General features: G+C 64.5%; 58 protein-coding genes (2 of these 58 only partly in view). 8 read left to right on the top strand and 50 right to left on the bottom strand.

Translation table 11 applies throughout. The annotated features are described in order from the left end of the window. Positions 1-1,540, top strand: the 3' portion of a protein-coding gene (locus L2Y96_RS05880) for an NADPH-dependent 2,4-dienoyl-CoA reductase (protein WP_247333797.1). The gene continues 479 nt to the left of window position 1, outside the view; 1,540 of the gene's 2,019 nt are visible here — the last part of the coding sequence; the start codon falls outside the window, past its left edge; it ends in the stop codon at positions 1,538-1,540. 1,039 nt (positions 1,541-2,579) lie between these two features. Here L2Y96_RS05880 and prpC read toward each other — a convergent pair. The 4 genes from prpC to L2Y96_RS05860 form a co-directional block, all read right to left on the bottom strand. After that, positions 2,580-3,734, bottom strand: coding sequence for a bifunctional 2-methylcitrate synthase/citrate synthase (prpC, locus tag L2Y96_RS05875; protein ID WP_247333795.1), 1,155 nt, complete (start codon positions 3,732-3,734; stop codon positions 2,580-2,582). Positions 3,735-3,746: 12 nt separating this feature from the next. Then, entirely contained in the window at positions 3,747-4,634 is an 888-nt protein-coding gene (prpB, locus tag L2Y96_RS05870) for a methylisocitrate lyase (protein ID WP_247333794.1), read from the bottom strand. 109 nt (positions 4,635-4,743) lie between these two features. Continuing rightward, positions 4,744-6,648: a propionate--CoA ligase gene (gene prpE / locus L2Y96_RS05865; protein WP_247333792.1), complete on the bottom strand. Its 1,905-nt coding sequence runs from the start codon at positions 6,646-6,648 to the stop codon at positions 4,744-4,746. Between the two features lie 94 nt (positions 6,649-6,742). Beyond that, complete coding sequence (locus tag L2Y96_RS05860; RefSeq protein WP_247333791.1) at positions 6,743-8,353, bottom strand: alpha/beta hydrolase; 1,611 nt, start codon at positions 8,351-8,353, stop codon at positions 6,743-6,745. A 38-nt stretch (positions 8,354-8,391) separates the two neighbouring features. Here L2Y96_RS05860 and L2Y96_RS05855 point away from each other — a divergent pair, with 38 nt between their 5' ends. The 3 genes from L2Y96_RS05855 to L2Y96_RS05845 are packed head-to-tail and all read left to right on the top strand — an operon-like array spanning position 8,392 to position 11,086. Continuing rightward, positions 8,392-9,282, top strand: coding sequence for a phosphatase PAP2 family protein (locus L2Y96_RS05855; protein ID WP_247333790.1), 891 nt, complete (start codon positions 8,392-8,394; stop codon positions 9,280-9,282). Between the two features lie 41 nt (positions 9,283-9,323). Beyond that, positions 9,324-10,271 carry a diacylglycerol/lipid kinase family protein gene (locus L2Y96_RS05850; protein ID WP_247333789.1) on the top strand — a complete coding sequence of 316 codons (948 nt, stop codon included), beginning with the start codon at positions 9,324-9,326 and terminating at the stop codon, positions 10,269-10,271. Then, a complete protein-coding gene (locus tag L2Y96_RS05845; protein ID WP_247333787.1) occupies positions 10,268-11,086 on the top strand; it encodes a metallophosphoesterase family protein in 819 nt (272 codons plus the stop codon). Before L2Y96_RS05850 ends, L2Y96_RS05845 begins: the two co-directional genes overlap by 4 nt. A 100-nt stretch (positions 11,087-11,186) precedes the next feature. Here the strand turns inward: L2Y96_RS05845 and L2Y96_RS05840 are convergent, their stop codons facing one another. Continuing rightward, the gene (locus tag L2Y96_RS05840) at positions 11,187-11,993 is read right to left on the bottom strand and encodes an SDR family oxidoreductase (protein WP_247333785.1); all 807 of its coding nucleotides are present in this window, start codon (positions 11,991-11,993) and stop codon (positions 11,187-11,189) included. A 57-nt stretch (positions 11,994-12,050) separates the two neighbouring features. Next, complete coding sequence (locus L2Y96_RS05835; protein WP_247333784.1) at positions 12,051-13,613, bottom strand: POT-type proton-dependent oligopeptide transporter; 1,563 nt, start codon at positions 13,611-13,613, stop codon at positions 12,051-12,053. Between the two features lie 97 nt (positions 13,614-13,710). Here L2Y96_RS05835 and L2Y96_RS05830 point away from each other — a divergent pair, with 97 nt between their 5' ends. Continuing rightward, on the top strand, positions 13,711-14,742 hold the full coding sequence (locus L2Y96_RS05830) for an oxidoreductase (protein WP_247333782.1): 1,032 nt from the start codon (positions 13,711-13,713) through the stop codon (positions 14,740-14,742). Between the two features lie 43 nt (positions 14,743-14,785). Here the strand turns inward: L2Y96_RS05830 and L2Y96_RS05825 are convergent, their stop codons facing one another. From L2Y96_RS05825 to bamJ, 4 genes are read right to left on the bottom strand one after another with little or no spacing between them, the layout of a single operon-like run. Further along, positions 14,786-15,646, bottom strand: coding sequence for a sulfurtransferase (locus L2Y96_RS05825; RefSeq protein WP_247333780.1), 861 nt, complete (start codon positions 15,644-15,646; stop codon positions 14,786-14,788). Continuing rightward, positions 15,640-16,248 carry an NUDIX hydrolase gene (locus L2Y96_RS05820; protein ID WP_425492548.1) on the bottom strand — a complete coding sequence of 203 codons (609 nt, stop codon included), beginning with the start codon at positions 16,246-16,248 and terminating at the stop codon, positions 15,640-15,642. The genes L2Y96_RS05825 and L2Y96_RS05820 overlap by 7 nt, the downstream gene beginning before the upstream one ends. Further along, positions 16,248-16,439, bottom strand: coding sequence for a DUF1289 domain-containing protein (locus L2Y96_RS23040; RefSeq protein ID WP_425492547.1), 192 nt, complete (start codon positions 16,437-16,439; stop codon positions 16,248-16,250). The genes L2Y96_RS05820 and L2Y96_RS23040 overlap by 1 nt, the downstream gene beginning before the upstream one ends. Before the next feature lie 27 nt (positions 16,440-16,466). Continuing rightward, positions 16,467-17,180 carry a BamJ family beta-barrel-assembly machinery protein gene (gene bamJ / locus L2Y96_RS05815; protein ID WP_247333778.1) on the bottom strand — a complete coding sequence of 238 codons (714 nt, stop codon included), beginning with the start codon at positions 17,178-17,180 and terminating at the stop codon, positions 16,467-16,469. A gap of 143 nt (positions 17,181-17,323) precedes the next feature. On the opposite strand from bamJ, the gene L2Y96_RS05810 reads away from it, so the two are divergent. Then, complete coding sequence (locus tag L2Y96_RS05810) at positions 17,324-18,106, top strand: enoyl-CoA hydratase/isomerase family protein (protein WP_247333776.1); 783 nt, start codon at positions 17,324-17,326, stop codon at positions 18,104-18,106. A gap of 5 nt (positions 18,107-18,111) precedes the next feature. On the opposite strand, the gene L2Y96_RS05805 is transcribed toward L2Y96_RS05810, so the two are convergent. The 5 genes from L2Y96_RS05805 to L2Y96_RS05785 all read right to left on the bottom strand — a co-directional run bounded on the left by L2Y96_RS05805 (position 18,112) and on the right by L2Y96_RS05785 (position 24,751). Continuing rightward, a complete protein-coding gene (locus L2Y96_RS05805; RefSeq protein ID WP_247333774.1) occupies positions 18,112-18,996 on the bottom strand; it encodes a DUF1684 domain-containing protein in 885 nt (294 codons plus the stop codon). An 81-nt stretch (positions 18,997-19,077) separates the two neighbouring features. Beyond that, positions 19,078-20,940: a DNA mismatch repair endonuclease MutL gene (gene mutL / locus L2Y96_RS05800; protein ID WP_247333772.1), complete on the bottom strand. Its 1,863-nt coding sequence runs from the start codon at positions 20,938-20,940 to the stop codon at positions 19,078-19,080. A gap of 46 nt (positions 20,941-20,986) precedes the next feature. Continuing rightward, positions 20,987-22,603 (bottom strand): N-acetylmuramoyl-L-alanine amidase, encoded by a 1,617-nt coding sequence (locus L2Y96_RS05795; protein WP_247333770.1) that lies wholly within the window; start codon positions 22,601-22,603, stop codon positions 20,987-20,989. Between the two features lie 226 nt (positions 22,604-22,829). Beyond that, the gene (gene tsaE, locus L2Y96_RS05790; protein WP_247333768.1) at positions 22,830-23,276 is read right to left on the bottom strand and encodes a tRNA (adenosine(37)-N6)-threonylcarbamoyltransferase complex ATPase subunit type 1 TsaE; all 447 of its coding nucleotides are present in this window, start codon (positions 23,274-23,276) and stop codon (positions 22,830-22,832) included. Continuing rightward, positions 23,276-24,751 (bottom strand): NAD(P)H-hydrate dehydratase, encoded by a 1,476-nt coding sequence (locus L2Y96_RS05785; protein ID WP_247333760.1) that lies wholly within the window; start codon positions 24,749-24,751, stop codon positions 23,276-23,278. Before L2Y96_RS05785 ends, tsaE begins: the two co-directional genes overlap by 1 nt. A 36-nt stretch (positions 24,752-24,787) precedes the next feature. On the opposite strand from L2Y96_RS05785, the gene queG reads away from it, so the two are divergent. Both queG and scpC read left to right on the top strand, forming a co-directional pair. After that, positions 24,788-25,855 (top strand): tRNA epoxyqueuosine(34) reductase QueG, encoded by a 1,068-nt coding sequence (gene queG / locus L2Y96_RS05780; protein ID WP_247333750.1) that lies wholly within the window; start codon positions 24,788-24,790, stop codon positions 25,853-25,855. Positions 25,856-25,965: 110 nt separating this feature from the next. Further along, the gene (gene scpC, locus L2Y96_RS05775; RefSeq protein WP_247333740.1) at positions 25,966-27,480 is read left to right on the top strand and encodes a succinyl-CoA:acetate CoA-transferase ScpC; all 1,515 of its coding nucleotides are present in this window, start codon (positions 25,966-25,968) and stop codon (positions 27,478-27,480) included. A gap of 324 nt (positions 27,481-27,804) precedes the next feature. On the opposite strand, the gene L2Y96_RS05770 is transcribed toward scpC, so the two are convergent. From L2Y96_RS05770 to rpoB, 35 genes are all read right to left on the bottom strand, one after another. Further along, a complete protein-coding gene (locus L2Y96_RS05770; protein ID WP_247333738.1) occupies positions 27,805-29,178 on the bottom strand; it encodes a class II 3-deoxy-7-phosphoheptulonate synthase in 1,374 nt (457 codons plus the stop codon). 11 nt (positions 29,179-29,189) lie between these two features. Then, complete coding sequence (locus tag L2Y96_RS05765) at positions 29,190-29,726, bottom strand: disulfide bond formation protein B (RefSeq protein ID WP_247333736.1); 537 nt, start codon at positions 29,724-29,726, stop codon at positions 29,190-29,192. Between the two features lie 186 nt (positions 29,727-29,912). Beyond that, a complete protein-coding gene (rplQ, locus tag L2Y96_RS05760) occupies positions 29,913-30,296 on the bottom strand; it encodes a 50S ribosomal protein L17 (RefSeq protein ID WP_247333735.1) in 384 nt (127 codons plus the stop codon). A gap of 210 nt (positions 30,297-30,506) precedes the next feature. After that, positions 30,507-31,505, bottom strand: coding sequence for a DNA-directed RNA polymerase subunit alpha (locus tag L2Y96_RS05755; protein ID WP_247333734.1), 999 nt, complete (start codon positions 31,503-31,505; stop codon positions 30,507-30,509). 16 nt (positions 31,506-31,521) lie between these two features. Then, positions 31,522-32,148 (bottom strand): 30S ribosomal protein S4, encoded by a 627-nt coding sequence (gene rpsD / locus L2Y96_RS05750; RefSeq protein WP_029213873.1) that lies wholly within the window; start codon positions 32,146-32,148, stop codon positions 31,522-31,524. 11 nt (positions 32,149-32,159) lie between these two features. Beyond that, positions 32,160-32,546 carry a 30S ribosomal protein S11 gene (gene rpsK / locus L2Y96_RS05745; RefSeq protein ID WP_007513384.1) on the bottom strand — a complete coding sequence of 129 codons (387 nt, stop codon included), beginning with the start codon at positions 32,544-32,546 and terminating at the stop codon, positions 32,160-32,162. Positions 32,547-32,558: 12 nt separating this feature from the next. Then, positions 32,559-32,915 carry a 30S ribosomal protein S13 gene (rpsM, locus tag L2Y96_RS05740; RefSeq protein WP_144916975.1) on the bottom strand — a complete coding sequence of 119 codons (357 nt, stop codon included), beginning with the start codon at positions 32,913-32,915 and terminating at the stop codon, positions 32,559-32,561. 127 nt (positions 32,916-33,042) lie between these two features. Further along, positions 33,043-34,362 (bottom strand): preprotein translocase subunit SecY, encoded by a 1,320-nt coding sequence (gene secY / locus L2Y96_RS05735; RefSeq protein WP_247333733.1) that lies wholly within the window; start codon positions 34,360-34,362, stop codon positions 33,043-33,045. Positions 34,363-34,366: 4 nt separating this feature from the next. Then, a complete protein-coding gene (rplO, locus tag L2Y96_RS05730; protein ID WP_247336927.1) occupies positions 34,367-34,804 on the bottom strand; it encodes a 50S ribosomal protein L15 in 438 nt (145 codons plus the stop codon). After that, positions 34,804-35,001: a 50S ribosomal protein L30 gene (gene rpmD / locus L2Y96_RS05725; protein ID WP_045831139.1), complete on the bottom strand. Its 198-nt coding sequence runs from the start codon at positions 34,999-35,001 to the stop codon at positions 34,804-34,806. The genes rplO and rpmD overlap by 1 nt, the downstream gene beginning before the upstream one ends. Further along, positions 34,994-35,503 (bottom strand): 30S ribosomal protein S5, encoded by a 510-nt coding sequence (gene rpsE, locus L2Y96_RS05720; RefSeq protein WP_247333732.1) that lies wholly within the window; start codon positions 35,501-35,503, stop codon positions 34,994-34,996. The genes rpmD and rpsE overlap by 8 nt, the downstream gene beginning before the upstream one ends. 124 nt (positions 35,504-35,627) lie before the next feature. Then, positions 35,628-35,978 (bottom strand): 50S ribosomal protein L18, encoded by a 351-nt coding sequence (gene rplR, locus L2Y96_RS05715; RefSeq protein WP_247333731.1) that lies wholly within the window; start codon positions 35,976-35,978, stop codon positions 35,628-35,630. Between the two features lie 30 nt (positions 35,979-36,008). Then, complete coding sequence (gene rplF, locus L2Y96_RS05710) at positions 36,009-36,536, bottom strand: 50S ribosomal protein L6 (protein ID WP_247333730.1); 528 nt, start codon at positions 36,534-36,536, stop codon at positions 36,009-36,011. 11 nt (positions 36,537-36,547) lie between these two features. Then, positions 36,548-36,943: a 30S ribosomal protein S8 gene (rpsH, locus tag L2Y96_RS05705; protein ID WP_247333729.1), complete on the bottom strand. Its 396-nt coding sequence runs from the start codon at positions 36,941-36,943 to the stop codon at positions 36,548-36,550. Between the two features lie 175 nt (positions 36,944-37,118). Then, a complete protein-coding gene (gene rpsN / locus L2Y96_RS05700) occupies positions 37,119-37,424 on the bottom strand; it encodes a 30S ribosomal protein S14 (protein ID WP_045831135.1) in 306 nt (101 codons plus the stop codon). 14 nt (positions 37,425-37,438) lie between these two features. Next, positions 37,439-37,978 (bottom strand): 50S ribosomal protein L5, encoded by a 540-nt coding sequence (gene rplE, locus L2Y96_RS05695; RefSeq protein ID WP_247333727.1) that lies wholly within the window; start codon positions 37,976-37,978, stop codon positions 37,439-37,441. 12 nt (positions 37,979-37,990) lie between these two features. Then, complete coding sequence (gene rplX, locus L2Y96_RS05690) at positions 37,991-38,302, bottom strand: 50S ribosomal protein L24 (RefSeq protein ID WP_247333725.1); 312 nt, start codon at positions 38,300-38,302, stop codon at positions 37,991-37,993. 13 nt (positions 38,303-38,315) lie between these two features. Next, a complete protein-coding gene (gene rplN / locus L2Y96_RS05685) occupies positions 38,316-38,684 on the bottom strand; it encodes a 50S ribosomal protein L14 (RefSeq protein WP_029213886.1) in 369 nt (122 codons plus the stop codon). Between the two features lie 11 nt (positions 38,685-38,695). Further along, a complete protein-coding gene (gene rpsQ / locus L2Y96_RS05680) occupies positions 38,696-38,956 on the bottom strand; it encodes a 30S ribosomal protein S17 (RefSeq protein ID WP_247333723.1) in 261 nt (86 codons plus the stop codon). A 12-nt stretch (positions 38,957-38,968) separates the two neighbouring features. Continuing rightward, entirely contained in the window at positions 38,969-39,154 is a 186-nt protein-coding gene (gene rpmC, locus L2Y96_RS05675; RefSeq protein WP_247333721.1) for a 50S ribosomal protein L29, read from the bottom strand. Continuing rightward, positions 39,154-39,567: a 50S ribosomal protein L16 gene (gene rplP / locus L2Y96_RS05670; RefSeq protein ID WP_247333719.1), complete on the bottom strand. Its 414-nt coding sequence runs from the start codon at positions 39,565-39,567 to the stop codon at positions 39,154-39,156. The genes rpmC and rplP overlap by 1 nt, the downstream gene beginning before the upstream one ends. A gap of 11 nt (positions 39,568-39,578) precedes the next feature. After that, entirely contained in the window at positions 39,579-40,316 is a 738-nt protein-coding gene (rpsC, locus tag L2Y96_RS05665) for a 30S ribosomal protein S3 (protein ID WP_247333717.1), read from the bottom strand. 15 nt (positions 40,317-40,331) lie between these two features. Next, on the bottom strand, positions 40,332-40,667 hold the full coding sequence (gene rplV, locus L2Y96_RS05660) for a 50S ribosomal protein L22 (RefSeq protein WP_045831128.1): 336 nt from the start codon (positions 40,665-40,667) through the stop codon (positions 40,332-40,334). Next, a complete protein-coding gene (gene rpsS, locus L2Y96_RS05655) occupies positions 40,667-40,939 on the bottom strand; it encodes a 30S ribosomal protein S19 (RefSeq protein ID WP_029213892.1) in 273 nt (90 codons plus the stop codon). The genes rplV and rpsS overlap by 1 nt, the downstream gene beginning before the upstream one ends. Positions 40,940-40,952: 13 nt before the next feature. Beyond that, positions 40,953-41,774: a 50S ribosomal protein L2 gene (gene rplB / locus L2Y96_RS05650; protein ID WP_247333715.1), complete on the bottom strand. Its 822-nt coding sequence runs from the start codon at positions 41,772-41,774 to the stop codon at positions 40,953-40,955. Positions 41,775-41,792: 18 nt separating this feature from the next. Beyond that, positions 41,793-42,086 (bottom strand): 50S ribosomal protein L23, encoded by a 294-nt coding sequence (gene rplW / locus L2Y96_RS05645; RefSeq protein WP_247333706.1) that lies wholly within the window; start codon positions 42,084-42,086, stop codon positions 41,793-41,795. Beyond that, positions 42,083-42,685: a 50S ribosomal protein L4 gene (gene rplD, locus L2Y96_RS05640; protein ID WP_247333705.1), complete on the bottom strand. Its 603-nt coding sequence runs from the start codon at positions 42,683-42,685 to the stop codon at positions 42,083-42,085. Before rplD ends, rplW begins: the two co-directional genes overlap by 4 nt. Before the next feature lie 11 nt (positions 42,686-42,696). Further along, positions 42,697-43,338, bottom strand: a complete 642-nt coding sequence (rplC, locus tag L2Y96_RS05635; RefSeq protein WP_247333703.1) for a 50S ribosomal protein L3 — start codon at positions 43,336-43,338, stop codon at positions 42,697-42,699. A 20-nt stretch (positions 43,339-43,358) separates the two neighbouring features. Then, positions 43,359-43,670, bottom strand: coding sequence for a 30S ribosomal protein S10 (rpsJ, locus tag L2Y96_RS05630; protein WP_014402136.1), 312 nt, complete (start codon positions 43,668-43,670; stop codon positions 43,359-43,361). A gap of 451 nt (positions 43,671-44,121) precedes the next feature. After that, complete coding sequence (gene tuf, locus L2Y96_RS05625; RefSeq protein WP_247333702.1) at positions 44,122-45,312, bottom strand: elongation factor Tu; 1,191 nt, start codon at positions 45,310-45,312, stop codon at positions 44,122-44,124. Between the two features lie 49 nt (positions 45,313-45,361). Continuing rightward, a complete protein-coding gene (gene fusA / locus L2Y96_RS05620; protein ID WP_247333700.1) occupies positions 45,362-47,491 on the bottom strand; it encodes an elongation factor G in 2,130 nt (709 codons plus the stop codon). A 32-nt stretch (positions 47,492-47,523) separates the two neighbouring features. After that, positions 47,524-47,991, bottom strand: coding sequence for a 30S ribosomal protein S7 (gene rpsG / locus L2Y96_RS05615; protein ID WP_045829437.1), 468 nt, complete (start codon positions 47,989-47,991; stop codon positions 47,524-47,526). A 16-nt stretch (positions 47,992-48,007) separates the two neighbouring features. Further along, positions 48,008-48,382 (bottom strand): 30S ribosomal protein S12, encoded by a 375-nt coding sequence (gene rpsL, locus L2Y96_RS05610; protein ID WP_036115505.1) that lies wholly within the window; start codon positions 48,380-48,382, stop codon positions 48,008-48,010. A gap of 172 nt (positions 48,383-48,554) precedes the next feature. Beyond that, complete coding sequence (gene rpoC / locus L2Y96_RS05605; RefSeq protein ID WP_247333698.1) at positions 48,555-52,769, bottom strand: DNA-directed RNA polymerase subunit beta'; 4,215 nt, start codon at positions 52,767-52,769, stop codon at positions 48,555-48,557. A 25-nt stretch (positions 52,770-52,794) separates the two neighbouring features. Continuing rightward, on the bottom strand, positions 52,795-56,090 hold the 3' portion of the coding sequence (rpoB, locus tag L2Y96_RS05600) for a DNA-directed RNA polymerase subunit beta (RefSeq protein WP_247333688.1). It continues 877 nt past the right edge of the window; the window shows 3,296 of its 4,173 coding nt (coding positions 878-4,173); its start codon lies off the right edge, out of view; its stop codon occupies positions 52,795-52,797.

Raw genomic sequence — 56,090 nt, 5'->3', positions numbered from 1 at the left:
GGTGATGGGTTCCGAGGGCTACCTGATCAACCAGTTCCTTACCACGCGCACCAACGCGCGCACCGACAAGTGGGGCGGCAACGCGGAAAACCGCATGCGCTTCCCCGTCGAGATCGTGCGGCGCATGCGCGAAGCCGTGGGCAAGGACTTCATCATCATCTACCGCCTGTCGATGCTCGACCTGGTCGACAACGCCCAGCCCTGGGATGACATCGTCACCCTCGGGCAGAAAATCGAAGCCGCTGGCGCCACGCTCATCAACACGGGCATCGGCTGGCACGAAGCCCGCGTCCCCACCATCGTGACCAGCGTCCCGCGTGGCGCGTTCGCCTGGGTCACGAAGCGGATGAAGGGCAACGTCGGTATCCCGCTCGTCACCACCAACCGCATCAACATGCCGGACGTCGCCGAGCGGATCCTCGCCGAAGGTGATGCCGACATGGTCTCGATGGCCCGCCCCTTGCTCGCCGATCCCCAGTGGGTGAACAAGGCAAAGGCCAACCAGGCGGCGACGATCAACACGTGCATCGCCTGCAACCAGGCCTGCCTCGACCACGTGTTCGGCAACAAGCTCGCTTCGTGCCTGGTCAATCCGCGGGCGTGCCACGAGACCGAACTAAAGATCCTGCCCACCACGGCGAAGAAGCGCGTCGCCGTCGTCGGCGCTGGCCCCGCCGGCCTCGCTGCCGCCACTACGCTCGCCGAGCGCGGCCACGCGGTAACCCTGTTCGATCGCGCCACCGAAATCGGCGGCCAGTTCAACATGGCCAAGCGGATCCCGGGCAAGGAAGAATTCCACGAGACGCTGCGTTACTTCGGGCACCGCCTCGATGCCACGGGTGTGGAACAGCGGCTCGGCACCGAGGCCTCGGTGGAATCGCTCGCCGCGGGCGGCTTCGACACCGTGCTGCTCGCGACAGGCGTGACACCGCGCGGCCTCGCCATCGAAGGCGCCTCGCATTCAAAGGTGTTGTCGTATCTCGACGTGCTGCAGGGGAACAAGCCGGTGGGCGCGAAGGTGGCAATCATCGGCGCTGGCGGCATCGGCTTCGATGTCGCCGAGTTCCTCACCGAAGCCGCGCCCTCCCCGACCACGGATGTCGCGCGCTGGTCGAAGGAATGGGGCGTGGATATGACGATGGCAACGCCGGGCGGCCTGATGAAGGCCACGCCGGAGGCACCGGAACGCCAGGTGTGGCTGCTGCAACGATCGGAGGGTCGCCCGGGTGGCCGCCTGAACAAGACATCGGGCTGGGTGCATCGCGCGACTTTGAAGAACAAGAAGGTGCAGATGTTCGGCGGTGTGTCGTACGAGCGCATTGACGACGAGGGCCTGCACGTCACGATGGATGGCAAGGCACACGTGCTGCCCGTCGATAACGTGATCGTCTGCGCGGGCCAGGAACCCAACCGCTTGCTGCACGAGGGCCTGGTGGCACGCGGTGTCGACGTACGCCTGATCGGCGGCGCTGATGTGGCGGCAGAGCTCGACGCAAAGCGCGCTATCGACAAGGCTACGCGGCTCGCTGCGGCGCTCTGACGAGCGGGCTCGCCTTCGGCTTCGCGGGGCTCGGCTTTCGCCATCGCTTTAGCGCTCGGACGTGGTCGCAGGAGAGCCCTCGGCGCCCACCCTCGCTGCTCAGACAGGTCCTCGTCGTTCGAAAGGGATGCCCCTCCGGGGCCATGTATTTGATTGGCCTACGGCCGCGAACCGGTCGCCGGGCGGGGGTTTGAAACTCGCCATCCTGGCTCGGTTTCAAACGAGCGGCCATCCATGGCCGCTCCCGCCTTCGGCGGCTGTTCCCGCCCGTCGCCCTCGCCTGCGAAACTCGCCTCGAGGGTGGGCGCCGAGGGCTCTCTGAGACACCGAGGGCGTGTGATGGGAGAGCCGGCACCACGGACGTGGCGGCTGGCCTTGTCGCTCGAGGTACAAACCCACCGACGTGCCCGCGACGTTCCCGTAGGAGCCCACCCTGTGGGCGACGCCGTTCGCGGCAGACCGCGGATCTTGCGGCGTCTGGCCCTTGATCGATCGTGCCGTGCGACAGGGCCTGAGCGTTGAGGCGAAAGATGTCGCCCACAGGGTGGGCTCCTACGGCCGGGTGTTTCGGTCGTTTGTCAGGTGCGGGACGCCGCCCGATCAGCCGTGTTGTCGGCGGTGGCTTTCCCATCATGAATCCTCAGTGTGTCCGAGAGGCCTTGGCGCCCACCCTCGAGGCGAGTTGTCGGAGACGAGGCGGGCGGACGGGAACAGCCGCCACAGGCGGGAGCGGCCATGGATGGCCGCTCGTTTGAAACCGAGCCATGGATGGCGAGTTTCAAACCCCCGTCCGCACGCCGGTTCGCGCCCGTAGGGCAATAAGTACATGGCCCCGGAGGGGCCTCCCTGTCGAACGTTGGAGACTTGTCTGAGCAGCGAGGGTGGGCGCCAAGGGCTCTTTCCAGAGACGTCTGAGCGCTACCGCGATGGCCAACGGCCGAGCCCGCCCAACGCGAAGCCGAAGGCGAGCCTTATCGAAACGCAGGCATAAAAAAAGCCCGGCTAGTGCCGGGCTTTTTTCAGACGCCAACAACCCCGATCAGCGCTTCTCGATCGGCACGTAGGTCTGGTCTTCCGGGCCCGTGTAGTTCGCGCTCGGGCGGATGATCTTGCCATCCTGACGCTGCTCGATCACATGCGCACTCCAGCCCGACGTACGCGCAATCACAAACAGCGGCGTAAACATCGCCGTCGGCACGCCCATCATGTGATACGCCGACGCCGAATACCAATCGAGATTCGGGAACATCTTCTTCTGTTCCCACATCAGCTTCTCGATCTTCTCCGACACCTCAAACAGACGCGGGTTACCGCCATCCGTGCAAAGCTTGCGCGCGATCTCCTTGATGATCTCGTTGCGCGGATCCGACACCGTGTACACCGGGTGGCCGAAACCGATGATGATCTCCTTGCGCTCGACGCGGGCGCGGATATCCGCCTCCGCCTCAGCCGCATCGCGGTAGCGCGCGATGATTTCCATCGCCACTTCGTTCGCGCCGCCATGCTTCGGGCCACGCAGCGCGCCGATGGCGCCGGTGATGCACGAATACATATCCGAGCCGGTACCCGCGATGACGCGCGCGGTGAACGTGCTGGCGTTGAACTCGTGCTCCGCGTAGAGCACCAGCGAGCGATCCAGCGAATGCGCGTGCAGTTCGCTCGGCTTCTTGCCGTGCAGCACGTGCAGGAAATGGCCGGCGATCGAATCGTCGTCCGTCTCGGTTTCGACGCGCTTGCCGTTGTGGCTGAAGTGGTACCAGTACAGCAGCATCGAGCCAAAGCTGGCCATCAGGCGGTCGGCAATATCACGTGCGCCGGTGACGTTGTGGTCATCCTTCTCCGGCAGCACGGTGCCAAGCACGGAAGCACCGGTGCGCATCACGTCCATCGGATGCGTGGCGGCGGGCAACAGTTCCAGCGCGCTCTTCACCGGGGCCGGCAGGCCGCGCAGACGCTTGAGCTTGGCGCGGTAGGCGTTCAGTTCCATCCAGTTCGGCAGCACGCCGTGGACGAGCAGGTAGGCGACCTCCTCGAACGAGCCCTTCGCGGCCAGGTCGTGGATGTCGTAGCCGCGATAGTGCAGATCGTTGCCGCTGCGGCCAACCGTGCAAAGCGCGGTATTGCCTGCCGTGACGCCCGACAGGGCAACGGACTTCTTCGGCTTCGGACCCGTGGTGGTTGCGGTGTCGCTCATGCGTGACTCTCCTTAACCCTTCTGCGAGAACAATGCGTCGAGACGACGCTCGTATTCGTGGTAGCCGATGCGGTCGTACAGCTCTTCGCGCGTCTGCATCGTATCGATGACGTTGCGCTGGTGACCGTCGCGGCGGATGGCGGTGTAGACGTTCTCGGCGGCCTTGTTCATGGCGCGGAACGCGGAAAGCGGATACAGGACGATGCCCACGCCGACGCTGCCGAGTTCTTCCGTGCTGAACAGCGGGGTCTGGCCGAACTCGGTGATGTTGGCGAGCACCGGCACGTTCAGCGCATCGGTGAAGCGCTTGTAGGTGGGCAGGTCGTAGGCGGCCTCGGCGAAGATCGCATCGGCGCCGGCCTCGGCGCAGGCGATGGCGCGCTCGATGGCGGCGTCGACGCCGTCGACGGCGATAGCGTCGGTGCGGGCGATCAGGAAGAAGTCCGGATCGGTCTTCGCATCGGCGGCGGCCTTGACGCGATCGACCATTTCGCTGGCGGTGACGATTTCCTTGCCCGGACGATGGCCGCAGCGCTTGGCGCCGACCTGGTCTTCGATGTGGCAGGCAGCGGCACCGAACTTGATCAGGCTCTTCACCGTACGCGCGATGTTGAACGCGCTGGGGCCGAAGCCGGTGTCGATATCGACCATGAGCGGCAGGTCGCAGACATCGGTGATGCGGCGGACGTCAGTGAGCACGTCGTCCAGGGTGTTGATGCCCAGGTCGGGCAGGCCCAGGGAGCCCGCGGCCACGCCGCCGCCCGACAGGTAGATGGCGCGGAAACCAGCGCGCTTGGCCAGCAGGGCGTGGTTGGCGTTGATGGCGCCGATGACCTGCAGGGGCGTTTCGGCCGCGAGGGCGGCCCGGAAGCGGCTACCGGCCGAGGGGGGCAAGGGCATGGAAAGTCTCCGCGTAAAGACCGGCATTTTAGCGCGGCCCTTTGATAAAGGATTGTTGCGGTGCGGTGGCCGGCCGGGCCGGCGGCCCGGATCGCGCGCTTGCGCGCGATCAGCCTAGCCGGTGGCCGCAGTCCGGCCCGCGTACGATCGCCTTGCGGATCTCTTCCAGCGCATTCGGGTCATCCAGGGTCGAGAGATCGCCCGGGTCCGTGCCCTGGAGCAGCGCCTGGAGCGAACGACGAAGCAGCTTCCCCGATCGGGTCTTGGGCAGCGCGCCCACCACGTAGATGCACCCTGGACGCGCCAGCGCACCCAGCAACTCGACCACGCGGCGTTCCATCGCCTTCGCCACGTCGTCGTGGTTATCGGTGACGCCCTGCTTCAACGTCGCGAACACCGCAGGCAGCTGCCCCTTCAGGTCATCCGCCACGCCAACCACCGCGACTTCGGCGACGGCACCCAGCGTGGCGACGGATTCCTCGATCTCGCGCGTGCCCAGGCGATGCCCGGCCACGTTGATGACATCGTCGGTGCGGCCAAGGATGAAGGTATAGCCGTCGGCATCGCGCACGGCCCAATCCAGCGAGCTATACAGCAGTTCCTTGAAGTGGCCGAAGTAGCTACGCGTATAACGCTCGTCATCGCGCCAGATGGTGGTTAGGCAACCCGGCGGCAGCGGTGGCTCGATGACGAGCACGCCCTTCTCGCCTGCGGGTTTGTCTTCACCGGTAGCGTCATCGATCACCCGCATGCGGTAACCGAACGTGGGGAATCCTGGCGAACCCGGCTTTACCGGTTTGAGATCGAGACCAGGCATCAACGACAACGCGGGCCAGCCTGTTTCGGTCTGCCAGTAGTTGTCGATGACCGTCTTGCCGGTGCCGCCCGAAAGCCAATCGTAGGTGGGCTGGTCGAGCGGTTCACCGGCCAGGAAGATCCACTTGAGCGCCGACAGGTCGTAGCGCTTCAGCCACGCATCGTCCTGCTTTTTCAGGATGCGGATGCCCGTGGGCGAGGAAAACATCGTGCGGACGCCGTACTGCTCACACAGCTTCCACCAGATGCCGGGATCCGGGTTCGTCGGCATACCTTCGTAGAGGATCGCGGTGCAGCCGCCCAGGAGCGGCCCGTACACGTTATACGAATGCCCTACCGCCCAGCCGACATCCGACGTGCAGAGGATGGCCTGGCCCGGTTGCAGGTCGAAGATGGTGGTCATCGAAAGCGCCAGCGCGACGGCATAACCGCCGACGTCGCGCTGCACGCCCTTGGGCTTGCCCGTGGTGCCCGAGGTGTAGAGCAGGTAACTCGGCTCGTTCGATTCGAGCCATGTGACCGGCACGACGGTGTCACGATGTACCGCGCGGCGCGTGGCGTAGTCGACATCGCGCCCCTCGACAAACGCCATGCCCTTATCGAGCCCACGGTTCACGACCAACACGTGCGGCGGCGGTGCGGCCGCTTCGCGCAAGGCGGCATCGACGAGCGGTTTGTAGGGAATGACCTTGCCGCCGCGCATACCCGCATCGGCACAGATCAGTAGCTTCGGCTCGGCATCGTCGATACGCAGGGCGAGGTTGTGTGCGGCGAAACCGCCGAAGACCACCGAATGGATCGCGCCCACGCGTGCGCAGGCGAGCATCGCGAAGACCGCCTCGGCGATGTTCGGCAGGTAGATGACGACGCGATCGCCCTTCGCCACGCCGAGCTCGACCAGGACCGCCGCGAAGGCGTTCACCTCGCGGTGGAGTTCGGCGTAGCTGATCTCGCGGGTGGTGTTCGTCTCGGTCGAGACGGCGATGATCGCCAGCTGGTCGCCGCGTGCGGCCAGGTGGCGATCGACGGCGTTGTGGCAGAGGTTGGTCATGCCGCCGACGAACCAGCGGCGGAACGGCGGGTTGGACTGGTCGAGGATCTTTTGGGGCGGCGTCTGCCAGTCGATCAACCGCGCCTGTTCGCCCCAGAAGGCTTCCGGGTCATCGACCGATTGCCGCCAGCTTTCCTCATAGCCCATCGTCGCGCCTCCGGTGGAGGCTTTCGAGGTTAACCGAGGTGGGGGCTGGGTGCTTTGCTACGTTGGTCGAAAGGGCGCTGCTTCGCCGCAACCCTTAATGCTTGCCCTGCCCCGGCCGCGCCACCTCGTACATTTCCCACGAAATCTTCTTCAGCAGCGCCTGGCGGTCGTCGCCTTCGGTATAGAGGTCGAAGTGAGTCTTGCCCGGCAGGAAGCGGATGTCGCTCTTCGCATGCAGGCCGTCCAGCGTGTCCTTCAGCAGCTTGGCGGAACCGTCGAGGTAGAACGTATCCGCGGTGCCGACGATGAGGTGGATCTTGCCGTCGAGATCCGGCTTCAGCGCGGGCCACTGCGTACGCAGGCGCTGGGCGATATCGAAGTGATCGCGCCAGTAAGCGACGACATTGGCGTCGACGGCACCCGTATCGCGATTGAACATCGGCATCGGCCGGCCGTCCTTGCCGCGCGGCGAGAACACCCATTCGAAGGAGGCGAGCTGGCCACCGTAAACGCCGAGCACGCGCTCAAGACGGGCAAAGGTTTCGAACGTGGCGATCACCTCACCCTTGTCGCGCACGAGCGGGATGGCGCTGCCGTCGGCGTGCTTGTACGCGTTGGCGTTCGGCGCGTAGAGATCGATGCCGGTGAAGTCGTGGAAATCGCTCGGGTCCGGCGACGTCGACCAGGTACCGCCGAAGATCTGCGGATAGCGCGTCTGCAGCCACAGCGTGGCCCAGCCACCTGACGAGTGGCCGTTGAGGAAACGGCCGCTGGTCTTGCCATCCATCCGGTAATGCGTTTCCAGCCACGGAATGTATTCGCTGGTGAGCGCCTGCCCCCACGGGCCGTTGTTCACCGAGTCGGCGAATTCATGGGTACCCGTAGGGCCGGATTCGTCGAGCAGCACCCAGATCATCGGGGGCATCTGGTTCTTCGACATGGCGTCCCACACGCTCGCGATCGTGCCTGCGTAGCGATCGAAGCTGCCGCCGAAGCCGTGCGTCACGTACACCACCGGGTACTTCGCCGTGCCCTGCTCGTAACCCGGCGGCGTCACCACCCACGCACGGATCGACAGCGGATGCCCGGCGAAGGCGGTAAGCGCCTTGCTTTCCAGCACTTCGGCGTGCGCGTGCTTGCGCGCTTCCGGCAACACATCGCGCACGGCCTGCGGCGCCGACGGCGGCAGCTGCCACGGATCGCGCTCGGGCACCCTCTTGCTCAGCTTGAGCACCGGGATGCTACCGCCCGCGGTGATTTTCACCGGGGTGACGTCACTGATGAGATCGCCACCATGACGGCCGCTGTAGTTGTAGTCGTGACCGACGTCGAGCACCGCCTGGAACAGGTAATCGCCCGGCGGCAGGCTGGAGAAGCCCGCGGGGAACGCTTCACCATCCGCGTCGAGGTCGACGGACTGGCCGGGCGCGATCCAGGTCACCTCGCGGCCGGCGACGGACACCGCCTTCGGCTGGAACGGGTTGGTGTCGACGGCTTCGACCTTGCCATCCTTTGCCGCGGCCTTTGCCTTGTCGGCGGAAGCGGCGAAGACGAGCAGGCGGCCCGACGTACCGGCATCGGTGGCGGCGCCGTCCAGCGTGACGCGGACGATGCGGTGGGCGAGCGGCGCGCTATCGGCGTGCGCTGCGGCACCGCAGGCGAGAAGCGCGAGCACGAGGGCCGTGCGGGCAGGCTTGAGCGTCATCGTGTGTTCCCCTTTCGTTTCGGCCGCGGCGCGGCAACGTGCCTGATCCTGCCATGCACCCCATGGGTGAGGAAATGCCGGATGGCATGGCCGGGAAAGGTTGGCGTGGCACCATGGTCCCTGCTTCCCCTGCCGAGGACACCCCAACGATGGATGCGGAATGGATCAGCCGGCACGCCCTGAGCCTCTGGGGCGTCTTGCTCGCCGCCGCCCTGATCGGTGCCGATGCCGTATGGCGCCGCGCCGTGCGCCGCCGTGAGGGCCAGGACGCCGCGGCCCTGGGCTTCCTGCGCCCGACCACGGCCGTCGCCGTGGTGGTCGCGGCGCTGGTGATCGCGTCGGTGATCGCGGTGGAAGTGCGCGAACAGGCGGGCCTGACCGTCTTCGACGCCCAGCTAGCGACCGACTTACGCGAAAACATGCCGCGCCCCGTGCTGCACGCCATCGCCTGGCTGACCCAGCTGGGCAACCCCATCGCCCTGGCGATCATCGCGGCGTTGATGACCATCGCCCTCGCCGTGCGCCGCCACCTGCGCCTGGCGGCGATCTGGCTGCTCGCCCTTGCCGGAACGGCGCTGATCAACAACGCGCTGAAGGCGTGGTTCCAGCGCGAACGCCCGCTGCATGACCACGGCTTCATCATCGAGCGCAGCTACAGCTTCCCCAGCGGGCACGCCTCCGGCTCCATGGTGTTCTACGGCATGCTCGCCTACCTGCTGCTCGTGCTCTGCCCTCCCCGCCTGCACCGCACGATCGTCGTGGCGGCCGTCGCGGTGATCACGCTCGTCGGGATCAGCCGCATCCTCCTCCAGGTGCACTACTTCAGCGACGTGATGGCGGGGTACTGCACGGGGCTCGCCTGGCTGACCCTTTGCGTGGGCAGCGCTGAGTATTTTCGTATGCGCGAAGGCCGTGCCGCGACCCGGTAATTTCATGCGAACAACACGCGGGCGATGGTCTCGTTAGCCGCATGCCCAATGACCTGCCCCTTGCCATCGTGATGAATGCCGGTTCGGGCCGCGGCGATGCCGAGGCCGCACGGCAGGTCATCCGTGAAACGCTGGAAGCGGCCGGCCGGCCGCACCGGTTCTTCCTCATCGATGAAGAGCACCCCATCAAGGAGGTCGTGGCCGAAGCCACCGCCCACGCCAAACGCGAAGGCGGCATCCTGGTGGCCTCCGGTGGCGACGGCACCATCAACTGCGTGGCCGGTTCCGCCTGGCGCGAGCAGCTTCCGATGGGTGTCCTGCCGCAAGGCACGTTCAACTTCTTCGGCCGCACCCACAACATCCCGGCGGATCCGCGTGAGGCCACCGAAGGCTTGCTACGCGGCACACTGCGCAACGTGCAGGTGGGCATGGTGAACGACCGCCTGTTCCTGGTGAACGGTAGCCTGGGCCTTTACCCGCAGGTGCTGGAGGATCGCGAAGCGTGGAAGCAGCGCTTCGGCCGCCACCGCCTGGTGGCCTTGTGGTCGGGTCTGGCAACCATGCTGCGTGGCTACCGCTCCCTGCGTATCGATGTCAGCGATGGCACCCAGACCAGGCAGCTGCGCACGCCCACGCTGTTCGTGGGCAACAACGCGCTGCAACTGGAAAAAATCGGCCTGCCCGAGGCGACGGATGTGTTCCGCAACGATGGCACGCTGGCCGGCCTGGTGCTGAAGCCGATCGGCAAGCTCACCATGCTCGGCTTGATCCTGCGTGGCGCCCTTGGCCGGCTCGGCGATGCGGAGCATGTCGTGAGCTTCCCCTTCCGCGAAATCACCATTACGCCGAAGCGCCGTCGCGAACGCTTCAAGGTGGCGGTGGATGGCGAGATCACCTGGCTGGATCCGCCGGTGGTCTTTCGCGCCGCGCCACGCCCACTCGTGCTGGTGACCGACGGAATGCGCCAGCCCGGGGAGGACCCGGGTTGAGCCTGCTGATCCAGATTTCCGATACGCACTTCGGTACCGAAAGGCCTGAGGTGGTCGATGCGCTGCGCCGGCTGATCACCACCCTGGGGCCGCAGCTCGTGATCCTTTCGGGTGATGTCACCCAGCGTGCGCGGCCCGCGCAGTTCGATGCGGCGCGGCGCTTCGTGGATAGCTATCCGTCACCGACCCTCGTGGTGCCCGGCAACCACGATGTACCCCTGTTCAACGTACTCGCACGCGCGTTGAATCCCTTTGGCGAATTCCGCCGCGTGTTCGGCAGCACGCTAGAGCCCATCCACTCAAGCGACGACGTGCTGGTGCTCGGGGTGAATACCGTCCGCGCACGCAGACACAAGAACGGCGAAGTCTCCGACGCCCAGGTCGCTCGTGTCGCGGCCCGCCTGCGTGAGGCGAACGACGCACAGCTTCGGATCGTCGTGACCCACCAGCCGGTTCATGTCATCCGCGAGAAAGACATCGCGAACCGGCTGATCAACCATGACGCCGCGATCCGTGCGTGGGCAGCCGCAGGGGCAGACCTCGTGCTTGGCGGGCATATCCACCTGCCGTACGTGCGGCCACTGAATACGCCGGAACGAAAGCTCGCCAGCGAGTTGTGGGCCGTGCAGGCCGGTACCGCCACCTCGACACGTATCCGCGAAGGCATCAGCAACGCCGTGCACGTCATCCGCCATGACGCTGCATCGGACCGCGCGGTATGCCTGGTCGAGCAATGGGATTTCGACGAAGGCCGCACCGAATTCAAACCCGGCCCGATCACCACCATCCCCCTCGACCGCTATAGCTCTCTGTAGGAGCGCGCTTGCGCGCGATCGGGGGTGAGGGAGAGCCGCAAGCCATGGGGGACTGGGGCGAAAGATGTCGCGCGCAAGCGCGCTCCTACAGGGGCTCTCGTCATACGTACTGCATTTTCCGTGCGATGCCGCCGTCTACCGTGAGGTTTTCACCCGTGATGAACCCGGCTTGCGAGGAGAGCAGGAACACCGCCAGCGCCCCGATATCCGGCGGCACGCCAGCGCGGCCGACCGGGTGCTGCGCATGATCGGCGGCAGAAAGCTTCGGCTTCTTCCGTGCCGAGGGCTTCTTCCAGTCGTCCACCACAATCCATCCCGGGTTGATCGCGTTTACCCGCACCGGTCCCGCGCTGATCGCCAACGCGTGGGTAAACGCGAGCATGCCGCCCTTGCTGGCGGCATAGGCTTCGCTGTTGGGTTCGGACTGATGTGCCCGCGACGATGCGATGTTCACGATCGCGCCGTTCGACAGCTTCAGCGCAGGTAGCGCGTGCTTACAGCACAGGAAGACGCCGCCGAGGTTGGTCTCCAGGCGATGCTTCCACTCGGCCCAGTCCATCCGCTCGATCGGATCGTTGTGCGCGTTGGCGATGCCGGCATTGTTCACCAGCCCGTCGATGCGGCCGTAGCGGCGCAAGGCGCCTTCGACGAAGCGCTTGACGCTCGCTTCCTTCGATACATCCAGCACGAGGAAGGCCGCGCGTTCACCCACGTTCCATTCATCGAGACAGGCTTTGCCGGCTTCCGCATCGAGATCGCCAATGACGACGTTGCCGCCCGCTTCCAGCACGGCCTGTGCGATGCCTTTGCCGACACCCTGGGCGCCGCCGGTGACGAGGACGACCTTGCCGGGCCATTCGCTCGCGGCGCCGGCAGGCGCGGGCGAGGCGTGTTTCGGTTCAACCATGGGAGCACTCCTGCGGCGCAGACGGTCACGCACTGTATACCGCCCGCGTCATGCAGGTTACGTGGAGCGGTAGTAGTCCACCGTGCGGTAGCCCCGCGCGTAAAGGCCGAACGCCAGCGCGGCCACGCCCGCGAACGCGGCGAAGAAAAACATCTGGAAAGCGGTGGTGCCCAGCCCGGTCTGGGCGATGCCGGCGAGCACCGTGTCGTTACGCACGCCGGCGTTCGCCAACAGCACCCAGAGGTTGCCCACGGTGACGCTGAGCGTCCAGAAACTCATCAGCGTGCTCTTCATCGCCGGCGGGGCCTGGCTGTAGGCGAACTCGAGCCCCGTGGCCGACACCAGCACTTCGCCCATGGTCAGGAACACGTATGGCAGGATCTGCCAGGCGATATGCACCGGGTTCCCGCCATCGAGCGCCAACTGCAGGGCGCCCACCACGAGCCAGGCAACCGCCGAGAAGGCGATGCCTGCGGTCATCCGGCGTAGCGCGGTGGGTTCGAAACCCAGGCGGCGCAGAAGCGGATACAACACCAGGTTATTGAACGGGATCAGCAACAGCACGAGCGCCGGGTTCACGGCCTGCATCTGCGCGGGATGCAGCCAGCCGGGCGCCTGCATGGCGGTGGCCTGCAGCACCCAGGTCGACGCCTTCTGATCGAACAGCGACCAGAACGGCGTGACCAGCGCGAACACCACCAGCACGCGCAGGACCACGCCGACGCCATCGATCGCCTCGTCCGGATGCACGCCACGGACGCGCTCGAGCTGCAGACGCGTGCCCACGACCATGCCGGCCAGCAGCAGGACCAGCGCCACGCAGAGCGTGGCCACGATGCCCAGCGAGGGCATGAGCGCCAGCGACGCTACGGCCAGCGCCACCGCAGCCCAGGCGACCGCGAGGCCCGGACGGCCGCCCCGCCCTGGCGCGCGGGCAAGCAAGGCGCTCTTCACGACAGCGGCGAAACCATGGGGGTCATGCCGCGTGGGCGGCAGCATCACGTAATGCTTGCGGCCCATCCAGAACACGATGGTCGCGACGAACATCAACGCACCGGGCAAGCCAAAAGCCACTTTCGCGCCGTACTCGCGCAGGAAAAACGGCATGAGCAGCGAGGCAAGGAACGAACCGACGTTGATGATCCAGTAGAAGGCATCGAACACCACCTTCGCCAGCGCGCGGTTACTTTCATCGAACTGGTCGCCCACGAAGGCGGCCACGCAGGGTTTGATGCCACCCGCGCCGAGCGCGATGAGCGCCAGCCCCGCGTAGAACCCCGTGACGCTGTGTTCGAAAACGGCGAGACAAGCGTGGCCCAGGCAGTACACCAGGCTCAGCCAGAGCACGGTGCGGTACTTGCCGAGGAACCGGTCCGCCAGCCAGCCACCGAGGAGCGGAAAAAAATACACGCCGATGACAAAGGCGTGGAACACATCCTTGGCCTCGGCCGCCCGCGCTTCGCCGGGCAGGTAGGCCAGCAGCGACATGACCAGGAAGGGCGTGAGGATGTTGCGCATGCCGTAGAAGCTGAAGCGCTCGCAGCCTTCGTTGCCGATGATGAAGGGGATCTGGCGGGGGAGCCGGGCGCGGGGGGCGGTTTCGATTTCGAGGGCACTCATGGACTTACCGGGTGGCATGCGACAAAGGGCAGGATCCTAAACGAAACGCTGAGGTCGCCCGCGCTACCCTTGGGGCCTGTCCACGCCCGGAGCGACCATGCACCCCATCCCTACCGGACTCATTGGCTACGGCACGGCAGGCGCTTTCTTCCATGCGCCGCTCATCGCCGCCGCCGAAGGCCTGCGTCTCGCGGCCATCGGCAGCCGCCGGATCGAGGAGATTTCGCGCGACTTCCCGGAGGCCCGGGCATACGAAAATCCTCAAGATTTGATCAGCGACCCGTCCCTCCAGCTGATCGTGATCGCCTCGCCCAACGACACCCACGCCCCGCTCGCCCGCGCGGCGCTGGAGGCCGGCAAGCATGTGGTGGTCGATAAGCCGTTCACCCTGAACACCGCGGAGGCCCAGGCCCTGATCGCGCTGGCCGCCGAGAAGCGCCGGCTGCTCTCGGTGTTCCAGAACCGTCGCTGGGACAACGATTTCCTGACCGTACGCCGCCTCGTCGAGGATGGCCGCCTCGGCGAGGTTGTTTACTTCGAGGCGCATTTCGATCGCTTCCGCCCGGAAATCAAACAGGGTTGGCGTGAGACCCAGGTGGCCGGCTCAGGCCTGCTCTACGACCTTGGTGCACACCTCATCGATCAGGCCCTGGTGCTGTTCGGCGTGCCCCAGGCGGTCACGGCCGACGTGACGAAGCAACGTGCCGCCGCAAAAGTCGACGACTACTTCCATGTGGTGCTCGACTACGGCCACCGGCGCGCGGTGCTGCACGCGTCGGTGCTCGTCCGCGATCCCGGCCCGCGCTATCTCGTGCACGGCGACGGCGGCAGCTTCGTGAAATACGGCATCGATGGCCAGGAAGCGGCGTTGCGCGAAGGCAAGCGGCCCGGCGGCACCGGTTGGGGCGAAGACGATCCCGCGCTGTTCGGCCGGTTCACCGATGCCGACGGCACGACCACCCTGATCGATACGCTACCCGGCCGTTACACCGAGTATTACGAAGGCGTGGCAACGGCGATTCGCGGCGAAGGCGACCTGCCGGTGTCCGCGCAGGAAGCGCGCGACGTGATCCGTGTGATCGAAGCCGCGCAGATTTCGGCGCGCGAACGGCGGACGGTGCCGTTGTAGGAGCGCGCTTGCGCGCGATCAGCGACGAAGCGGCGACGCGGGATCAATGATCCCCTGTCGCCACCGCCCGAGAACGATCGGAAACCCATCCCGACCACGACGGCGCATACAACCGCGACCCGCAAAGCCCGGCATATTCCATCGCCAGCAGGTTGTGGCACGCGGTAACACCCGAACCGCACATGTGCACGACATCGTCCGCCGCATGCGGCCCGATGATCGCTTCGAACGCCTTGCGCAGTTCCTCGGGGCGACGGAAAAGCCCGTTCGCGTCGAGGTTATCGGCGAACGGCCGGTTGCGCGCACCCGGCACATGGCCGGCCACCGGATCGAGTGGCTCCACGTCACCGCGGTAACGCGGCGCCGCGCGCGCATCGAGTAGCACGAAGCGGCCGCTCGCGAGTTCCGCGGAGAGCTCTTCCGCGGAGACCGTACCCGCGTTATCGAAACAGGCTTCCACGCTGGTCGCGGTGCGCTCCGGCACGCGGTCGTCGACGGGCAACTTCGCCGCGAGCCATGCCGGCCAGCCGCCGTCGAGCACGGCGACGTTCTCGAGCCCGGCCAGCCGTGCCAGCCACCAGAAGCGCGCGGCAGCAAGCGCACCACCGGCGTTGTCGTAAGCGATGACCTGCACATCCGGCCGCCAGCCGATCCGCGACAGGAACGCCTCGAACGCGGCGCGTTCCGGCAACGGATGGCGGCCCCGGCCGTTGGCCGGCGTGGCCATGTCGGCGAGTTCGCGGTCGAGATCGGCACGCACCGCGCCTACGATATGGGCTTCGGCGTAATCGCGATCGCCCTTCCCCGCATCGGCCAGGTCGAAGCGGCAATCGACGAAGAGCACATCGACGGTGGGCAGGTTCGCGGCCGTGGCCGCATCGATCAGGGTGCGTGAAATCAGCATGGCTGGTGGCCCATCCGCTTCAGCAGGTTGAACAACATGGAGGCCGTGGCGCCCCAGATGCGGTAGCCCGCATGCAGGAACTCGACCATCTCGCGGTTGTGGCCGCGAAAATCCATGCGGTACCGGCGCAGGTTCGCCGGGTCGGTGAAAAAGCCGAACGGCACTTCGAAGACTTCCGCCACTTCGCCTGGATCCGGCGTGAGCGGCGCATCGGCGGCGATGCGCGCCACCACCGGCGTCACACTGAAGCCGCTGATGGTCTCCATCGCGTCGAGGTAACCGAGCGGGGTGACGAAGCGCTCATCAAGGCCGATTTCCTCGCGGCTCTCGCGCAGCGCCGTGGCGACCACGTCGGCGTCATCGGCTTCGACGCGGCCACCGGGGAAAGCCACCTGCCCCGCATGCTGTTGCAGGGTGTCGGTGCGCAGGGTGAAGAGGACGTTCTGCTCGCGGTCGTCGCGGATGCCGATGAGTACCGCCGCGCGCCGGCGCGGAACATCACCGATGAGCCGGACCATATCGTCATGGTTCCAGCCGTGCGGCCCCGGGGGAGCCTCCAGGGGAAGCAGCGCACCGTGCAGCCGGGCCAGGAGTTCGTCCATCAGCCGGCCTGCCGGTGCGGGAGCACCTCGTCCATGATCCACAGCTTCTCCTCATCGCTAAGGGTGCGCCACGCGGCGATCTCGCCGCCGGTGCGCAGGCAACCCTCGCACAGCCCGCGCGCGTCCAGCCGGCATACGCCCGTACACGGCGTCAGGGGCAGGCTGGTGGGCGGAGGGGGAAGGATGGCCATATCGTCGGCCATTCTAGCGCGGGCGGCTTACTGGCGGATGTCGACCAGTTCGATCTCGAACACCAGCGCCTCGTTCGGGCCAATACGTGGCAATTCGCCACGTTCGCCGTAGGCCAGCTGCGGCGGGATCACCACCTTCCACTTATCACCCACGTGCATGCGCGGGATCACATCCTGCCAGCCCGGGATCACCCGGTTGACGGTGAACGTGACCGGCTTGCCGTGCGCGTAGGAGCTGTCGAACTCGGTGCCGTCGATCAGGGCGCCACGGTAGTTCACCACCACGGTGCTGGTGACCTGGGCCTGTGCGCCGTTGCCGCGCGCGAGCACGTTGTACTGGATACCCGACGGCAGCGTGACCACGCCGGGTTTCGATTTGTTCTTCGCGAGGAAATCCGCGCTGCGCTGCGCGTTGGCCGTGGCGACCCGGCGGAACTCCACCACGGAATCGCGCTGCACCTTGGCGTCGAAGTTCACCAGTTGCTGCTGCATGACATCGATCGGCACGCCTGGAGCGCGCTTGGCGTAACCGTCCTGCAGGGCCTTCACCAGGATGGCGATATCGACATCGGGTTGGGCGCTGTTCGCGAACTGCGTACCAATCTGGTAGCCGATGGCGTACGAGAGCTTGGTCTTGTCGATAGCCGGCGCGCCAGTAGCCGGCGCCTGGGGCGCTGACTGGGCGATGGCCGTGCCGCAGCACAAGGCCATGGCGGTGACAAACAGACGCGAGGGTGACATCCCGTTCTCCGTGGACCCGGATTCCCGGGCACGCGTGGAGGATAGTCCATCGACGCCACCCCGTGCCCGTATGCCTGAGACGGCTTCGGAGGGTAAGAGTTCCCCTGTTACCATCCGCCGTCTTCCCCCACGCCGGAATCACCATGGCCTTCCGCACCCTGACCACCGCCGACCGCGGCGCCGTTCGCACCCTCACCGTCAACCGCCCCGACAAGCTCAACGCGCTGAACCGTGAGACGCTCGGCGAGCTGACCCTGGCCTTCCGCCAGGCCCAGCAGGACGATGCAGTGCGCGTGGTGGTGCTAGCGGGTGCCGGCGAGAAGGCATTCGTCGCAGGCGCGGATATCGCTGAAATGACCACCCTCACACCGGCGAAGGCGCAGGTGTTCTCGCGCGCTGGCCAGGACCTGATGCTCACCATCGAGCGTCTGGACAAGCCGGTCGTGGCGAAGATCCAGGGTTATACGCTGGGCGGCGGCATGGAACTGGCGATGGCTTGCCACCTGCGCGTGGCCAGCGAGAAGGCGAAGTTCGGCCAGCCCGAGATCGGCCTCGGCCTCATCCCGGGCTTTGGCGGCACCCAGCGCCTTACCCGCCTGGCGGGCCGTGGCGTGGCGCTCGAGCTGTGCCTGCTGGGCCAGCAGATTGATGCGGCCCGTGCCGAGCGCCTCGGCATCGTCACCCGCGTCGTGGCGCCGGAAGAACTGGACGCCACCGTGGATGCGATGGCCGACCAGCTCGCCGCCGCGGCACCGCTCGCGCTGAAGGGCATCCTCGAGGCGGTGATCGAAGGCGGCGAGTGCGCGATCGACCAGGGCCTGGCGTTTGAAACGCAGGGCTTCGCGCTCGCCTTCTCCACCGAAGACATGCGTGAGGGCACCGCAGCGTTCCTCGAGCGCCGGAAGCCGTCGTTCAAGGGCGTTTAACTGCCTTACGGATGCCCGCGGTAATTCTTCTCGCCGGCAGTGATCCGCACATCCAGGCGATTTTCCGGCGGCGCCAGCGGGCACGTGGCGTATGGGGTGAAAGCGCACGGCGGGTTGCGGGCCTGGTTGAAATCCAGGACCAGCTTGCCGTCCTTCGCCAGCGGCGTATCGAGGAAACGGGCCGCGCCGTAGGTTTCCTTACCGCTGGTGCGGTCGCCGAACACAAAGAACAGCGAGTTCGGTTCTTCCTGAATCGGATACAGCTCAAAGGTCTGGCCGTCGCGGGTAAAGACGGCCTTGCCCGGCACTTTTTCCTTATCGATGGTGCCAAGCACCGAGCTGATCTCCAGCTCATGCGGCGGATCGAACGGCACCCAGTCGGCCACGACGCGCCACGACGCGTCGATCGGGAAATAATCCAGGCCGAGGAAATGCGTGCGCGTCTCGGCGTTTTCATCCTTTACCCGCAGCGCCTTGCGGCCATCGCGGCTGATCACGAAGAACTGGGCGGAGCCGAAGCGCACGTCCGTCGGCGTGTGGCCCGGCGCATCATCGACCAGCGTGGCACGCTCCACCTCGCGGCCATCGACAAGCGCGCCGCTGTTCTTCGCCAGTTCGATCGTAGCGTTGCCGCCATCGTCCAGGGTGATGGTGCCAAGGTGCGCCGGGCCCGCCTTAAGGACGATGTCGTTGTCGGATGCACTGCCGATGCGATTGGCACCGGGCTGCAGCCACTCAAGGCCGATGAGGCTCAGCCAGCCATCCGGCGCGGTAAGTGCGGCGAGGCGTTCGGCGCGGGCCTTTTCCACCGACGCTTTGAGGTCATCGGCCGCGATGGCGTTGCCGGTGACCATGGCAACAGCGGAAGCAAGGGCGAGCGTGCGGATCATACGTACCTCTTGAACGTGGTCTCCTTGTAGGAGCGCGCTTGCGCGCGATCGCACGCCAACGCGCCCCCACAAGTCCGCGGGTTATCTGCCGCGCAGGAAGAGTTTGTCCAGCTCGGCGAGGGAGAGTTGCACCCACGTCGGCCGGCCATGGTTGCACTGGCCACTGCGTTCGGTGGCTTCCATTTCCCGCAGCAGCGCGTTCATTTCCGGAATGCCCAAACGACGGCCGGCGCGCACGGAACCGTGGCAGGCCATCGTCGAAAGCAGTTCGTTTTCGAGCTCTTCAAGCCGGCGCGAACTACCGTGCGCGGCGAGCTCACTCAACACATCGCGCGTAAGCTGCCCCACGTCAGCACCTTCCAGCAGCGAAGGAATACGCCGCACGACCACGCCGGAAGGACCGCTGCGCGAGAGTTCGAGGCCCCAGTCGGCAAGCGCCTCCGCATGTTCTTCGGCAGCAGCGGCTTCCTTCGCGCTGACGGCGATCGACAGCGGCACCAGCATCATCTGCGAACGGAGGTTGGCAGTGACACGGCCGTTTTTCAGCTTTTCGTAGGTGATGCGTTCGTGCGCGGCATGCATGTCGACCAGCACGAGACCGTGTGCATTCTCCGCAAGCACGTAGATATTCTTCAGCTGCGCGATCGCGTAGCCGAGCGGCGGGATGTCATCCCCCTGCTCTGGATCCTGCGCCAGCGTGGGCGACCATGCCGCGGAGGGCCGGGGCGCGAAGCTGGCCAGCGTGTTGTTGCTGGGAGAAGCGTTCGCGCCCCCCATCAACGTGGCGTAGTCCGCGAGCGGCTCTTCACGCACGCCCAGATTCAAACGTGACTGGCTGGCCGATTGCGGCCATGCCGGCATCGACGGCATGGGCTGTGACGCGCGGCTTTCGTAGCCACCAAAAGCGGCGGCCACCGGCGCGGCCGTTTCCTGCGGCGCGGCGCCGGCACGCGTCTGCGCGAGCGCTTCGTGCAGGGTACGGAACAGGAAATCGTGGATCAGCCGCTGTTCGCGGAAGCGCACTTCGCTCTTGGCGGGGTGCACGTTGACGTCCACGCCAGCGGGGTCGACGTCGAGAAACAGAACGAATACCGGATGGCGCCCGTGGAACAGCACATCGGCGTACGCCTGGCGCACGGCATGGGCCACGATGCGGTCGCGCACCAGACGGCCATTCACGTAGAAATATTGCTGGTCGGCCGCGGAACGCGACGCGGTGGGCAGGCCCACCCAACCCGAGAGACGCATGCCCGCAGCTTCGTGCTCGACGCGCAAGGCATGGTTCGGGAATTCCGGGCCGAGCACTTCGGCCACGCGCGCCAGCGCCGCGTGTTCATCGCGCGCCGGCTTGAGCAAACGCACCGGCTTGCCGTTGTGGCTGAGCCGGATATCGACGCCTTCGCGCGCCAGGGCCAGCGACTTCAACAGATCGTCGATATGCGCGAACTCCGTGCGCTCGGCACGGAGGAATTTGCGCCGCGCCGGTACGTTGTAGAACAGATCGCGCACTTCGATCGTGGTGCCCGGCGGATGCTGCGCCGGGCGCGCATCGGTGTACTTACCGCCATCGACTTCGATACGCCATGCCGCATCCTGCCCGGCGTGGCGCGAGGTGAGCGAGAAGCGTGCGACGGACGACACCGAGGCGAGCGCTTCGCCACGGAAGCCCATGCTCGCCACGCGCTCGAGATCATCGAAGCTGGCGATCTTGCTGGTGGCATGCGAGGCGACCGCGAGCGGCAGCTCGTCGCGCGGAATGCCACCGCCGTCATCGCGGACACGAATGAGGCGCACGCCACCCTGCTCGATATCGACCTCGATGCGGCGGGCGCCGGCATCGATGCTGTTCTCGACGAGTTCCTTCACCACCGAGGCGGGACGCTCGATGACTTCACCCGCCGCGATCTGGTTGATCAGCTCGGGCGGAAGCGGACGGATGGGCATGGATAAGGGCCTGACTTACACGTTCAAGCCCAAAGAATAGCCCAGATCAACCGGAGGGAATGACCATGACGGTGCCGACGCGAACCGTGTTGTCGTTCATCTTGTTGGCCAGCTTCAGCGCCCCGACGGAAATACCGTACTGCTGGGCGATGCCGGTAAGGGTTTCACCCCGGCCGACGCGGTGCAGGTCGCGGATGTTCTCGTCAGCGCGGCCACCGGAGGTCTTCTTTGCCGGCGTATCGGCCTTGGCCACGACCTTCGACGGCCTGGCCGCCGCGACCGATGCCTTGCCAGAGGCCTTCGCCACGGGCTTCGCATCGCTGTCGTCGTCGCTGCTATCCGCAGGCGCCACCGGTGCCGGGGTCGACGCCACGTAGGTGCCGTTGCGCTTCGCGGCCTGTGCCGCGAACCACGTGCCCGGCGGGGGCATGGATTCGAAATAGTTACGCACGCCACCGAGCACGGCGCTGGCCAGTTCCTGGCGGTGGCCTTCGCTGCGCAGGCGGGTCTCTTCGGACGGATTCGTGATGAAGGCCGTTTCGACCAGGATCGAGGGCACGTCCGGCGAGCGCAGCACGACGAAGTTGGCGCGCTCGACATAGCCGCGGTGCGTGGGACCGAGGCGGCCCAGCGCCTTCAGCACGTTGCCGGCGATCTGTTCGGACGCCTGCATGGCATAGCCCTGCTGCAGGTCGAGCAGCACGGCCGCGAGCGAATCGTCCTTGTCATCCAGCGAGACGCCGCCGACCAGGTCGGCGCGGTTTTCGCGGTCGGCGAGCCAGCGGGCCGCTTCGGAGGTCTTGCCGCGCGGGGATAGCACCCACACGGAGGAGCCCTTCGCATCGCTGTTCTTGAACGCGTCCGCGTGGATCGACACGAACATATCCGCGTTGTGTTCGCGCGCGATCTGGTAGCGGCGCTTCAGCGGGATGAAGTAATCGCCATTGCGGGTAAGCACGGCCTGCATGCCCGGCTGGCGGTTGATCTGGTCGGCGAGCTCGCGCGCCACCATGAGGGTGACGTCTTTCTCGCGCAGGCCGGTAGCGCCCTTGGCACCCGGATCTTCGCCACCGTGGCCAGCGTCAATCGCGACGACGACCTTGCGCGAACCAGCCATGGGCGGCGTGCCCGGCGGCGGGGTCTTGCCGCGGCCCTTGCTGGGCGCGGTGGCGACCGGCGCTTCGGCCGGGGCGTCAGCGACGGCCTTGGCCACCGACGGCGTGTCGTCGTCGCTGGGGCTGTTATCACCCGGGTCGGCCTGGCCGCCCGGGTACAGATCGAGCACCAGGCGGTAACCGTAGTCACCGGCGGGCTTGAGCAGGAAGCTCTTCGGCTTGGCCTTCGGATCGACGGTGGCGGTCATGCGGGCGGCGGTGCCCTGCTTGCCCGTGCTCATCGACTTGAACAGGCCCTGCCCGCCCGGCGCCGAGAAATCCGACGCGACCGAGCTGCCGGCGATATCCAGCACCACGCTGCCCGGGGTATCACCCTGGGACATCTTGTAGGTAGCCGGACCGGAAAGATCGAAGACCACGCGCGTGTATTCCGGGCCAGCCCAGACACGCGCAGCCTTCACGTCAGCCGCGTTCGAGGCGGCAGGCGCCAGCGTCGCGACGGCGGTCACGCACGCAAGAAGCCCTAGTTTGCTAGTGATTCCCCTCATATGGCCCGGATTGAACTCCATGCGCCCGCGGATTGCAAGATTTTTTCCCTTGTTAATCCATGACCTGCGAATACTTCGTCAACAGCCGTACAGGAATGCGCCGCAACCGGTGAGATTTTTCGAATTTTGCGGTGCCCTGCAGGAGCGCGCTTGCGCGCGATCAGGGGTGCGAAAGAGCCGCAAGCCATGGGGATTGGGGCGAAAGATGTCGCGCGCGAGCGCGCTCCTACAGGGTTTGGATGACCCTGCGGCCTGCGGGTGTGTGGGCCTGGAAGGCCACTGAGCGGCCGTTGCCTTCGTGGCGGAAGCTGAGCTCGAGGTCGACCGGGGGCAGCGCGCCACGGCCGCGCTCGGGCCATTCCACCAGTACGATGGCGCCGGGTTCGGCCAGGCTGTCGAGGCCCAGCCATTCCAGCTCGCCGGGGTCGGCGATCCGGTACAGATCGAGGTGGAATGCCCGGCGCTCGCCGATCTCGTAGCCCTCGACGAGGCTGTAGGTCGGGCTCTTCACCCGCTCGCCGACGCCCAGTGCCTGAAGGAAGGCACGGGCGAAGGTGGTTTTACCGGCGCCGAGATCGCCGTGCAGGAAAGCGACGAGGCCATCGGGCAGCGCCCCGGCCAGGCGGCGGCCGAGGTCGATCGTGGCGGCCTCATCGGGCAAGGTGAGTTCCATCAGGCCTCCAGGCCGTTGACGAGGCGGCGGAGCGGTTCGAGCAGGTCGCCCGCGAGGAGCCCCCGCTCGCCATGGCGGGCGGCGACATCGGCGGCCCGCGCGTGCAGGCCAACGCCGAGGCAGGCGGCCTCAAACGGTGCGCAGCCCTGAGCCAGCAAGCCAGCGATGATGCCGGTGAGGGTATCGCCCATGCCGCCGCTGGCCATGCCGGGGTTACCCCAGGGGCAGACCGCGACCTCGCCCTCGGGCGACGCGATGAGGCTGCCGTTGCCCTTCAGCACCACGACCGCTTCAAAGCGGCGGGCGAGCGTGCGCACGGCGTTGAATCGATCGGCCTGCACCTCGGCGGTGGAGATGCCAAGCAAACGCGAAGCCTCTCCTGGGTGCGGCGTAAGCACAATACGGGCGGGGAGCACACGCGGTTCGGCATGCAGCAGGTTCAGCCCGTCGGCATCGAGCACCGTGGGCTTGCCCGCGTCAAGCGCGGTCGTCCACAGCGCATGCCCCCACGCCGCCTGGCCGAGGCCGGGGCCGAGGGCCAGCACGGAGGCCTTGTCGAGCATGGGCTGGAGCGTCTGCGGGCCGTCGACGGCGTGTGCCATCAGTTCCGGGCGAGCGGCGTTCATGGCCAGCACGTTCTCCGGCCGGGTGGCGACACTGATCAGGCCGGCGCCCGTGCGGGCTGCCGCCTCGGCGGCCATGCGCACGGCGCCACCGGTGCCATGGTCGCCGCCAATCGCCAGCACATGGCCGTTACTGCCCTTGTGCGAATCGCGGGGCCGCGGCGCCAGGCCGTGCGCGGTCAGCAGGGTGGCGTCCGGTTTTTCGAGTAGCGACGCCGGCAGGTCCAGCGGGTGAAGTACGACTTCGCCCGCCAGCTCGGCCCGGTGCGTATGCATGCCGCGCTTGTGGACGATGAAGGTGGCCGTGGCCACCGCGCGCACGGCGACGCCTGGGCAATCGCCCGTATCGGCAGACAACCCCGACGGGATATCCAGCGCGAACACCGGGACCTCTGCGGCGTTGATCGCCTCGATAGCACGCGCCGCCTCGCCTTCGGGCGCCCGGTTCAGGCCGGTGCCGTAGATCGCGTCGACGATGACGTCCGGCATGACGAGCGATTCGTCATCCGCCAGCACCGTGGCCGTGCCACCCACCTCGAGGAACGCTGCCCGGGCGAGCGCGGCATCGCCGCCGTCCTTTGGCTCACCCAGGGCCACGAGATCGACGTGCAGGCCCGCTTGCAGGGCGTCACGGCCCACCAGGTAGCCATCGCCCCCGTTATTACCGCTACCGCAGACGATCCGCAGGCGTTTCGCCTCCGGCCAGCGCCGACGGAGCTGGGCGAAGGCCGCCGCAGCCGCACGGGCCATCAGCTCGAAACCGGGGATCCCCAGCTCATCGATCGCGCGGCGGTCGATGGCGCGGGCTTGCGCGGATGTGAAGAGGGCGGTTTCGCGATGTGGGGCGCTCATCGTGGGGATTATAGGCGGGCCGGGTAAAATGGACGCATGCCTGTTTCCACCGACATCGATTACGCCGCCCTTGCCAGCGATATCAAGCGCTGGGCGCGCGAGCTCGGCTTCGCCGACGCCGGCATCGCGGGCACGGAACTGGGGCACGACGAGGCTTACCTGGAACGCTGGCTGGCCGATGGCCACCACGGCGAAATGGACTACATGGCCCGCCACGGCACCCGGCGCAGCCGCCCTGCCGAGCTGGAACCCGGCACGCTACGCGTGATCTCGGTGCGCATGGATTACATCCCTCCCGGCACCGCCAATGCATGGGATGTGATCAACGACGGCGACAAAGCGTATATCGCCCGCTACGCGCTGGGCCGCGATTACCACAAGGTGATGCGCAATCGGCTGCAGAAGCTGGCCTCGCGCATGACCGAGCGTATTGGCGAGTTCGCTTACCGGGCGTACGTCGATTCCGCGCCGGTGCTGGAAAAGGCGCTTGCGCGAAACGCAGGCCTTGGCTGGATCGGCAAGCACACCGTCGTGATCAACAAACGCGCCGGTTCTTACTTCTTCCTCGGCGAGCTTTACACCGACCTGCCGCTACCCGTCGACGAACCCGCGACAGCGCACTGCGGTAGCTGCCGCAAATGCATCGACATCTGCCCCACGCAGGCGATCGTCGCGCCGTACCGGCTCGATGCCCGCAAGTGCATTTCGTATCTCACGATCGAGTTAAAGGGCAGCATTCCCGAGGAGCTGCGAGCGCCCATGGGCAACCGCGTCTTCGGCTGCGACGACTGCCAGCTGATCTGCCCGTGGAACAAGTTCGCGCAGGATGCGACGGAACCGGATTTCGCGCCGCGGCACAGCCTCGATGGGCCGAAGCTGGTGGAGCTCTTCGCGTGGAGCGAAGAAGAGTTCCTCACACGTACGGAAGGCATGGCCATCCGGCGAACGGGCTACGAGGGTTGGCTACGCAATCTTGCCGTGGGGCTCGGCAACGCGCCCACCTCCGATGAGGTGCTGAACGCGTTGCGCGAGCGCGTCTATAGCCCTTCCGAGATCGTGCGCGAACACGTCGCGTGGGCGCTCAAGCGCCATGGTGGCCTGTAAGCAGGGATCAGGCCCCTGCGGCATCACGCCTTACCACCATGGTCGCATAGGCCCGGGCCATGGCAGGGCAAGATAATGGGCGGTCCCCTACCGCCGCACCGGCCCTCCCCATGTCATCCGATCGCATCCGCTCCTCCCTCCTGCGTGACCGCGTGGTCAGCGCAGAGGCTGCTGCCGCCCTGATCCAGCCCGGCGAGACCGTCGCCATGAGCGGCTTCACCGGCTCCGGCTATCCCAAGGCCGTGCCGCTCGCCCTCGCCCGCCGCATCGAAGATGCCCACGTGGCTGGCGAAGCCTTCCGCATTCGCCTGATGACGGGCGCATCCACCGCGCCCGAACTCGATGGCGCACTGGCCAAGGCCGAAGGCATCGCGTTGCGCATGCCGTTCCAGACCGATCCGGACGCCCGCCAGCGCATCAACGCCGGCACGCTCGATTACATCGACATCCACCTCAGCCATGTCGCGCAGCATGTGTGGTTCGGCTTTTACGGCGAGATCGATACGGCCGTGGTGGAAGTCGCCGGTATCCGCGAGGATGGATCGTTGATTCCTTCCACGTCGGTCGGCAATAACAAGACGTGGCTCGATCTCGCGAAGAAAGTGATCATCGAGGTTAATGACTGGCAGCCGGAAGGCATCGATGGCATGCACGATGTCTACTACGGCACCGCCCTGCCCCCGCACCGCAAGCCTATCCCGCTGGTGCAGGCCGATGACCGCATCGGCGAGACCTCATTGCGCGTGGATCCCGACAAGGTCGTCGCCGTCGTCCGTACGCATGGCCCGGATCGCAACAGCCCGTTCGCACCGGTCGACGATACGAGCAAGCGTATCGCCGGGCATCTCATCGAATTCCTGAAGCACGAAGTGAGCAAGGGCCGCCTGCCGGCGAACCTGCTGCCGTTGCAGTCGGGCGTGGGCAATATCCCCAACGCTGTGCTTGCAGGCCTGTCGGAAAGCGGCTTCCGCGATCTGTCGGCGTTCACCGAGGTGATCCAGGACGGCATGCTCGACATGCTGCGCGATGGCGTGCTGCGAGTGGCGTCGTGCACCGGCTTTGCGTTGAGCCCGGCGGCGAACGAAGAGTTCAAGCGCAACATCGATTTCTACCGTGAGCGCATCATCATGCGCACGCAAGAGATCTCGAATCATCCGGAGCTTGTGCGGCGCCTTGGTTGCATTGCGATGAACGGCATGATCGAGGCGGATCTGTACGGCAACGTGAATTCAACGCATGTGATGGGCAGCCGGATCATGAACGGCATCGGCGGTTCGGGCGATTTTGCGCGCAACAGTTTCCTGTCGATTTTCCTGAGCCCGAGCACGGCGAAGAACGGGAGCATTTCGGCGCTGGTGCCGATGGTGAGCCACGTGGATCACACGGAGCACGATGTCTCGATCATCGTGACCGAGCATGGCCTGGCGGACTTGCGTGGTTTGCCGCCGCGGCATCGTGCGCGGCAGGTATTGGATCACTGTGTGGATCCGTCGTATCGCGCGCAGCTCGAGGACTACTTCGACCGCGCCTCGCGCGTGAGCTACGGCAAGCACACACCGCACCTGTTGCCGGAGGCGCTGTCGTGGCACCAGCGGTGGCTGGATACCGGGACGATGCTGGCTTAAACGGACGGCTCGCCACACCCCCGTAGGAGCCCACCCTGTGGGCGACGCCGTTCGCGACATCCCACCGATCTTGCAGCGTCTCGCCTTTGATCGGTCGTGATGTGCGGCAGGGCCTTGGCGTCGAGGCGAAAGATGTCGCCCACAGGGTGGGCTCCTACAACGGCGGTGTTCGCCTTGAGGTGCGCTTTCCCAAGACGCCTGAGCGCTAGGCGGCGTCAGCCGCTGAATACATGCATTCGCGCTAGCGAATGGACCGATCGCATTACGCGATGCCGAAGGCGAGCCAGCACAAAAAGAAACGGCGCCGAAGCGCCGTTTCCTGTCTTACGCCATGCCGCCCGATTTGCGGACGATCAACATGGCCAGTTCCAGCGACTGCTCATAGTTCAGGCGTGGATCCACCATCGACTTGTACGCGCGATCGAGATCCTGCTCCACCAGGCCACGGGCGCCGCCCAGGCACTCGGTGACGTTCTCACCCGTCAGCTCGAGATGCACGCCACCCAGGCGCGTGCCTGCCGCCGCGTGGATGTCGAACGCCTGATCCAGCTCGCCGGCGATGTTCGCAAAGCGACGGGTCTTATAGCCGTTGCTCGTGCTTTCCGTATTGCCATGCATCGGATCCGCCACCCACAACACGCGGCGGCCATCACGCTTCACTGCCTCCAGCAGCGGCTGCAGCTGGGTCGCGATCTTGTCGTTACCCATGCGATGGATCAGGGTCAGGCGGCCCGGCTCATCATTCGGGTTCAGCACGTCGATCAGGCGCAACAGATCATCCGGCTGCACGGTCGGACCCACCTTCACGGCGATCGGATTGCGAATGCCACGGAAGTACTCCGTGTGCGCGCCATCCAGCGCCGCCGTGCGCATGCCGATCCACGGGAAATGCGTGGACAGGTTGAACCAGCCGTCCTGACGCGGCACCTGGCGCGTCAGCGCCTCTTCGTAGTGCAGCAACAGGGCTTCGTGCGAGGTGTAGAAGTCCACGCGCGAGTAGCTGGAGATCGACTGGCCGGCGAGGGTTTCCATGAAGCGCAGCGAATCACCAATGCTGGCGACCATGCGCTTGTATTCGGCGGCGAGCGGCGAATGCTCCACCCACGCCAGATCCCAGTACTCCGGATGGTGCAGATCGGCAAAACCGCCATCGATCAGCGCGCGCACAAAGTTCATGGTCATGGCGGAACGCGCATGGGCCTTGATCAGGCGCTGCGGATCGGCGCGACGCGCCTCCGGGGTGAACTCAGGGCTGTTAACCAGATCGCCACGGAACGCCGGCAGCGTGACGCCATCGCGCGTTTCCGAATCGGCCGAGCGCGGCTTGGCGTACTGGCCGGCAAAACGGCCCACGCGCAGCACCGGCTTCTTGAGGCCGTGCACGAGCACCAGGCTCATCTGCAGCAGCACCTTCAGCCGGTTCGAGATGATCGGGCTGGTGCAGTCGGCGAAGCTCTCGGCGCAATCGCCGCCCTGCAGGAGGAAGCGCTCGCCCTCCTGGGCTTCGGCGATGCGCTGCTTGAGCGTGTTGATCTCCCAGGACGTAACGAGCGGCGGCAGCTGGCCCAATTGGGCAAGCGACGCGTTCAGTTCGTCCTGGTTCTCATACGTCGGCTGCTGAAGCGCGGTCCGTGAACGCCAGGTGCCCGGCGCCCAGTCGGCGGTCGGGGAAGGAACGGCTTTGAGGGAATGCGGCATGACAGCGGGGCCTACGTGGTTGCGCTTTGGACAGCGCGGGAAGACGGGGAACGGGTGGTGCTGCGCAGGGCCAGCCAGGCCCATACGGTGAGGACGATGAACCAGATGAGGGTCCAGGCCGGCATGGGCAGGCCCAGGATCGGTTCGATCTTGGCGCACTCACCGGAGCCGGTGAATGCGAGCTTGAGCATTTTCAGAAAGGGGAACGCGTCGAACAGATAGCCGAGGCCCGGGCCACAGGCGGGCACCTGGTCCGCCGGCAGGCTCTGCAGCCACAGGTGGCGGCCCGCCGTGGCGATGCCCCAGGCGCCGCCCAGGCTGATCAGCACGGCGTAGACGGTGCGGGCACCCTTCTTCAGCGGGCCATGCAGGGCGCCGATGAGGAAGAACAAACCCATGATGCACACGGCGATGCGCTGGAAGATGCACAACGGGCACGGATCCAGGTGCATCTGGTACTGGGCGTACAGGGCAAAGCCCATGAGGCCGGCACAGACGAGGAAACCAGCGAGATAGCGCGAACGGTACGACCAGCTGAGAGGATTCATTCGGAGATGGTGCGGTGCGGGGATACCCACGTTAACGCTTTGTGTACCCGTTTGTCAGCAGGGCGCAGAAGTTTCGTTTGTAACCACGTCAAGGACTTAGCGTTATCGAGATCCCGGGCGCCCAAAAGAAAAACCCCGGCCAGTTTCCCGGCCGGGGCTTTTGGTGTCGCTTAAGACGAAGGACGCTTACTCGGCGTCGACGGCTTCGACTGCCGGGCGATCAACCAGCTCGACGTACGCCATCGGGGCGTTGTCGCCCGGGCGGAAGCCGCACTTGAGGATGCGCAGGTAGCCGCCGGGGCGCTGCTGGTAACGCGGGCCAAGCTCCATGAAGAGCTTGCCGACGGCCTGCTTGTCGCGCAGACGCGCGAAAGCGAGACGACGGTTGGCGACGCCATCGGTCTTGGCGAGCGTGATGAGCGGCTCGGCGACGCGACGGAGTTCCTTCGCCTTGGGAAGGGTGGTGCGGATCAGCTCGTGCTTGATCAGCGACGCGGCCATGTTCTTGAACATGGCTTCGCGGTGGCTGCTCGTACGGTTGAGCTTGCGACCGGATTTCTGGTGGCGCATGGCGTTTACTCTCTAAGGTCTGTTGTTATGAAAAGGCGGCCAGGATGAGCCGACTTCCCGCGGTTGCCCGCTATTCGAGGCTGTCAAAACGCCCCGTTATAAGAGCACGGCCTCTATGAGCCGCTTTGGATATCCCGGGGAAATGCGCGTGGCATCCGCGGGTTGGAGCAAAGAATCGGGGCGATCGAAAGCCGATCGCCCCGGGATACATCAGCCCAACTGCATGCCGTGGGAAAGACCCGGCGGCGGCCAGTTTTCGAGCTTCATGCCGAGGGCCAGACCGCGGCCACCCAGCACATCCTTGATTTCCGTCAGCGACTTCTTGCCCAGGTTCGGGGTCTTGAGCAGCTCCACTTCGGTCTTCTGAACCAGATCGCCGATGTAGTAGATGCTCTCCGCCTTGAGGCAGTTCGCGGAACGGACCGTCAGTTCGAGGTCGTCGATCGGGCGGAGCAGCAGCGGATCGAAACCGCCCTTCTCTGCCTTGGTCGAATCGGACTCGCGGCGCGAGAAATCGCCGAAAACCGACAGCTGGTCGTTGATGATTTCAGCCGCCTTACGGACAGCGTCTTCAGCGCCGATGGTGCCGTTCGTTTCGATATCGAGCACGAGCTTGTCGAGGTTGGTGCGCTGCTCGACACGAGCCGCGTCCACTTCGTAAGCCACGCGCAGGACCGGTGCGAACGACGCATCGAGCTGCAGACGGCCGATCGGCCGGGTCTCGTCATCCGGATGCTGGCGCGCGCTGGCCGGCTGGTAGCCGACGCCCTTGCGCACCTTCAGACGCATGTTCAGGGCCACATCCTTGGTGAGGTGGCAGATCACATGCTCCGGGTTGACGATTTCAACGGTGTGGTCGACGGCGATGTCGCCGGCCGTGACCACGCCCTTGCCCTTCTTCGACAGCGTCAGGGTGACTTCGTCACCGCTGTGCTGGCGAATGGCGACGTCCTTGAGGTTCAGGAGAACCTCAATGACATCTTCCTGGAGACCTTCCAGGGTGGTGTACTCGTGCAGCACGCCGTCGATTTCGACTTCGACGATGGCGCTGCCCGGAATCGAAGAGAGCAGCACGCGACGCAGCGCGTTGCCCAGGGTGTGGCCAAAACCACGCTCGAGCGGCTCGACCACCACCTTCGCGCGGTTAGCGCCAAGCTGCTCGACGCTGAGGCCACGAGGCCGCAGCACACTAGTTGACGATACTGCCATGCAAGGCTCCGGTGGATTACTTCGAGTAAAGCTCGACGATCAGGGCTTCGTTGATATCGGCCGGCAGATCACCACGATCCGGAACGGCCTTGAAGGTACCTGCGAACTTCTTGCTGTCGACCTCGACCCACGACGGACGGAGATCCATCGTGTCGTAGATCGTCGCCGCTTCCTGCACACGCAGCTGCGTGCGGGCCTTCTCGGTCAGCGAAACCTCGTCGCCCGGACGGACGTGGTACGAGGGAACGTTGACCTTCTTGCCGTTGACCGTCACCGACTTATGGGCGACGAGCTGGCGGGCCTGGGCGCGGGTGACCGCAAAACCCATGCGATAGACGACGTTGTCGAGACGGCTTTCCAGGAGGCGAAGCAGGTTTTCACCCGTGTTGCCCTTCTGGGTCGAAGCCTTGGTGTAGTAGTTGCTGAACTGACGCTCAAGCACACCGTAGATGCGCTTGACCTTCTGCTTCTCACGAAGCTGAACAGCGTAGTCGGACAGACGGGCGCGCTTGTTAGCGCCATGCTGACCGGGCTTGTTTTCGAGCTTGCACTTGGAATCAAGCGCGCGGGCCGGGCTCTTCAGACCGAGGTCGGCACCTTCACGACGCGCAAGTTTGCAGGTAGCTCCACGATAACGGGCCATGGGTATGCTCCTTAGACGCGACGCTTCTTGGGGGGACGGCAGCCGTTATGCGGAATCGGCGTGACGTCAATAATGTTGAGCACCTTGTAGCCCAACGCATTCAGGGAACGCACGGCCGACTCACGGCCCGGGCCGGGGCCCTTGATGCGAACTTCCACGGTCTTCACACCGTAGTCGCCAGCGGCGCGGCCAGCCTTTTCGGCGGCAACCTGCGCTGCGAACGGGGTGGACTTACGGGAGCCGCGGAAACCCGCGCCGCCTGCAGTCGCCCACGACAGGGCATTGCCCTGGCGATCGGTGATCGTGACGATGGTGTTGTTGAAGGAAGCCTGCACGTGGGCCACGGCATCCGTGACAACGCGCTTGATCTTCTTCTTGGTCTTAACCGGCTTAGCCATAATCGGTATCCGTTACTTCTTGATCGGACGACGCGGACCCTTACGGGTACGTGCGTTGGTACGCGTGCGCTGGCCGCGCACCGGCAGGCCGCGACGGTGGCGGAGGCCACGGTAGCAACCAAGGTCCATCAGGCGCTTGACCGCCATGCCGATCTCACGGCGGAGATCGCCTTCGACCGTGTACTTGGCGATTTCGGCGCGGATCTTCTCGACCTCGCCTTCGCTCAACGACTTGATCTGGGTGGTCGGAACCACGCCAGCATCAACACAGACCTTCTTCGCCCGCGAACGGCCGATTCCGTAAATGCTCTGCAGGCCAACCCAGACATGCTTCTGGACCGGCAAATTGACACCCGCGATGCGCGCCATGATGTACTGTCTCCAATGTGCTTCGAGCGCGGTAAACGCGCAATTCTAACCTTATTGAACCTAAACGGGAAGTCCTGCGGCGCCGTGGCGCCGCGGCCTCCCCTACTCGGGGACTTCCAGCCCAATCTCAGCCGCGGCGGAGATTGGACTTTTTAAGCAGACTCTCGTACTGGTGGCTCACAAGATGGGCCTGGACCTGAGCCGTAAAGTCCATCACCACCACCACCACGATCAGCAGCGAAGTGCCGCCGAAATAGAACGGGACTTGCCAGGCGCTCTGCATGAACGACGGCACCAGGCAGACCAACACGATGTAGAGCGCGCCAACACCGGTGAGCCGGGTCATGACGCCATCGATGTAATCCGCCGTACCACGACCCGGGCGGATACCCGGAATCAGTGCACCCGAACGCTTGAGGTTATCGGCCGTTTCCTGCGAGTTGAACACGATCGCCGTATAGAAGAAGGCGAAGCCGATGACCAGGACCGCGAAAACGATGTCGTAGACCGGCTCACCCGGGGTCAGCGCAGTGGTAAGCCACTGGAGCCAACGCATGGGGTGGGACGAACCGAACATGTTTGCCGCAGTAGCCGGGAACAACAGCAGGCTACTCGCAAAGATCGGCGGAATGACGCCCGCCATGTTGATCTTGAGCGGAAGGTGCGAGGTCTGGCGCTGGAACTGGCGCTGGTTGCCCTGCTTCGCGTAGTTCACGGTGATGCGCCGCTGGGCGCGCTCCATGAACACCACGAAAGCCGTGACACCCAGGATCACCACGACGACCATCATCAGCTTCAGCGGACCGAGCTGACCGTTGCTGGTCATCGAGAGCGTGTGGACTACCGCTGCCGGCAGGCCAGCCACGATACCGGCGAAGATCAGCATCGAGATGCCGTTGCCGATGCCGCGCTCCGTGATCTGCTCACCCAGCCACATCAGGAACATCGTGCCAGCCGTGAGGCCGACCACCGATGCCATGACGAAGCCAGCGCCCGGCATATACACCACCGGACCGTGGGCACCGGTCTGGCCCTGGAGGTTGATCGCGATACCGAAGGCCTGGAAGGCAGCGAGGCCTACCGTACCGAAACGGGTATACGTGGTCATCTTCCGGCGACCAGACTCGCCTTCCTTGCGCAGTGCCATCAGCGACGGAATGACCGAACCCATCATCTGGATCACGATCGACGCCGAAATGTAAGGCACCACGCCCAGTGCGAAGACCGAGAAGCGGGACAGCGAACCACCCGAGAACATGTTGACCATGTTCAGCAGGCCGCCGCCGCCCTCAACCAGGCTCGTCATCGCCTCAGGGTTCACGCCCGGAACGGGAATGAACGAACCGAGGCGGAAGACGATCAGCGCACCAATAAGGAAAAAGATGCGCTGACGCAGTTCCGTCAGTTTGCCCAGCGAGCCGAGCGAATTGCCCTGCGCTCCAGCCACTGGATTACTCCACGCTGCCGCCGGCGGCTTCGATGGCAGCCTTGGCACCGGCCGTCACGAGCACACCCTGGAGCTTCACGGCGCGGTTGATCTCGCCCTTCAGCACGATCTTGATCTTCTTGGCGCGGCTGGTCACGAGACCGGCGGCGTGCAGAGCGATCGGATCGATCGTGTCGGCTTCGATCACAGCCAGCTGGTACAGCATGACCTGCTCGGTGTCCGCCTTCTTGAGCGAGCGGAAACCGACCTTCGGCAGGCGGCGCTGCAGCGGCATCTGGCCGCCTTCGAAACCGACGCGGTGGGTGTTACCAGCGCGTGCGTGCTGACCCTTGTGGCCGCGGCCGGCGGTCTTGCCGAGGCCGGAACCGATACCGCGAGCGACGCGGGTGCGGGTCTTGCGTGCGCCCTTGCCGGGGCGAATGTCGTTAAGACGCATCTTGATTACTCCTCGACCCGGACCAGGTAGTAGACCGTGTTGATAAGGCCACGGACCTGCGGGGAATCCTTCAGTTCACGCACATCGTTGAGCTTGTTGAGGCCGAGGGCCTTCACGCTCAGACGATGACGACCCTGCACACCACGCAGGCCCTTGACCAGGCGCACGCGGACAGTGCCAGCGGTTTCGTTGTTCTTAGCCATTGCCCAGCACCTCTTCGATCGTCTTGCCACGCTTGGCGGCGATGCGCTTCGGCGAGGCGACGGCCTGCAGACCCTTGATCGTCGCGCGGACGAGGTTGATCGGGTTGCGCGAGCCGACGGCCTTGGCAAGCACGTCCTTCACGCCGACCACTTCGAGGACAGCGCGCATGGCGCCGCCGGCGATGACGCCGGTACCCTGCGAGGCAGGCTGCATGTAGACGCGAGCCGCACCGTGGTTGGCCTTGATGGCGTACCACAGCGTGCCGTTGTTCAGTTCGATGGTCACCATGTTGCGGCGAGCGCGTTCCATGGCCTTGGAAATGGCGACCGGCACTTCACGCGCCTTGCCATAACCAAAACCGACGCGGCCTTCGCCATCGCCGACAACCGTCAGCGCGGTGAAGCTCATCTGGCGGCCACCCTTGACGGTCTTGGCCACGCGGTTGACGGCGATAAGCTTTTCAAGCATGCCGTCCGAATTTTCGCGATCTGTCGAGGACATCTCTTTTCCTGATAGCCCGGTATGTATAGCCGGGACTTCTGTTTACGGCTTGGTCGCCGCTTGGAGTTGTAAGTACATCGGGCGCCACCGGCCCCGGAGGGCCGATGGCGTGGCCTGACGCCTCTTAGAACTTGAGGCCGGCCTCACGAGCCGCATCGGCGAGAGCCTTGATGCGACCGTGGTAACGGAAACCCGAGCGATCGAACGCGACAGCTTCGATACCGGCGGCCTTGGCGCGCTCGGCAACGATGCGACCCACCGTGGTGGCGGCTTCGACGTTCTTCTTGCTCTTGAGGCCATCGGCCACCGACTTCTGCACGGTCGAGGCAGCTGCCACGACGGTGCCGTTCGGTGCGAAGACCTGGGCGTAAATGTGCTGACCGGTGCGGTGCACGCTCAGGCGGGCGACTGCGAGCTCACGGATGTGGGCGCGGGTCGACTTGGCGCGGCGCAGGCGGGATTCGTTCTTGTTCATCGTCTCGTCTCCAGGAAGCGGATAGGCCGATTAGGCCTTCTTGGCTTCCTTCAGGATGATCGTCTCGCCCGCGTAACGGACGCCCTTGCCCTTGTAGGGCTCCGGCGAACGGTAAGCGCGGATCTTGGCGGCCACTTCGCCCACGAGCTGCTTGTCGGCACCCTTGACCAGGATTTCCGTCTGCGTCGGGACTTCGATGGTGATGCCTTCCGGCGCTTCGTACACGACCGGGTGCGAGAAGCCGAGGGAAAGGTTTACGGCCTTGCCCTGAAGCTGCGCGCGGTAACCAACGCCGACCAGTTCGAGCTTCTTTTCGAAGCCGTTGGTGACGCCGTTGACCATGTTGGCGACGATCGCGCGGGCGGTGCCGCCGAACTTGTCGTCAGCGCCTTCGGCGAGGACGACCGTGGCCACACCATTTTCCTGCGAGAACGAAACGCCCGGCAGAACATGGGTGGTCAGGGTGCCCTTCGGGCCCTTGACGGAGACAGTGCCGTTGGCGATCGAGATTTCGACGCCCTTCGGGAGGGTGATGGGCTTCTTGGCTACACGTGACATATCGGGACTCCTTACGCCACCTGGCCGATGACTTCGCCACCCAGACCCTTAGCACGGGCCTGTGCGTCGGTCAGGAGACCGGCGGAGGTGGAGATGATCGAGATACCCAGGCCACCGAGGACCTTCGGCAGCTCGTCCTTGCCGCGGTAAACGCGGAGGCCCGAACGGCTGACACGGGAAATGGTTTCGATAGCCGGACGGCCTTCGAAATACTTCAGCTTGATCTCGAGGATCGGCTTGCCGTTTTCATCGGCAACGCGCGCATCGAGGACATAGCCTTCGTTCTGCAGGAGCTGGGCGAGGGCCAGCTTCATCTTCGACGACGGCATACGGACAACCGACTTGCCAGTGGCCTGGCTATTGCGGATGCGCGTAAACAGATCGGCGATGGGATCAGTCATGCTCATAGAAAAAACCCTTGAGAGTGCACCGATATCCGAATTACCGGAGATCTTTAAGTTGTAAAGCCGACAAGACGTCGGTCTGCATTGCGCAGACCAACGACTATATCAGGCTGTCGCGGGTTGGGCAACTTTTGCCCAACCCGTGCCCTGCCCCACCCCAGGGGGTGGGGACCAGGAATTACCAGCTAGCCTTGCGCAGGCCCGGCACGTCGCCACGCATGGTGGCTTCGCGCAGCTTGTTGCGGCCGAGGCCGAACTTGCTGTAGACGCCGCGCGGGCGACCGGTCAGTGCGCAGCGGTTGCGCTGACGCGACGGCGAAGCGTCACGCGGCAGCTTCTGCAGCTTGGTCTGGGCTTCCATCTTCTCGTCATACGAGGCGGTGGCGCTCAGCACGATCGCCTTCAGTTCGGCGCGCTTGGCGGCGTACTTCTTGACGAGCTTGGAGCGCTTTGCATCGCGCTCAATCATCGAGGTCTTGGCCATGATCTACCTGGTAATCAGTTGCGGAACGGGAAGCTGAAAGCTTCCAGCAGTGCCTTGGCTTCTTCGTCGGACTTCGCAGTGGTGGTGATGGAGATATCCATACCGCGCAGCGCGTCGACCTGGTCGAAGTCGATTTCCGGGAAGATGATCTGTTCCTTGATGCCGAAGTTGTAGTTACCACGGCCATCAAATGCACGGCCCGACACGCCACGGAAGTCGCGGGTACGCGGCAGCGAGACGTTGATCAGGCGATCCAGGAACTCCCACATCTGGGCACGGCGCAGGGTGACCTTGCAACCGATCGGCCAGCCGTCGCGGATCTTGAACGATGCGACGGAGACGCGAGCCTTCGTGGTGACCGGCTTCTGGCCGGCGATCTTGGCCATGTCGGCCACGGCATTCTCGAGGATCTTCTTGTTACCGGCGGCTTCGCCGACGCCCATGTTGAGCGTGATCTTCGTGATGCGCGGGACCTGCATGACATTCTGGTAACCGAAGCGCTCAGTGAGCTTCTTCATTACCGACTCTTTGTAAAACGTTTCAAGACGGGTCATGACTTCGATTCCTTACGCGTCGACAACTTCGCCAGAGACGAACACGCGCACCTTGCGTCCGTCCTCGAGCGTCTTGGTGCCCACGCGCTCGCCCTTGTTCGCGGCGGCGTTGAAGAGCTGGACATTGGAAATGTGGATCGAGGCCTCACGCTCGACGATACCGCCAGGCTGGTTGGCCTGGGGGTTCGGCTTGGTGTGACGCTTGACGAGGTTCACGTTGGCGACGACCACGCGGTCGCCATCAACGCGGAGCACGTCACCGCGCTGGCCCTTGTTCTTGCCGGTGAGCACGACGACGTGGTCACCCTTGCGGATACGGTTCATGTCTGGCCTCCGCTCAGAGCACTTCAGGCGCGAGCGAGACGATCTTCATGAACTTCTCGCTGCGCAGCTCGCGGGTAACCGGCCCGAAGATACGGGTACCGATCGGCTCGAGCTTGTTGTTGAGGATGACGGCCGCGTTACCGTCGAAACGGATCACCGAGCCATCGGGGCGACGCACACCCTTGGCGGTACGAACCACCACGGCGTTGTAGACCTCACCCTTCTTGACCTTGCCGCGAGGAATGGCGTCCTTGATGGTCACCTTGATGACATCACCGACGCTGGCGTAACGGCGCTTCGAGCCGCCCAGCACCTTGATGCACATCATTTCCTTCGCACCGCTGTTATCAGCCGCGGAAAGCATGCTCTGTACTTGGATCATGGCAGCTCTCCTTAGACTTCAGCGCGCGTGACGATTTCGACCACGCGGTGATGCTTGGTCTTCGACAGCGGACGGCACTCCGCGATGCGGACCACGTCGCCCTCGTTCGCACCCGTTTCATCGTGTGCGTGGAGCTTGGTGGAACGGCGAATGATCTTGCCGAGCAGCGGATGCTGCACCTGGCGCTCGATCAGAACCGTCACGGTGCTGTCCATCTTGTTGCTAATGACGCGACCGACAAGGGTACGCGCTGCTTTCGTGTTATCGCTCATATCAGCCGTCCCTTACTTCTTCTCGCCGAGCACGAACTTCGTGCGGGCGATGTCGCGCCGAACGCGGCGCAGCTGGTGCGGCTGGGTGAGCTGGCCGGAGCCCTTCTGCATGCGCAGATTGAACTGCTCCTTGCGAAGGTCCAGCAGATGCTGATTCAGCTCTTCCGCCGACTTACTTTTGATTTCTTTGATAGCCATTACATCACCGCCCTGGACACGAACTGCGTCTGGACCGAGAGCTTGGCAGCGGCAAGGCGCATGGCCTCACGTGCGGTCGCTTCGTCGACACCTTCGATTTCATAAAGCATGCGGCCCGGCTGGATCTCGGCGACCCAGAACTCGACGCCACCCTTACCGGCACCCATTCGAACTTCGATGGGCTTGCGGGTGATCGGCTTGTCCGGGAACACGCGGATCCACAGCTTGCCACCGCGCTTGACGAAGCGGGTGATGCAACGACGGGCTGCTTCGATCTGGCGCGCGGTCAGCTGACCGTGCGTCGTCGCCTTGAGGCCGTATTCGCCGAAGCTCACGACGTTCGAGGTAAACGCCAGGCCATCGTTGCGGCCCTTAAACATCTTGCGGAACTTGGTACGCTTTGGTTGCAACATGGCAACGCTCCTTACTTGGCAGAGCGCTCGCCACGCTCACGGCGGTTTTCACCACCATCGCGACGCGACGACTGCTGCGGCTGCTGATCTTCCTTCGACGCCTCGGCCGTAGCGGCCGCCAGGTCGAAGATCTCGCCCTTGTAGACCCACACCTTCACACCGATGATGCCGTACTGGGTCTTCGCTTCGGCGGTGCCGTAGTCGATGTCAGCGCGGAGGGTGTGGAGCGGCACGCGACCTTCACGAGCCCACTCGGAGCGCGCGATCTCGGCGCCGTTCAGACGGCCGGAGACGTTGATCTTGATGCCCAGGGCGCCGAGGCGCATGGCGTTACCAACCGAGCGCTTCATCGCGCGACGGAACATGATGCGGCGCTCGAGCTGCTGCGCGATCGACTCGGCAACGAGCTGGGCGTCGAGTTCCGGCTTGCGGACTTCGCTGACGTTGATGTGCGTCGGGACGCCCATCATGTCGGTGACTTCCTTACGAAGCTTCTCGATGTCCTCGCCCTTCTTGCCGATCACGACGCCCGGACGGGCGGTGTAGATCGTCACGCGGGCGGTCTTGGCCGGACGCTCGATCTGGATCTTCGAGATACCGGCGGCGGCGAGCTTCTTGCGCAGCATCTCGCGGACCTTGAGGTCAGCAGCGAGGTACTGGGCGTACTCACCCTTGTTGGCGTACCACTTCGAGTTCCAGTCCTTGGCAATGCCGAGGCGGATACCGGTGGGATGAACTTTATGACCCATCGTCTCTTACCCCAGTCAGTTACCAACAACCACAGTGATGTGGCTGGTGCGCTTCAGGATGCGCGAACCGCGGCCTTTGGCGCGGGCGTACATACGCTTCATCGCCTGACCTTCGTCGACGAAAATGCGGGTGACCTTCAGTTCGTCGACGTCAGCACCGAGATTGTTCTCGGCGTTGGCGACGGCGGACAGCAGCACCTTGCGGACAAGGTGCGCGGCCTTCTTGTTGGTGTAAGCAAGCGTGTCGCTCGCCCGGCCGACGGGCATGCCGCGGACCAGGTCTGCCACCAGGCGTGCCTTCTGCGCCGAGATGCGGGCGCCACGCAGGATCGCTTTGGCTTCAGTGCTCATCACTTGCCCTTCTTATCGCCGGCGTGGCCCTTGTAGGTGCGGGTCACCGCGAACTCGCCGAGCTTGTGCCCGACCATGTTCTCGTTGATAAGCACCGGCACGTGCTGGCGGCCGTTGTGGATGGCGATGGTCAGACCGACCATCTCCGGCAGGATCATCGAGCGACGCGACCAGGTCTTGATCGGACGCTTGTTATTGGCGGAAACGGCGGCTTCCACCTTCTTTACGAGGTGCAGGTCAACGAACGGACCTTTCTTTAGAGAGCGCGGCATGATCGTTTCCTAATTACTTGCGACGACGCACGATGAACTGCTGGGTGCGCTTGTTGTTGCGCGTCTTGTAACCCTTGGTCGGCGTGCCCCACGGGCTGACCGGATGACGGCCGCCGGAGGTACGGCCTTCACCACCGCCGTGCGGATGGTCGACCGGGTTCATGACAACGCCGCGGACGGTCGGACGGATGCCCTTCCAACGCTTAGCACCGGCCTTGCCGAGCTTGCGCAGGGAGTGCTCCGAGTTGCCGACTTCACCGATGGTGGCGCGGCATTCAACCGGGACGCGGCGCATTTCGCCGGAGCGAAGACGCAGCGTGGCGTAACCCTGCTCGCGAGCGACCAGCTGGACCGAAGCGCCGGCCGAACGCGCGATCTGCGCACCCTTGCCCGGCTTCATTTCGATGCAGTGGATCGTGGAACCGACCGGGATCGAACGCAGCGGCAGGCAGTTGCCGGCCTTGATCGGGGAGTCGGAACCCGACACGAGACGGTCGCCCACCGCCACGCCCTTCGGCGCGATGATGTAGCGGCGCTCGCCGTCGGCGTAGCACAGCAGCGCGATGTGCGCGGTGCGGTTCGGGTCGTATTCCAGGCGCTCGACAACGGCGGCGATGCCTTCCTTGTCACGCTTGAAATCGATGATGCGGTAAGCCTGCTTGTGACCGCCGCCGCGATGACGGGTGGTGATGCGACCAAAATGGTTGCGACCGCCGGTCTTCGACTGCGATTCGGTCAGGGCGGCGTACGGCGCGCCCTTGTGCAGACCTTCGGTCCGCACGCTGACTGCGTCGCGGCGGCCCGGGGAGGTCGGCTTGTGAGTGATCAGTGCCATCTCAATTCAACTCCTGGCTCAGGCCTTGGCCGACACGTCGATCGTGTGGCCATCGGCGAGGCGGACATAAGCCTTGCGCTTGCCCTGGCGGTTGCCAGTGCGGAAGCGGAACGACTTGACCTTGCCCTTGGTATTCACGAGGTTCACGTCCACGACCTTGACGTCGAAGAGCTCCTCGACCGCGGTCGCGACATCAGCCTTGGTGGCCTCGGGTGCAACGATGAACACATACTGGTTGTGCTCAGCGAGGCGGGCGGCCTTCTCAGAGATGTGCGGTGCGCGCAGCGTGTTGAGCGTACGTTCGGTGCTCATGCGAGCCACTCCTCGACCTTCTTGACCGCGTCCACCGTCATGACGACGAAGTCGCTACCGACGAGGCTGACCGGGTTCAGGGCCAGGACGTCGACGACGTGGATGTACGGAATATTGCGAGCGGACAGGTACAGCGCCTCGGTGGCGTCTTCCGACACCAGCAGGACACGACCCTTGACTTCGAGCTCAGCGAGCTTGGCGATCATCGCCTTGGTGCTTGCCTTCTCGATGGACAGTTCGTTGACGATCTTCAGGCGGTCCTGACGGACCAGCTCGGCGACGATCGAACGAATCGCAACGCGGTAAGCCTTGCGGTTGACCTTCTGCTCGAAGCTGCGCGGCTTGGCTGCGAACGTGCGACCACCACCGACGAAGATCGGTGCACGGTAATCGCCGTGGCGAGCGCCACCGCCCTTCTGCTTCTTGAACTTCTTCGTGGTACCGGACAGTTCACCGCGCGACAGCTGCGCCTTGGTGCCTGCACGACCGCCAGCCTGGTAGGCAGTGACGACCTGGTGCACGAGGGCCTTCTTGTACTCGCCGCCGAACACTTCGTCCGAGACGGTGAGCGACTTGGCGCCAATAACATTCAGTTCCATGGCGTCTCTCCTCAACCCTTGGTCGTCGGACGGATCACGACGTCGCCACCCGGCGCGCCAGGGACAGCGCCCTTGACCGCGATGAGATGACGTTCGGCGTCGACCTTGACCACTTCGAGACCCTGCACGGTGCGGTTGACCGCGCCCATGTGGCCCGACATCTTCTTACCAGGAAACACGCGGCCCGGCGTCTGGCGCTGGCCGATCGAGCCCGGGGCACGATGCGACAGCGAGTTACCGTGGGTAGCGTCGCCCATCTTGAAGTGGTGACGCTTGATGGTGCCCTGGAAGCCCTTGCCCTTCGACACGCCGGCGACGTCAACCGTCTGACCGACGGTGAACACGGCTTCAGCGGTCAGCTCGGCGCCAACTTCGTACTTGCCAGCGTCTTCCGCGTTAAGGCGGAATTCCCACAGGCCACGGCCCGGCTCAACCTTGGCCTTGGCGTAGTGACCCTTGGCGGGGTTCGTCAGCAGCGAGGCGCGCTTGGCGCCGGCAGTGACCTGAATGGCGCTGTAGCCATCCACTTCGGTGGTCTTCACCTGGGTCACGCGATTCGGGGTCGCTTCAATCAGCGTCACCGGAATCGAGCGGCCATCTTCAGTGAAGAGCCGGCTCATGCCGCACTTGCGGCCAACCAGTCCGATACTCATCTTCGTATCCTTTTATCCGCTCAGCCCAGCTTGATCTGCACGTCGACGCCGGCAGCAAGATCGAGCTTCATGAGCGCGTCCACGGTCTTGTCATTCGGATCGACGATGTCGAGAACGCGCTTGTGAGTACGGGTCTCGTACTGGTCGCGGGCATCTTTGTCGACGTGCGGCGACACCAGGATGGTGTAGCGCTCAATCTTGGTCGGCAGGGGGATCGGGCCGAGGACCGTGGCGCCAGTGCGCTTGGCCGTCTCGACGATCTCGCTGGCCGAACGGTCGATCAGACGATGATCGAACGCCTTGAGCCGAATGCGAATCTTTTGGTTCGCCATAAAACCGTGTCCTATTTTCGAAAGAACGTTCTTGTGATTCGGAGTAGCTTCTCGCCACCCCGCACAACCCAGGTATTACGTACTACAGGTGTCGCAACGGGCCGCCCGGGAACGCCAAAGAGCGCCCTGAACGACCCGAAAAGCCACGGCAGACCGCAGAAACGGCCTGCCGAGACAGAAAAGTATAGAATGCACATAACATCAGGTCAACAGAGCTTGCGCCCTGTGGCCCATGTGGCATCCCATCCGGCTTCCCTGCCTGCGAACTCGAAGCGCTTTCCGTGCACCTCATTTCGCGTGGTCCCGGCACCATGAAGGCGCTCAGGGGATATAGCCCGACGAGTATAGCCAGCCCGTCAGCGGATTGGAAGCCCTCTGGCTAAAAAATAACCAAAAAAAAGGCGGAGGCTTTCGCCCCCGCCCTTTTCGCTACCCCTGGCGGGGCTGCGGCTTACTTGGTGATCGTCGAGACCACGCCGGCGCCGACGGTACGGCCACCTTCGCGAATAGCGAAGCGCAGGCCGGCGTCCATGGCGATCGGGTGGATCAGCGTGACCGACATCTTCACGTTATCGCCCGGCATCACCATTTCCACGCCTTCCGGCAGCTTGATCGCGCCGGTGACGTCGGTGGTGCGGAAGTAGAACTGCGGACGGTAGTTGTTGAAGAACGGGGTATGACGGCCACCCTCATCCTTCGACAGCACGTACACCTCGGCTTCGAACTCGGTGTGCGGCTTGATCGTGCCGGTCTTGGCCAGCACCTGGCCGCGCTGCACGTCGTCGCGCTTCAGGCCGCGGAGCAGGAGACCGGCGTTATCACCAGCCTGACCCTGGTCGAGCAGCTTGCGGAACATTTCGACGCCCGTGACCGTGGTCTTCTGGGTGTCGCGGATGCCGACGACTTCGATTTCTTCGCCGACCTTGATGACGCCACGCTCGATACGACCGGTCACGACGGTACCGCGGCCCGAGATCGAGAACACGTCTTCCACCGGCATCAGGAAGGTCTTGTCGATGTCGCGTTCCGGGGTCGGGATCCAGGTATCCAGGGCATCAACCAGGTTGATGATGGCCGGGACGCCGATTTCCGACTGGTCGCCTTCGAGAGCCAGACGAGCCGAACCCTTGATGATCGGGGTGTCGTCGCCCGGGAAGTCGTACTTCGAGAGCAGTTCGCGGACTTCCATCTCGACGAGCTCCATGAGCTCGGCGTCGTCGACCATGTCGGCCTTGTTCAGGAAGACCAGGATGTACGGCACGCCGACCTGACGCGAGAGCAGGATGTGCTCGCGGGTCTGCGGCATCGGGCCGTCAGCGGCCGAGCAGACGAGGATCGCGCCGTCCATCTGGGCGGCACCGGTGATCATGTTCTTGACGTAGTCAGCATGGCCCGGGCAATCGACGTGCGCGTAGTGACGCGTGGCCGATTCGTATTCCACGTGAGCGGTCGAGATCGTGATACCACGAGCCTTCTCTTCCGGAGCGGCGTCGATCGCGCCGTAATCCTTGAATTCACCACCGAAGCGCTCTGCACCGACCTTGGTCAGCGCAGCGGTCAGCGTGGTCTTGCCGTGGTCGACGTGGCCGATGGTGCCCACGTTGACGTGCGGCTTGTTACGCTCAAACTTACCCTTTGCCATGACTTGGAACCTCTAAAGATCGTTGAATGGGGTGGAATGAAGAAGTCCCTTAGGACTTCTTCATGACCTCGTCGGCGATGTTCTTCGGCGCCGGCTCATAGTGGTCGAATTCCATGGTGAACGTGGCGCGGCCCTGCGTCTGCGAGCGCAGCGAGGTGGCGTAGCCGAACATTTCACCCAGCGGAATCATCGCGTTGACGGTCTTGCCCGACGGCGTTTCTTCCTGGCCGGTCAGCATGCCGCGACGACGCGAGATATCGCCCATCACGTCACCGACATAGTCTTCCGGCGTCACGACTTCGACCTTCATGATCGGCTCGAGCAGCACCGGCTGCGCCTTGGCGAAGCCCTGCTTGAACGCCATCGAAGCGGCGAGCTTGAACGCCATTTCGGACGAGTCGACGTCATGGTACGAACCGAAGACGAGCTTGACCTTGACGTTGACGACCGGGAAGCCTGCCAGCGGACCGGCCGTGATCGTCTCGCGAAGACCCTTTTCAACCGACGGGATGAATTCCTTCGGAATGACGCCGCCCGTGATGTCATTGATGAAGAGGAAGTCGTCCTTGATACCGGCCGACAGCTTCTCATCCGCACGATCGGCATCCGAGATCGGCGACAGCTCGATCACGACGTGACCGTACTGACCCTTACCACCCGACTGCTTGGCGTGCTTGTAGTCCGACTTGACGTCCGAAGCCTGGATCGTTTCGCGGTAAGCCACCTGCGGCTTGCCGACGTTGGCTTCGACGTTGAACTCGCGGCGCATGCGGTCCACCAGGATATCCAGGTGAAGCTCGCCCATGCCCGAGATGATCGTCTGGCCCGACTCTTCGTCCGTACGGACACGGAACGACGGATCTTCCGCAGCCAGACGGCCGAGGGCGATACCCATCTTTTCCTGATCCGACTTGGTCTTCGGCTCCACCGCCATCGAGATCACCGGCTCCGGGAACGACATGCGCTCGAGGGTGATGATGTGATCCTGGGCGCAGAGCGTGTCACCGGTCGTGACGTCCTTCAGGCCGACCGCAGCGGCGATATCGCCAGCGCGGACTTCCTTCAGCTCGTGACGCTCATTGGCGTGCATCTGCAGGATGCGGCCGATGCGCTCCTTCTTCGACTTGACCGGGTTGTACACCTGGTCGCCGGCATTCAGCGTGCCCGAATAGACACGGAAGAACGTCAGCGCGCCGACGAACGGGTCGGTCATGATCTTGAACGCGAGGGCGGAGAACGGCGCGTCGTCCTTGGCCGGACGGGTATCCGGCTGCTCGTCTTCGTTCACACCTTCGACCGGCGGACGGTCGATGGGCGACGGGAGCAGGTTGACAACCGCGTCGAGCATCGCCTGGACGCCCTTGTTCTTGAACGCCGTGCCGCAGAACACCGGGATGATCTCGCTCTTGAGCGTGCGCAGGCGCAGGCCTTCGATGATCTCCGCCTCGGTCAGCTCTTCGCCGCCCAGGTACTTGTCCATCATCTCTTCCGAGGCTTCAGCCGCGGCTTCGATCATGGCGGTACGGGCCGACTCGGCCTTCTCGACGAGGTTCGCCGGGATGTCCTGGTACTCGAACTTCATGCCCTGGGATTCCATGTCCCAGATGATCGCCTTCATCTTGAGCAGATCGACGACGCCTTCGAAGTTATCTTCGGCACCGATCGGGACCTGCATCTCGATGGGGTTGGCGCCAAGGCGAGCCTTGAGCTGCTCAACGACCTTGTAGAAGTTGGCGCCCGTGCGGTCCATCTTGTTGACGAACGCAAGGCGCGGCACCTTGTAACGGTTGGCCTGGCGCCACACGGTTTCCGACTGCGGCTGCACACCACCCACCGCGCAGAGAACGAACACCGCGCCATCGAGCACGCGGAGCGAACGCTCCACTTCGATGGTGAAGTCAACGTGTCCCGGGGTGTCGATGATGTTGAAACGGTGCTCGGGCAGCGAACGGTCCATGCCCTTCCAGAACGCCGTGGTGGCGGCGGAAGTGATGGTGATGCCGCGTTCCTGCTCCTGCTCCATCCAGTCCATCGTCGCAGCGCCGTCGTGCACCTCGCCAATCTTATGACTGACACCGGTGTAGAACAGGATGCGCTCCGTCGTGGTGGTCTTGCCGGCATCGATGTGAGCCATGATGCCGAAGTTGCGGTAGCGCTCGATGGGAGTGGTGCGTGCCACGGTCTTTCCTCAGATCTTTGAAGCTGGGGGGATTACCAGCGGTAATGCGAGAAGGCCTTGTTGGCCTCTGCCATGCGGTGCGTTTCTTCGCGCTTCTTGACGGCGCCGCCGCGGGACTCGGAAGCCTCCAGCAGCTCGGCAGCCAGCTTGCGCGGCATCGAGGTTTCGCCACGCTTGCGGGCGGCATCGATGACCCAGCGCATGGCAAGCGCCATACGACGGCCCGGACGAACTTCGACCGGCACCTGGTAGGTCGCACCGCCGACGCGGCGGGACTTCACTTCGACCGCCGGGGCGATGTTGCCCAGGGCCTTTTCGACGAGCTGAACCGGCTCTGCGTGCTTCTCGCCGATGGCCTCGAGGGCACCGTAGACGATGGCTTCAGCAACCGACTTCTTGCCGGACTTCATCACCATGTTGATGAAGCGGGCGATCAGCTGGCTTCCGTGCTTCGGGTCCGGGAGGACCACACGGGCGGGATGGGAACCTTTACGCGACATAATTCTTGTCCTTTACTCAGCTCTTCGGGCGCTTGGCGCCGTACTTCGAGCGCGACTTGCGACGCTTGGTCACGCCGGCGCAGTCGAGACTGCCGCGAACCGTGTGGTAACGCACACCCGGGAGATCCTTGACGCGACCGCCGCGGATCAGGACCACCGAATGCTCCTGGAGGTTGTGACCTTCGCCACCGATGTAGCTGATGACTTCGAAACCGTTGGTGAGGCGCACCTTGGCAACCTTACGCAGCGCCGAGTTCGGCTTCTTCGGGGTGGTCGTATAAACGCGCGTGCAAACACCGCGGCGCTGCGGGCTGCTCTGCAGGGCCGGCGAAGCGCTCTTGTAAGCCTTCGGGCTGCGGGATTTGCGCACCAACTGGTTGACTGTCGTCATGCGAAGCTATTCCTGAGAAACATAAAGGCAGACCGAATGATCGGCCCGCCGTGTAAGCGATTTGACGTGCGCCGCCGCACTATGCGGCTGGCACCCATCGTCCCTGAATCCGAACACGAGGTGCATCCATGCACCTCATTTCGTATGTACGGGCGAAGCCCGTACAGGAGCCTCACTCGGCGCTATCGTTGGACCCGGCGGGAGCTTCTTCGAACGAGACGGAGGAACCCGAACCCTGGAGGGTCTGGAGTTCCAGGTCCGTCAGGCCGCTCTGGCTACGACGCGAAGCGTGGTAGGCCAGACCCGTACCCGCAGGGATTAGCCGCCCAACAATAACATTTTCCTTGAGGCCACGCAACGTATCACGGGTGCCGCGAACAGCGGCCTCGGTGAGGACGCGGGTGGTCTCCTGGAACGAGGCCGCCGAGATGAACGACTCGGTGGCCAGCGAGGCCTTGGTGATACCCAGCAGGACCGATTCGAACGAGGCCGGACGCTCGCCACGCTTCTCAGCGCGCTCGTTCTCCTCGTTCATACGGACGCGCTCGACCTGCTCACCGCGCAGGTAGGTGCTATCCCCTGCCTCGGTGATCTCGACCTTGCGGAGCATCTGGCGAATGATCGCTTCGATGTGCTTGTCGTTGATCTTCACGCCCTGCAGGCGGTAGACGTCCTGGATTTCCTTGACCAGGTAGCTGGCCAGCGGCTCGACACCCAGCAGGCGCAGGATGTCATGCGGATTCGGCTCGCCGTCCACGACGGTTTCGCCCTTCTCCACGTGCTCGCCTTCGAACACGATGACCTGACGCCACTTCGGAATCAGCTCTTCGTGCTCGTTGCCGTCCACATCCTTGATGATGAGACGCTGCTTGCCCTTGGTGTCCTTGCCGAAACTGATGATACCCGAGCGCTCGGCCAGGATCGCCGGCTCCTTCGGCTTGCGGGCTTCGAACAGATCGGCCACGCGCGGAAGACCACCGGTGATGTCGCGGGTCTTCGACGTTTCCTGCGGGATACGGGCGACGACGTCACCCACGCCCACTTCGGCGCCGTTCTGGATCGAGACGATGGCACCGGCCGGCAGGAAGTACTGGGCCGCGATGTCGGTACCCGGCAGCTTGAGCTCACGGCCCTTGCTGTCTTCCAGGCGGACGATCGGGCGCAGATCCTTGGCCTGCGTACCGCGACGCTTCGGATCGGTCACCACCGCCGACTCGAGGCCGGTCAGTTCGTCGGTCTGCGACTGGACGGTCACGCCATCGATGAAGTCGATGAAGCGGACCACACCGGCCACTTCCGTGACGATCGGGTGGGTATGCGGATCCCAGTTCGCGACGGTCTGGCCGGCCTTGACCGGGTCGCCGTCCTTCACTGCGATGGTCGCACCGTAAGGCACCTTGTAGCGCTCACGCTCGCGGCCGTTCACGTCGATGACGCTCACTTCGCCCGAACGGGACACGGCAACCAGGTGGCCCGCCGAATGCTCGACCGACTTGAGGTTGTTGAACTTCAGCGAACCGGTGGTGCGAACGGTGACGTTATCCACGGCAGCGGCACGGGAAGCCGCACCACCGATATGGAACGTACGCATCGTCAGCTGGGTACCCGGCTCACCGATGGACTGCGCGGCGACAACGCCCACGGCCTCACCCATGTTCACCAGGTGACCACGGGCCAGATCGCGGCCGTAGCACAGGGCGCACACGCCATGGCTGGCACGGCAGGTGATCGGCGAACGCACCTTGATCAGCTGCACGCCGGCCTTGTCGAGCTTCTCGACCAGGCTTTCGTCAAGCAGCGTATCGCGGGTGACGATCGGCTGATCGTCATCGCCCGGGGCGTAGACGTCTTCGACGACCGTACGACCGAGCACGCGCTCGCGCAGCGGCTCGACCACATCGCCGCCTTCCACGATCGGGGCCATCATCACGCCGTCTTCGGTGCCGCAGTCGTGGTGCGTAATGACCACGTCCTGGGCCACGTCGACGAGGCGACGGGTCAGGTAACCCGAGTTAGCCGTCTTCAGCGCCGTATCCGCCAGGCCCTTACGAGCACCGTGGGTGGAGTTGAAGTACTGCAGGACGTTCAGGCCTTCACGGAAGTTCGCCTTAATCGGCGTCTCGATGATCGAGCCATCCGGACGGGCCATCAGGCCACGCATACCTGCCAGCTGGCGAATCTGGGCCGCGCTACCACGCGCACCCGAGTCGGCCATGATGTACAGGGAGTTCATGGTCTTCTGGTTGACCTGCTTGCCTTCGGCATCGGTGACCTTCTCGGTACCGATACCGTCGATCATGGCCTTCGCGACGAGTTCGTTCGTACGCGACCAGATGTCGACGACCTTGTTGTAGCGCTCACCAGCGGTCACGAGACCCGACTGGTACTGCTCCTGGATCTCGACGACTTCCTTCTCGGCTTCCTCGAGGATCGCCTTCTTTTCAGCCGGGATCTTCATGTCGTCGATACCGATCGAGATACCGGCGCGCGTCGCGAAACGGAAGCCGGTGTACATCAGCTTATCCGCGAACACGACCGATTCCTTGAGACCAAGGAGACGGTAGCTCTGGTTGATCAGGCGCGAGATGTTCTTCTTGGTCAGCTCCGTGTTCACCAGGGCGAACGGGAGGCCTTCCGGGATGATCTCGGCCAGCAGGGCGCGACCGACCGTGGTGTCCACGATCTGGGTGCTTGCCGTGCGCTCGCCGGTCTCCGACACGTTGAACACGCGCACGCGGACCTTGACCTTCGCGTGCAGTTCGACCGCACGGTTGTCGTAGGCGCGACGCACTTCGCCGAGGTTCGCGAACACCATGCCGGTGCCCTTCGCGTTCACCAGCTCACGGGTCATGTAGTACAGGCCGAGCACAACGTCCTGCGACGGCACGATGATCGGCTCGCCGTTCGCCGGCGACAGCACGTTGTTCGACGACATCATCAGGGCGCGGGCTTCGAGCTGCGCCTCGATCGAGAGCGGCACGTGGACGGCCATCTGGTCACCGTCGAAGTCCGCGTTGAACGCGGTACAGACGAGCGGGTGCAGCTGGATCGCCTTGCCTTCGATGAGGACCGGCTCGAACGCCTGGATACCCAGACGGTGCAGGGTCGGCGCGCGGTTCAGCATCACCGGATGTTCGCGGATCACCTCTTCGAGGATGTCCCACACCTGCGACTCTTCGCGCTCGACGAGCTTCTTGGCAGCCTTGATCGTGGTGGCTTCACCACGAGCCTGCAGCTTGGCGAAGATGAAGGGCTTGAACAGCTCAAGCGCCATCTTCTTCGGCAGGCCGCACTGGTGCAGGCGCAGGGTCGGGCCGACCACGATGACCGAACGGCCCGAGTAGTCGACGCGCTTACCCAGCAGGTTCTGGCGGAAGCGACCCTGCTTGCCCTTGATCATGTCGGCCAGCGACTTCAGCGCGCGCTTGTTCGTGCCGGTGATGGCACGACCGCGACGGCCGTTGTCGAGCAGCGCATCGACCGATTCCTGCAGCATGCGCTTCTCGTTGCGGACGATGATGTCCGGCGCAGCGAGTTCGAGCAGGCGCTTCAGGCGGTTGTTACGGTTGATGACGCGGCGGTACAGGTCGTTCAGGTCGGACGTGGCGAAACGGCCACCGTCCAGCGGGACGAGCGGACGCAGATCCGGCGGGAGCACCGGAAGAACGGTCAGCACCATCCACTCCGGCTTGTTGCCGGATTCCAGGAACGCCTCGATCAGCTTCACGCGCTTGGTGAGGCGCTTGAGCTTGGTTTCCGAGTTGGTCGAGGAGATCTCTTCCTTCAGGCGGATGACTTCGCCCGGCAGGTCGAGGCTCTTCAGCAGCTCGTAGACGGCCTCGGCACCCATGCGGGCGTCGAACTCGTCACCGTGCTCTTCGGTGGCTTCCAGGTACTGGTCTTCGCTGAGCAGCTGGCCGCGCTCAAGCGCGGTCAGGCCCGGATCGATCACGACGAACGCTTCGAAGTACAGGATGCGCTCGATGTCACGCAGGGTCATATCCAGCATGAGGCCGATGCGCGACGGCAGCGACTTCAGGAACCAGATGTGCGCGGTCGGGCTGGCCAGCTCGATGTGGCCCATGCGCTCGCGACGGACCTTGGCCAGGGTGACCTCGGTACCGCACTTCTCGCACACCACGCCGCGGTGCTTCATGCGCTTGTACTTACCGCACAGGCACTCGTAGTCCTTGATCGGACCAAAGATGGCCGCGCAGAACAGACCGTCACGCTCAGGCTTGAACGTGCGGTAGTTGATGGTTTCCGGCTTCTTCACTTCGCCGTACGACCACGAGCGGATCAGCTCCGGCGAAGCCAGAGCGATCTTGATCGCGTCGAAGTCCAGCGTCTGTCGCTGCTGGTTGAACAGATTGAGCAGGTCTTTCATGCGTAATCTCCGATAGCCGCGACGATCACTTGTGGAGCTCTTCGAGCTCGATGTCGATACCGAGCGAGCGGATTTCCTTCACGAGCACGTTGAAGGATTCCGGCATGCCCGCAGCCATTTCGTGGTTGCCGTCGACGATGTTCTTGTACATCTGGTTACGGCCCTGCACGTCATCCGACTTGACCGTCAGCATTTCCTGCAGGGTGTACGCCGCGCCGTAAGCTTCCAGCGCCCAGACTTCCATTTCGCCGAAGCGCTGGCCGCCGAACTGCGCCTTACCGCCCAGCGGCTGCTGGGTGACGAGCGAGTACGGGCCGGTCGAACGCGCGTGCATCTTGTCGTCGACGAGGTGGTTCAGCTTCAGCATGTGCATGTAGCCGACGGTGACCGGGCGATCGAACGCTTCGCCGGTACGGCCATCGAACAGCACGGTCTGGCCGGATTCCGGCAGGCCTGCCAGCTTCAGCATGTGCTTGATTTCGGTTTCTTCCGCACCGTCGAACACCGGGGTGGCCATCGGCACGCCGTCACGCAGGTTGTCGGCCAGGTTGACGATCTCGGTATCCGACATGGATGCGAGATCGACCAGGCGCGTGGCACCTTCGGCGCCGGCGTTGCCGTGGTTGTACACCTCGTGCAGGAACTCGCGCAGCTTGGCCGGGGTTTCCTGAGCCTTGATCATCGCGTCGATCTTGTGGCCGAGACCCTTCGCCGCCCAACCAAGGTGGACTTCGAGAATCTGGCCGATGTTCATACGCGACGGCACGCCCAGCGGGTTCAGGCAGATGTCGACCGGACGGCCGTCAGCCGAGAACGGCATGTCTTCGACCGGAACGATCATCGACACGACACCCTTGTTACCGTGGCGGCCTGCCATCTTGTCGCCCGGCTGGATGCGGCGCTTAACGGCAAGGTAAACCTTGACCATCTTGAGCACGCCCGGCGCGAGGTCGTCGCCCTGGGTGATCTTGCCCTGCTTCTCCTTGAAGCGCTTCTCGAAGTTCTCCTTGTGGCGCTTGACCTGCTCGGCCGCGCGCTCGATGAACTCGGAGACTTCTTCTTCCTTGACGTTGATCTTGAACCAGTCGTCCTTCTTCAGGCCGTCCAGGTAAGCGTCGTCGATGACCGCGCCACGCTTGAGGCCGGCCGGGCCGCTCATCGCGGTCTTGCCGACGAGCTGCGCGCGCATACGGGCGTAGATGGCGCCTTCGAGGATGCGGAACTGGTCGTCGAGATCCTTGCGGATACGCTTCAGTTCGGTCTCTTCGATCTGCTTGGCGCGCTTGTCCTTCTCGATACCGTCGCGGGTGAAGACCTGCACGTCGATGACATTGCCGTCCATGCCCGGGGGCACGCGCAGCGAGCTGTCCTTAACGTCCGAAGCCTTCTCGCCGAAGATGGCGCGGAGGAGCTTTTCTTCCGGGGTGAGCTGGCTCTCGCCCTTCGGCGTGACCTTACCCACCAGGATGTCGCCGGCCTTCACTTCCGCACCGATGTAGACGATGCCGCTCTCGTCGAGGCGGGCCAGGGCCTGCTCGCCGACGTTCGGGATGTCCGCGGTGATTTCCTCGGCGCCCAGCTTCGTGTCACGGGCGATGCAGGTCATTTCCTCGATGTGGATCGAGGTGTAACGATCTTCCTGCACGACGCGCTCGGAGATGAGGATCGAGTCTTCGAAGTTGTAGCCGTTCCACGGCATGAAGGCGACGAGCATGTTCTGGCCGAGCGCGAGCTCGCCCAGGTCGGTCGACGAACCGTCGGCCAGCGTGTCGCCCACGGCCACCACGTCACCGACGTTCACCAGCGGACGCTGGTTGAGGTTGGTGTTCTGGTTGGAGCGGGTGTACTTGGTCAGCGTGTAGATATCGACGCCGGCATCATCGTCGCCGACTTCGACTTCGTTGACGCGCACGACGATACGGGCGGCATCGACCTGGTCGATGACACCACCACGCTTGGCGGCCACGGTGACGCCCGAGTCACGCGCCACGGCGCGCTCGATGCCCGTGCCGACGAGCGGCTTCTGGCTACGCAGGGTCGGAACGGCCTGGCGCTGCATGTTCGCGCCCATGAGTGCGCGGTTCGCGTCATCGTGCTCGAGGAACGGCACGAGCGCCGCTGCCACCGACACCGTCTGCATGGGCGAAACGTCCATGTAGTTGATCTCGGCCGACGGACGCAGCTCGGACTCACCGCGGAAGCGGCAGGACACGAAGTCTTCGAGGAACTTGCCTTCCTTCGAGAGCGGCGAGTTCGCCTGCGCGATCACGTGGTCGCCCTCTTCGATCGCCGACAGGTAATCGACCTTGTCGGTGACCTTGCCACCCTCGACCTTGCGGTACGGGGTTTCGAGGAAGCCGTAGGCGTTCGTGCGGGCGTACACGGCGAGCGAGTTGATCAGGCCGATGTTCGGGCCTTCCGGCGTCTCAATCGTGCAGACGCGGCCGTAATGGGTCGGGTGAACGTCGCGGACTTCGAAGCCGGCGCGCTCGCGGGTCAGGCCGCCCGGTCCAAGAGCCGAAACACGGCGCTTGTGGGTGACTTCCGACAGCGGGTTGTTCTGGTCCATGAACTGCGAGAGCTGCGACGAACCGAAGAACTCCTTCACCGCCGCCGCAACCGGCTTGGCGTTGATGAGTTCCTGCGGGGTCAGGCCTTCGGATTCAGCCAGCGACAGGCGCTCGCGAACCGCGCGTTCAACGCGGACGAGACCGATGCGGAAGGTGTTTTCCGCCATTTCGCCGACCGAACGCACGCGACGGTTACCGAGGTGATCGATATCGTCGACCGTTCCGATACCGTTGCGGATGTCGATGAGCACGCGCAGCACGTCGAGCACGTCGGAGGTTTCGCCGAGCTCGCTGATAAGCTGCTGGCACGCCTCTTCCTTACGGTCGCTGAAGTACTTGTGGTCGTACAGCACGCCCGGACCCACGACGTCCTTGCGGCCGACGCGACGGTTGAACTTCATGCGGCCGACGGCCGAGAGGTCGTAGCGGTCGAAGGTGAAGAACAGGTTGAAGAACAGGTTCTGCGCGGCATCCTTGGTCGGCGGCTCGCCCGGACGCATCATGCGATAGATTTCGACCAGGGCTTCGAGCTGCGTGCGCGTGTTATCGATGCGCAGCGTGTTCGAGATGTACGCACCGCGGTCGAGATCGTTCACGTACAGCGTCGGCACGGTTTCGATACCGGCCTTGCGGAAGTGCTCGAGGTGCTCGAGGGTGAGCTCGTCGTTGGCCGCGGCGATGACTTCGCCGGTGTCCTTGTCGATCATGTCGATCGCGACGATACGGCCGACCGGGTAATCCTCCGGCACTT

Origin of the sequence: Luteibacter aegosomaticola (assembly GCF_023078475.1) — a bacterium.
GTDB classification, from domain to species: Bacteria; Pseudomonadota; Gammaproteobacteria; order Xanthomonadales; family Rhodanobacteraceae; genus Luteibacter; species Luteibacter aegosomaticola.
The sequence above is the reverse complement of the archived record's forward strand: the minus strand, read 5'-3'. Positions and strand labels throughout refer to the sequence as shown.

Coding starts and splice junctions, on each gene's coding strand:
- prpC (WP_247333795.1), bottom strand. CDS start 3,734: ATGAGCGACACCGCAACCACCACGGGTCCGAAGCCGAAGAAGTCCGTT.
- prpB (WP_247333794.1), bottom strand. CDS start 4,634: ATGCCCTTGCCCCCCTCGGCCGGTAGCCGCTTCCGGGCCGCCCTCGCG.
- prpE (WP_247333792.1), bottom strand. CDS start 6,648: ATGGGCTATGAGGAAAGCTGGCGGCAATCGGTCGATGACCCGGAAGCC.
- L2Y96_RS05860 (WP_247333791.1), bottom strand. CDS start 8,353: ATGACGCTCAAGCCTGCCCGCACGGCCCTCGTGCTCGCGCTTCTCGCC.
- L2Y96_RS05850 (WP_247333789.1), top strand. CDS start 9,324: ATGCCCAATGACCTGCCCCTTGCCATCGTGATGAATGCCGGTTCGGGC.
- L2Y96_RS05840 (WP_247333785.1), bottom strand. CDS start 11,993: ATGGTTGAACCGAAACACGCCTCGCCCGCGCCTGCCGGCGCCGCGAGC.
- L2Y96_RS05835 (WP_247333784.1), bottom strand. CDS start 13,613: ATGAGTGCCCTCGAAATCGAAACCGCCCCCCGCGCCCGGCTCCCCCGC.
- L2Y96_RS05830 (WP_247333782.1), top strand. CDS start 13,711: ATGCACCCCATCCCTACCGGACTCATTGGCTACGGCACGGCAGGCGCT.
- L2Y96_RS05825 (WP_247333780.1), bottom strand. CDS start 15,646: ATGCTGATTTCACGCACCCTGATCGATGCGGCCACGGCCGCGAACCTG.
- L2Y96_RS05820 (WP_425492548.1), bottom strand. CDS start 16,248: ATGGACGAACTCCTGGCCCGGCTGCACGGTGCGCTGCTTCCCCTGGAG.
- L2Y96_RS23040 (WP_425492547.1), bottom strand. CDS start 16,439: ATGGCCATCCTTCCCCCTCCGCCCACCAGCCTGCCCCTGACGCCGTGT.
- bamJ (WP_247333778.1), bottom strand. CDS start 17,180: ATGTCACCCTCGCGTCTGTTTGTCACCGCCATGGCCTTGTGCTGCGGC.
- L2Y96_RS05810 (WP_247333776.1), top strand. CDS start 17,324: ATGGCCTTCCGCACCCTGACCACCGCCGACCGCGGCGCCGTTCGCACC.
- L2Y96_RS05805 (WP_247333774.1), bottom strand. CDS start 18,996: ATGATCCGCACGCTCGCCCTTGCTTCCGCTGTTGCCATGGTCACCGGC.
- mutL (WP_247333772.1), bottom strand. CDS start 20,940: ATGCCCATCCGTCCGCTTCCGCCCGAGCTGATCAACCAGATCGCGGCG.
- L2Y96_RS05795 (WP_247333770.1), bottom strand. CDS start 22,603: ATGAGGGGAATCACTAGCAAACTAGGGCTTCTTGCGTGCGTGACCGCC.
- tsaE (WP_247333768.1), bottom strand. CDS start 23,276: ATGGAACTCACCTTGCCCGATGAGGCCGCCACGATCGACCTCGGCCGC.
- L2Y96_RS05785 (WP_247333760.1), bottom strand. CDS start 24,751: ATGAGCGCCCCACATCGCGAAACCGCCCTCTTCACATCCGCGCAAGCC.
- queG (WP_247333750.1), top strand. CDS start 24,788: ATGCCTGTTTCCACCGACATCGATTACGCCGCCCTTGCCAGCGATATC.
- scpC (WP_247333740.1), top strand. CDS start 25,966: ATGTCATCCGATCGCATCCGCTCCTCCCTCCTGCGTGACCGCGTGGTC.
- L2Y96_RS05770 (WP_247333738.1), bottom strand. CDS start 29,178: ATGCCGCATTCCCTCAAAGCCGTTCCTTCCCCGACCGCCGACTGGGCG.
- L2Y96_RS05765 (WP_247333736.1), bottom strand. CDS start 29,726: ATGAATCCTCTCAGCTGGTCGTACCGTTCGCGCTATCTCGCTGGTTTC.
- rplQ (WP_247333735.1), bottom strand. CDS start 30,296: ATGCGCCACCAGAAATCCGGTCGCAAGCTCAACCGTACGAGCAGCCAC.
- L2Y96_RS05755 (WP_247333734.1), bottom strand. CDS start 31,505: ATGGCAGTATCGTCAACTAGTGTGCTGCGGCCTCGTGGCCTCAGCGTC.
- rpsD (WP_029213873.1), bottom strand. CDS start 32,148: ATGGCCCGTTATCGTGGAGCTACCTGCAAACTTGCGCGTCGTGAAGGT.
- rpsK (WP_007513384.1), bottom strand. CDS start 32,546: ATGGCTAAGCCGGTTAAGACCAAGAAGAAGATCAAGCGCGTTGTCACG.
- rpsM (WP_144916975.1), bottom strand. CDS start 32,915: ATGGCGCGCATCGCGGGTGTCAATTTGCCGGTCCAGAAGCATGTCTGG.
- rpmD (WP_045831139.1), bottom strand. CDS start 35,001: ATGGCTAAGAACAACGAAACCGCTGGCACTGTCCGCGTGCGCCTGGTC.
- rpsE (WP_247333732.1), bottom strand. CDS start 35,503: ATGTCCTCGACAGATCGCGAAAATTCGGACGGCATGCTTGAAAAGCTT.
- rplR (WP_247333731.1), bottom strand. CDS start 35,978: ATGAACAAGAACGAATCCCGCCTGCGCCGCGCCAAGTCGACCCGCGCC.
- rplF (WP_247333730.1), bottom strand. CDS start 36,536: ATGTCACGTGTAGCCAAGAAGCCCATCACCCTCCCGAAGGGCGTCGAA.
- rpsH (WP_247333729.1), bottom strand. CDS start 36,943: ATGAGCATGACTGATCCCATCGCCGATCTGTTTACGCGCATCCGCAAT.
- rpsN (WP_045831135.1), bottom strand. CDS start 37,424: ATGGCCAAGACCTCGATGATTGAGCGCGATGCAAAGCGCTCCAAGCTC.
- rplE (WP_247333727.1), bottom strand. CDS start 37,978: ATGACCCGTCTTGAAACGTTTTACAAAGAGTCGGTAATGAAGAAGCTC.
- rplX (WP_247333725.1), bottom strand. CDS start 38,302: ATGAACCGTATCCGCAAGGGTGACCACGTCGTCGTGCTCACCGGCAAG.
- rplN (WP_029213886.1), bottom strand. CDS start 38,684: ATGATCCAAGTACAGAGCATGCTTTCCGCGGCTGATAACAGCGGTGCG.
- rpsQ (WP_247333723.1), bottom strand. CDS start 38,956: ATGAGCGATAACACGAAAGCAGCGCGTACCCTTGTCGGTCGCGTCATT.
- rpmC (WP_247333721.1), bottom strand. CDS start 39,154: ATGGCTATCAAAGAAATCAAAAGTAAGTCGGCGGAAGAGCTGAATCAG.
- rplP (WP_247333719.1), bottom strand. CDS start 39,567: ATGTTGCAACCAAAGCGTACCAAGTTCCGCAAGATGTTTAAGGGCCGC.
- rpsC (WP_247333717.1), bottom strand. CDS start 40,316: ATGGGTCATAAAGTTCATCCCACCGGTATCCGCCTCGGCATTGCCAAG.
- rplV (WP_045831128.1), bottom strand. CDS start 40,667: ATGAGCACTGAAGCCAAAGCGATCCTGCGTGGCGCCCGCATCTCGGCG.
- rpsS (WP_029213892.1), bottom strand. CDS start 40,939: ATGCCGCGCTCTCTAAAGAAAGGTCCGTTCGTTGACCTGCACCTCGTA.
- rplB (WP_247333715.1), bottom strand. CDS start 41,774: ATGGCACTGATCACTCACAAGCCGACCTCCCCGGGCCGCCGCGACGCA.
- rplW (WP_247333706.1), bottom strand. CDS start 42,086: ATGAGCACCGAACGTACGCTCAACACGCTGCGCGCACCGCACATCTCT.
- rplD (WP_247333705.1), bottom strand. CDS start 42,685: ATGGAACTGAATGTTATTGGCGCCAAGTCGCTCACCGTCTCGGACGAA.
- rplC (WP_247333703.1), bottom strand. CDS start 43,338: ATGAGTATCGGACTGGTTGGCCGCAAGTGCGGCATGAGCCGGCTCTTC.
- rpsJ (WP_014402136.1), bottom strand. CDS start 43,670: ATGGCGAACCAAAAGATTCGCATTCGGCTCAAGGCGTTCGATCATCGT.
- tuf (WP_247333702.1), bottom strand. CDS start 45,312: ATGGCAAAGGGTAAGTTTGAGCGTAACAAGCCGCACGTCAACGTGGGC.
- rpsG (WP_045829437.1), bottom strand. CDS start 47,991: ATGTCGCGTAAAGGTTCCCATCCCGCCCGTGTGGTCCTCCCGGACCCG.
- rpsL (WP_036115505.1), bottom strand. CDS start 48,382: ATGACGACAGTCAACCAGTTGGTGCGCAAATCCCGCAGCCCGAAGGCT.
- rpoC (WP_247333698.1), bottom strand. CDS start 52,769: ATGAAAGACCTGCTCAATCTGTTCAACCAGCAGCGACAGACGCTGGAC.